The 57,671-nt window shown below is 52.5% G+C and carries 54 protein-coding genes (1 of these 54 running past the window's edge); 30 read left to right on the forward strand and 24 right to left on the reverse strand.

Translation table 11 applies throughout. The annotated features are described in order from the left end of the window. The first annotated feature begins 118 nt into the window (after nucleotides 1–118). Both TH25_RS08570 and TH25_RS08575 read left to right on the forward strand, forming a co-directional pair. On the forward strand, nucleotides 119–439 hold the full coding sequence (locus tag TH25_RS08570) for a hypothetical protein (protein WP_114088023.1): 321 nt from the start codon (nucleotides 119–121) through the stop codon (nucleotides 437–439). 238 nt (nucleotides 440–677) lie between these two features. Continuing rightward, nucleotides 678–3,362, forward strand: a complete 2,685-nt coding sequence (locus TH25_RS08575; protein WP_114088024.1) for a bifunctional acetate--CoA ligase family protein/GNAT family N-acetyltransferase — start codon at nucleotides 678–680, stop codon at nucleotides 3,360–3,362. A gap of 111 nt (nucleotides 3,363–3,473) precedes the next feature. Here the strand turns inward: TH25_RS08575 and TH25_RS08580 are convergent, their stop codons facing one another. Continuing rightward, nucleotides 3,474–3,914 carry a MerR family transcriptional regulator gene (locus TH25_RS08580; RefSeq protein ID WP_114088025.1) on the reverse strand — a complete coding sequence of 147 codons (441 nt, stop codon included), beginning with the start codon at nucleotides 3,912–3,914 and terminating at the stop codon, nucleotides 3,474–3,476. Nucleotides 3,915–4,053: 139 nt separating this feature from the next. Continuing rightward, a complete protein-coding gene (locus TH25_RS08585) occupies nucleotides 4,054–5,535 on the reverse strand; it encodes a right-handed parallel beta-helix repeat-containing protein (protein ID WP_114088026.1) in 1,482 nt (493 codons plus the stop codon). 276 nt (nucleotides 5,536–5,811) lie between these two features. Here TH25_RS08585 and TH25_RS08590 point away from each other — a divergent pair, with 276 nt between their 5' ends. The 6 genes from TH25_RS08590 to TH25_RS08615 all read left to right on the forward strand — a co-directional run bounded on the left by TH25_RS08590 (nucleotide 5,812) and on the right by TH25_RS08615 (nucleotide 10,271). After that, a complete protein-coding gene (locus tag TH25_RS08590; protein ID WP_114088027.1) occupies nucleotides 5,812–6,612 on the forward strand; it encodes a DUF4198 domain-containing protein in 801 nt (266 codons plus the stop codon). A gap of 297 nt (nucleotides 6,613–6,909) precedes the next feature. Next, the gene (gene cbiM / locus TH25_RS08595; protein WP_114088028.1) at nucleotides 6,910–7,533 is read left to right on the forward strand and encodes a cobalt transporter CbiM; all 624 of its coding nucleotides are present in this window, start codon (nucleotides 6,910–6,912) and stop codon (nucleotides 7,531–7,533) included. A gap of 10 nt (nucleotides 7,534–7,543) precedes the next feature. Beyond that, nucleotides 7,544–8,272: a hypothetical protein gene (locus TH25_RS08600; protein WP_114088029.1), complete on the forward strand. Its 729-nt coding sequence runs from the start codon at nucleotides 7,544–7,546 to the stop codon at nucleotides 8,270–8,272. Next, nucleotides 8,269–9,051, forward strand: a complete 783-nt coding sequence (gene cbiQ / locus TH25_RS08605) for a cobalt ECF transporter T component CbiQ (protein ID WP_114088030.1) — start codon at nucleotides 8,269–8,271, stop codon at nucleotides 9,049–9,051. Before TH25_RS08600 ends, cbiQ begins: the two co-directional genes overlap by 4 nt. After that, nucleotides 9,033–9,701, forward strand: coding sequence for an energy-coupling factor ABC transporter ATP-binding protein (locus TH25_RS08610; RefSeq protein ID WP_114088203.1), 669 nt, complete (start codon nucleotides 9,033–9,035; stop codon nucleotides 9,699–9,701). Before cbiQ ends, TH25_RS08610 begins: the two co-directional genes overlap by 19 nt. A 27-nt stretch (nucleotides 9,702–9,728) precedes the next feature. Beyond that, complete coding sequence (locus tag TH25_RS08615; RefSeq protein WP_114088031.1) at nucleotides 9,729–10,271, forward strand: DUF924 family protein; 543 nt, start codon at nucleotides 9,729–9,731, stop codon at nucleotides 10,269–10,271. Between the two features lie 62 nt (nucleotides 10,272–10,333). On the opposite strand, the gene TH25_RS08620 is transcribed toward TH25_RS08615, so the two are convergent. Beyond that, nucleotides 10,334–11,392 (reverse strand): glycosyl transferase family protein, encoded by a 1,059-nt coding sequence (locus TH25_RS08620; protein ID WP_114088032.1) that lies wholly within the window; start codon nucleotides 11,390–11,392, stop codon nucleotides 10,334–10,336. Between the two features lie 48 nt (nucleotides 11,393–11,440). Then, on the reverse strand, nucleotides 11,441–12,214 hold the full coding sequence (gene yaaA / locus TH25_RS08625; protein ID WP_114088033.1) for a peroxide stress protein YaaA: 774 nt from the start codon (nucleotides 12,212–12,214) through the stop codon (nucleotides 11,441–11,443). Between the two features lie 155 nt (nucleotides 12,215–12,369). Here yaaA and TH25_RS08630 point away from each other — a divergent pair, with 155 nt between their 5' ends. Then, nucleotides 12,370–12,690 (forward strand): peptidylprolyl isomerase, encoded by a 321-nt coding sequence (locus TH25_RS08630; protein ID WP_114088034.1) that lies wholly within the window; start codon nucleotides 12,370–12,372, stop codon nucleotides 12,688–12,690. A 55-nt stretch (nucleotides 12,691–12,745) separates the two neighbouring features. Here TH25_RS08630 and TH25_RS08635 read toward each other — a convergent pair whose 3' ends face one another. The 3 genes from TH25_RS08635 to TH25_RS08645 all read right to left on the reverse strand — a co-directional run bounded on the left by TH25_RS08635 (nucleotide 12,746) and on the right by TH25_RS08645 (nucleotide 14,521). Continuing rightward, complete coding sequence (locus TH25_RS08635; RefSeq protein WP_114088035.1) at nucleotides 12,746–13,099, reverse strand: DUF1491 family protein; 354 nt, start codon at nucleotides 13,097–13,099, stop codon at nucleotides 12,746–12,748. 1 nt (nucleotide 13,100) lies between these two features. Further along, a complete protein-coding gene (locus TH25_RS08640; RefSeq protein ID WP_258549088.1) occupies nucleotides 13,101–13,922 on the reverse strand; it encodes a peptidoglycan DD-metalloendopeptidase family protein in 822 nt (273 codons plus the stop codon). 110 nt (nucleotides 13,923–14,032) lie between these two features. Further along, on the reverse strand, nucleotides 14,033–14,521 hold the full coding sequence (locus tag TH25_RS08645; RefSeq protein ID WP_073954344.1) for a hypothetical protein: 489 nt from the start codon (nucleotides 14,519–14,521) through the stop codon (nucleotides 14,033–14,035). 210 nt (nucleotides 14,522–14,731) lie between these two features. On the opposite strand from TH25_RS08645, the gene TH25_RS08650 reads away from it, so the two are divergent. Together TH25_RS08650 and TH25_RS08655 are read left to right on the forward strand one after the other, a co-directional pair. Next, nucleotides 14,732–15,406, forward strand: coding sequence for a DUF599 domain-containing protein (locus TH25_RS08650; protein WP_114088036.1), 675 nt, complete (start codon nucleotides 14,732–14,734; stop codon nucleotides 15,404–15,406). A 164-nt stretch (nucleotides 15,407–15,570) separates the two neighbouring features. Further along, a complete protein-coding gene (locus TH25_RS08655) occupies nucleotides 15,571–16,851 on the forward strand; it encodes a methyl-accepting chemotaxis protein (protein WP_114088037.1) in 1,281 nt (426 codons plus the stop codon). Nucleotides 16,852–16,917: 66 nt separating this feature from the next. On the opposite strand, the gene TH25_RS08660 is transcribed toward TH25_RS08655, so the two are convergent. After that, entirely contained in the window at nucleotides 16,918–18,114 is a 1,197-nt protein-coding gene (locus tag TH25_RS08660) for an MFS transporter (RefSeq protein WP_114088038.1), read from the reverse strand. Nucleotides 18,115–18,468: 354 nt separating this feature from the next. Between TH25_RS08660 and thrS the strand changes: the two genes are divergently transcribed. The 4 genes from thrS to TH25_RS08680 all read left to right on the forward strand — a co-directional run bounded on the left by thrS (nucleotide 18,469) and on the right by TH25_RS08680 (nucleotide 23,339). Then, on the forward strand, nucleotides 18,469–20,400 hold the full coding sequence (gene thrS, locus TH25_RS08665) for a threonine--tRNA ligase (protein WP_114088039.1): 1,932 nt from the start codon (nucleotides 18,469–18,471) through the stop codon (nucleotides 20,398–20,400). Between the two features lie 217 nt (nucleotides 20,401–20,617). Beyond that, nucleotides 20,618–21,094 carry a tetratricopeptide repeat protein gene (locus TH25_RS08670; RefSeq protein WP_114088040.1) on the forward strand — a complete coding sequence of 159 codons (477 nt, stop codon included), beginning with the start codon at nucleotides 20,618–20,620 and terminating at the stop codon, nucleotides 21,092–21,094. A 357-nt stretch (nucleotides 21,095–21,451) separates the two neighbouring features. Then, nucleotides 21,452–21,838: a hypothetical protein gene (locus TH25_RS08675; RefSeq protein ID WP_114088041.1), complete on the forward strand. Its 387-nt coding sequence runs from the start codon at nucleotides 21,452–21,454 to the stop codon at nucleotides 21,836–21,838. Between the two features lie 229 nt (nucleotides 21,839–22,067). Next, a complete protein-coding gene (locus tag TH25_RS08680; protein ID WP_181847500.1) occupies nucleotides 22,068–23,339 on the forward strand; it encodes an SPOR domain-containing protein in 1,272 nt (423 codons plus the stop codon). Between the two features lie 34 nt (nucleotides 23,340–23,373). Here the strand turns inward: TH25_RS08680 and TH25_RS08685 are convergent, their stop codons facing one another. Further along, nucleotides 23,374–23,694: a PGPGW domain-containing protein gene (locus TH25_RS08685; RefSeq protein ID WP_114088043.1), complete on the reverse strand. Its 321-nt coding sequence runs from the start codon at nucleotides 23,692–23,694 to the stop codon at nucleotides 23,374–23,376. A 201-nt stretch (nucleotides 23,695–23,895) separates the two neighbouring features. Here TH25_RS08685 and msrA point away from each other — a divergent pair, with 201 nt between their 5' ends. Beyond that, the gene (gene msrA / locus TH25_RS08690; RefSeq protein WP_114088205.1) at nucleotides 23,896–24,540 is read left to right on the forward strand and encodes a peptide-methionine (S)-S-oxide reductase MsrA; all 645 of its coding nucleotides are present in this window, start codon (nucleotides 23,896–23,898) and stop codon (nucleotides 24,538–24,540) included. 78 nt (nucleotides 24,541–24,618) lie between these two features. Here msrA and TH25_RS08695 read toward each other — a convergent pair whose 3' ends face one another. The 6 genes from TH25_RS08695 to moaB all read right to left on the reverse strand — a co-directional run bounded on the left by TH25_RS08695 (nucleotide 24,619) and on the right by moaB (nucleotide 30,771). Continuing rightward, entirely contained in the window at nucleotides 24,619–25,380 is a 762-nt protein-coding gene (locus tag TH25_RS08695) for an IclR family transcriptional regulator (RefSeq protein ID WP_114088044.1), read from the reverse strand. 67 nt (nucleotides 25,381–25,447) lie between these two features. Continuing rightward, on the reverse strand, nucleotides 25,448–26,263 hold the full coding sequence (locus TH25_RS08700) for a hypothetical protein (protein ID WP_114088045.1): 816 nt from the start codon (nucleotides 26,261–26,263) through the stop codon (nucleotides 25,448–25,450). 174 nt (nucleotides 26,264–26,437) lie between these two features. Continuing rightward, the gene (locus TH25_RS08705) at nucleotides 26,438–27,583 is read right to left on the reverse strand and encodes a DNA alkylation repair protein (protein WP_114088046.1); all 1,146 of its coding nucleotides are present in this window, start codon (nucleotides 27,581–27,583) and stop codon (nucleotides 26,438–26,440) included. A 198-nt stretch (nucleotides 27,584–27,781) separates the two neighbouring features. Beyond that, nucleotides 27,782–28,873 carry a methyl-accepting chemotaxis protein gene (locus TH25_RS08710; protein ID WP_114088047.1) on the reverse strand — a complete coding sequence of 364 codons (1,092 nt, stop codon included), beginning with the start codon at nucleotides 28,871–28,873 and terminating at the stop codon, nucleotides 27,782–27,784. A 472-nt stretch (nucleotides 28,874–29,345) separates the two neighbouring features. Further along, the gene (locus TH25_RS08715) at nucleotides 29,346–30,116 is read right to left on the reverse strand and encodes a sulfite exporter TauE/SafE family protein (RefSeq protein ID WP_114088048.1); all 771 of its coding nucleotides are present in this window, start codon (nucleotides 30,114–30,116) and stop codon (nucleotides 29,346–29,348) included. A 121-nt stretch (nucleotides 30,117–30,237) separates the two neighbouring features. Then, nucleotides 30,238–30,771, reverse strand: coding sequence for a molybdenum cofactor biosynthesis protein B (gene moaB, locus TH25_RS08720; RefSeq protein ID WP_114088049.1), 534 nt, complete (start codon nucleotides 30,769–30,771; stop codon nucleotides 30,238–30,240). Nucleotides 30,772–31,194: 423 nt separating this feature from the next. Here moaB and TH25_RS08725 point away from each other — a divergent pair, with 423 nt between their 5' ends. The 6 genes from TH25_RS08725 to TH25_RS08750 all read left to right on the forward strand — a co-directional run bounded on the left by TH25_RS08725 (nucleotide 31,195) and on the right by TH25_RS08750 (nucleotide 38,884). Continuing rightward, nucleotides 31,195–33,147, forward strand: coding sequence for an acetoacetate--CoA ligase (locus TH25_RS08725; protein WP_114088050.1), 1,953 nt, complete (start codon nucleotides 31,195–31,197; stop codon nucleotides 33,145–33,147). A gap of 535 nt (nucleotides 33,148–33,682) precedes the next feature. Continuing rightward, nucleotides 33,683–34,702: an amino acid ABC transporter substrate-binding protein gene (locus TH25_RS08730; RefSeq protein ID WP_181847502.1), complete on the forward strand. Its 1,020-nt coding sequence runs from the start codon at nucleotides 33,683–33,685 to the stop codon at nucleotides 34,700–34,702. 111 nt (nucleotides 34,703–34,813) lie between these two features. Continuing rightward, nucleotides 34,814–36,010, forward strand: coding sequence for an amino acid ABC transporter permease (locus TH25_RS08735; protein ID WP_114088051.1), 1,197 nt, complete (start codon nucleotides 34,814–34,816; stop codon nucleotides 36,008–36,010). A 1-nt stretch (nucleotide 36,011) separates the two neighbouring features. Beyond that, nucleotides 36,012–37,115 carry an amino acid ABC transporter permease gene (locus tag TH25_RS08740; RefSeq protein ID WP_114088052.1) on the forward strand — a complete coding sequence of 368 codons (1,104 nt, stop codon included), beginning with the start codon at nucleotides 36,012–36,014 and terminating at the stop codon, nucleotides 37,113–37,115. A gap of 17 nt (nucleotides 37,116–37,132) precedes the next feature. Next, nucleotides 37,133–37,915: an amino acid ABC transporter ATP-binding protein gene (locus TH25_RS08745; RefSeq protein ID WP_114088053.1), complete on the forward strand. Its 783-nt coding sequence runs from the start codon at nucleotides 37,133–37,135 to the stop codon at nucleotides 37,913–37,915. Between the two features lie 138 nt (nucleotides 37,916–38,053). Continuing rightward, nucleotides 38,054–38,884 (forward strand): ABC transporter ATP-binding protein, encoded by an 831-nt coding sequence (locus tag TH25_RS08750; RefSeq protein WP_114088207.1) that lies wholly within the window; start codon nucleotides 38,054–38,056, stop codon nucleotides 38,882–38,884. A gap of 28 nt (nucleotides 38,885–38,912) precedes the next feature. Here TH25_RS08750 and TH25_RS08755 read toward each other — a convergent pair whose 3' ends face one another. After that, nucleotides 38,913–39,677, reverse strand: coding sequence for a DeoR/GlpR family DNA-binding transcription regulator (locus TH25_RS08755; protein WP_114088054.1), 765 nt, complete (start codon nucleotides 39,675–39,677; stop codon nucleotides 38,913–38,915). A gap of 259 nt (nucleotides 39,678–39,936) precedes the next feature. Next, a complete protein-coding gene (locus TH25_RS08760; RefSeq protein WP_114088055.1) occupies nucleotides 39,937–40,860 on the reverse strand; it encodes a LysR family transcriptional regulator in 924 nt (307 codons plus the stop codon). A 329-nt stretch (nucleotides 40,861–41,189) separates the two neighbouring features. Here TH25_RS08760 and TH25_RS08765 point away from each other — a divergent pair, with 329 nt between their 5' ends. The 6 genes from TH25_RS08765 to TH25_RS08790 are packed head-to-tail and all read left to right on the forward strand — an operon-like array spanning nucleotide 41,190 to nucleotide 47,402. Continuing rightward, complete coding sequence (locus TH25_RS08765) at nucleotides 41,190–42,398, forward strand: ABC transporter substrate-binding protein (RefSeq protein WP_114088056.1); 1,209 nt, start codon at nucleotides 41,190–41,192, stop codon at nucleotides 42,396–42,398. 6 nt (nucleotides 42,399–42,404) lie between these two features. Next, nucleotides 42,405–43,205, forward strand: coding sequence for an ABC transporter ATP-binding protein (locus tag TH25_RS08770; RefSeq protein ID WP_258549105.1), 801 nt, complete (start codon nucleotides 42,405–42,407; stop codon nucleotides 43,203–43,205). Beyond that, the gene (locus tag TH25_RS08775) at nucleotides 43,198–43,908 is read left to right on the forward strand and encodes an ABC transporter ATP-binding protein (protein WP_114088058.1); all 711 of its coding nucleotides are present in this window, start codon (nucleotides 43,198–43,200) and stop codon (nucleotides 43,906–43,908) included. The genes TH25_RS08770 and TH25_RS08775 overlap by 8 nt, the downstream gene beginning before the upstream one ends. An 11-nt stretch (nucleotides 43,909–43,919) precedes the next feature. After that, nucleotides 43,920–44,801: a branched-chain amino acid ABC transporter permease gene (locus TH25_RS08780; protein ID WP_473243022.1), complete on the forward strand. Its 882-nt coding sequence runs from the start codon at nucleotides 43,920–43,922 to the stop codon at nucleotides 44,799–44,801. 1 nt (nucleotide 44,802) lies between these two features. Then, complete coding sequence (locus TH25_RS08785; RefSeq protein WP_114088060.1) at nucleotides 44,803–45,789, forward strand: branched-chain amino acid ABC transporter permease; 987 nt, start codon at nucleotides 44,803–44,805, stop codon at nucleotides 45,787–45,789. An 11-nt stretch (nucleotides 45,790–45,800) separates the two neighbouring features. Beyond that, on the forward strand, nucleotides 45,801–47,402 hold the full coding sequence (locus TH25_RS08790; protein ID WP_114088061.1) for a GMC family oxidoreductase: 1,602 nt from the start codon (nucleotides 45,801–45,803) through the stop codon (nucleotides 47,400–47,402). Nucleotides 47,403–47,486: 84 nt separating this feature from the next. Here the strand turns inward: TH25_RS08790 and deoA are convergent, their stop codons facing one another. The 7 genes from deoA to TH25_RS08825 all read right to left on the reverse strand — a co-directional run bounded on the left by deoA (nucleotide 47,487) and on the right by TH25_RS08825 (nucleotide 54,909). After that, nucleotides 47,487–48,833, reverse strand: a complete 1,347-nt coding sequence (gene deoA, locus TH25_RS08795) for a thymidine phosphorylase (RefSeq protein ID WP_114088062.1) — start codon at nucleotides 48,831–48,833, stop codon at nucleotides 47,487–47,489. An 87-nt stretch (nucleotides 48,834–48,920) separates the two neighbouring features. Then, on the reverse strand, nucleotides 48,921–49,727 hold the full coding sequence (locus TH25_RS08800; RefSeq protein WP_114088063.1) for a purine-nucleoside phosphorylase: 807 nt from the start codon (nucleotides 49,725–49,727) through the stop codon (nucleotides 48,921–48,923). Then, the gene (gene cdd, locus TH25_RS08805) at nucleotides 49,724–50,170 is read right to left on the reverse strand and encodes a cytidine deaminase (protein WP_114088064.1); all 447 of its coding nucleotides are present in this window, start codon (nucleotides 50,168–50,170) and stop codon (nucleotides 49,724–49,726) included. The genes TH25_RS08800 and cdd overlap by 4 nt, the downstream gene beginning before the upstream one ends. Before the next feature lie 39 nt (nucleotides 50,171–50,209). Continuing rightward, on the reverse strand, nucleotides 50,210–51,181 hold the full coding sequence (locus tag TH25_RS08810) for an ABC transporter permease (protein ID WP_114088065.1): 972 nt from the start codon (nucleotides 51,179–51,181) through the stop codon (nucleotides 50,210–50,212). Continuing rightward, entirely contained in the window at nucleotides 51,181–52,299 is a 1,119-nt protein-coding gene (locus tag TH25_RS08815) for an ABC transporter permease (protein ID WP_114088066.1), read from the reverse strand. The genes TH25_RS08810 and TH25_RS08815 overlap by 1 nt, the downstream gene beginning before the upstream one ends. Then, nucleotides 52,296–53,876 (reverse strand): ABC transporter ATP-binding protein, encoded by a 1,581-nt coding sequence (locus tag TH25_RS08820; protein WP_114088067.1) that lies wholly within the window; start codon nucleotides 53,874–53,876, stop codon nucleotides 52,296–52,298. Before TH25_RS08820 ends, TH25_RS08815 begins: the two co-directional genes overlap by 4 nt. Before the next feature lie 37 nt (nucleotides 53,877–53,913). Further along, a complete protein-coding gene (locus tag TH25_RS08825) occupies nucleotides 53,914–54,909 on the reverse strand; it encodes a BMP family lipoprotein (RefSeq protein ID WP_114088068.1) in 996 nt (331 codons plus the stop codon). Between the two features lie 625 nt (nucleotides 54,910–55,534). Here TH25_RS08825 and TH25_RS08835 point away from each other — a divergent pair. Beyond that, nucleotides 55,535–57,130, forward strand: a complete 1,596-nt coding sequence (locus TH25_RS08835; RefSeq protein ID WP_114088070.1) for a bifunctional metallophosphatase/5'-nucleotidase — start codon at nucleotides 55,535–55,537, stop codon at nucleotides 57,128–57,130. Between the two features lie 193 nt (nucleotides 57,131–57,323). Further along, on the forward strand, nucleotides 57,324–57,671 hold the start of the coding sequence (locus TH25_RS08840; protein ID WP_114088071.1) for a PfkB family carbohydrate kinase. 600 nt of this gene lie beyond the right edge of the window; 348 of the gene's 948 nt are visible here — the first part of the coding sequence; its start codon is at nucleotides 57,324–57,326; its stop codon lies beyond the right edge, outside the window.

The raw sequence follows: 57,671 nt of genomic DNA on the forward strand, positions 1-57,671 counted from the left end.
CGCAGGTTCGAGTCCTGCTGCCGGAGCCAATTAAAAAGGGGCCGAACATTTTGTTCGGTCCCTTTTTCGTTTGATCGGCGTTAACCGTTTTTCACCACAGGCCAAAAGGAATTGACCAATGAAAATTGCAAATATCGAATTGCGCAAGGTTCAACTGGGCACGCTGGCCGGATCAACCGACGGCTGGCTGATCATGGGGGAAAACGATGTCATTCACGGCACCGTGCATCCGATTGATGGCGAGCTTTATACCATCGCCTCAACCACGGACGAGCGCATTCAGGCCTTTGGCTGGTGCCCGATGTTTGATAGTCTCGAACATGTTCACAATGATGTTGCCATCGCCCTTGCCATGAGCAGTGCGGCAGAAGTGGAACAATGGATTGAAGACTCCGAACGCCACGACCTGGATCATGACCACAGCGAACACCTTCATTAAAGCTGTTTGCATTCCAGGCTTCGTTACTTCACCCTGCCCCAACATGTTTTGTGCCAGAAATATGAAGTCTGCACCGTTTTTGATTCAGAACAAGGCGAATAAACGCCAAACAACATAATTTCCGCACCTGCGAAAAACAGTTATTCTAATCGGATCATTTTGAACCGAAAACGGGTTACATAACGCAGTATGTGCATTTGCACAAAGTCCATTCCGACAGCAAAGCGGGAATTCGGTTATGAGCACAGTCAATCTCGAACATCTCTTCAAACCGTCCTCGGTCGCCGTTATTGGCGCATCCAATCGCCCGCATTCTGTCGGGCAGGTCATCATGCGCAATCTGCTGGCAGGTGGCTTTGACGGGCCGATCATGCCGGTTAATCCACGCAGCCAGTCCATTGGGGGCGTGCTGGCCTATCCGGATGTTGAAAGCCTGCCGGTTGTCCCGGAACTTGCCGTTATTTGCGTGCCACCCAAGGCCATTATTCCGGTAATGGAATGCCTGGATCAAAAAGGCTGCAAGGCTGCTATCGTGCTGACAGCGGGTTTGGGCTCTACCCCGCATGACGAAACCCGCACGGTTAAACAGGCCATGCTGGAAACGGCCGCACGCAACAAAATGCGGTTGCTTGGCCCCAACTGCCTTGGCCTGATGGTTCCCGGCATTGGTCTTAATGCCAGCTTCAGCCATCAAAGCATTGAAAAAGGCAAAATCGCCTTTGTCTCGCAATCGGGCGCATTGTGCACCGCAGTATTGGACTGGGCCGCCGCTCGCGGTGTCGGGTTTTCGCACTTTATTTCGCTAGGCGAATGCGATGATGTCGATTTTGGCGACGTCATTGATTATCTGGGTTCAGACCCGGAAACCCGGGCGATCATGCTCTATATCGAATCCATTCACGAACGCCGCAGCTTCATTTCGGCAGCACGGGCCGCTTCGCGCAACAAACCGATCCTGTGCATCAAATCTGGCCGCTTTGCCGAGGGGGCCGCCGCTGCCGCATCGCATACGGGTGCGCTTGCCGGGGCGGATGACGTGTTTGACGCCGCCATCAAGCGCGCTGGCGTTTTGCGCGTTTATACCGTTTCGGAAATGTTTTCGGCGGCAGAAACCCTATCCCGCATGCGCCCCTTCAAGGGGGACAAGCTGGGCATTATTACAAATGGCGGCGGTATTGGTGTCCTGGCCGTCGATTCCCTGATCGAACAGCACGGCCAATTGGCCCACCTTGAAGACGGCACCATTGATGCCTTGAACAAGGTTTTGCCCGATACTTGGTCCCACGCCAACCCGATTGACATCATTGGCGATGCACCGGGCGAACGGTATGCCGGTGCCATTAAGCAGGTTTTGAACGATCCGAATATCGACAGTCTGCTGGTCATGCACGCCCCAACCGCCATTACCGACCCGGTGGAAGTGGCACGCGGGGTGATTGATGCCATCAAAGACACCCGCAAAAACATTTTGACCAACTGGGTTGGCGAAGCCACCGTCACCGAAGCGCGCAAGCTGTTTTATGCCGCAGGTATACCGACATATCGCACGCCAGAAAACGCCGTGACGGCCTTTCAGCACATGGTCAATTACCGCAAACTGCAAGACCTGTTGATGGAAACGCCGCCTTCGGTGCCACAGGATTTCACCCCTGAAACCGACAAGGCCCGCCAGATCATTCATGCCGCCATTCATTCGGGCCGCAACATGCTGACCGAACCCGAGGCAAAGCAGGTGCTGGAATGCTACGGCATCAATACGGTCAAAACCATTTCCGTTGAAAATGTTGCCGAAGCAGTCAGTACGGCCAAGCAAATCGGCTTTCCGGTTGCCCTTAAAATCCTGTCAAACGACATCAGCCACAAGTCCGATGTCGGCGGTGTGGTTTTGAACCTCGAAACCGCGGAAGAAGTTGAACATGCTGGCGAAAAGATGTTGAAAAACATCGGCGAGCAATTCCCCAATGCCCGCCTGCGCGGCTTTACCGTCCAGCAAATGGTGACACGGCGTAACGCCCGCGAACTGATTGTCGGCATGACCACAGACCCCATTTTTGGCCCCGTCATCCTGTTTGGTCATGGTGGTGTCGAGGTCGAAGTAGTCCGCGACCGGGCAATGGCCCTGCCGCCGCTGAATATGAAACTGGCCCGCGAACTGGTGGAAGGCACACGCATTTACAACCTGCTGAAGGGCTATCGCGATGTGCCGCCGGTCAATCTTGAAGAACTGTTCATGACGCTGGTGCGCCTGTCGCAGTTGGTGGTTCATTTGGGTGAAGTCGTCGAACTTGATATGAACCCGCTTTTGATTGACCAGAAAGGGGTTATTGCCCTTGATGCCCGCATCAAGGTAACGCCCAAGGTGGAAAGCGAAGACAAACGACTGGCGATCCACCCCTATCCACGTCACTTAAAGCAGGAAATCGTCCTGGAAGACGGCACGGAATATATGCTGCGCCCGATCAAACCCGAAGACGAACCCGCACATTACGCCTTCATGTCCAAACTGACGCCGGAGGATATTCATTTCCGGTTCTTTGGATCGGTGCGCGAATTGCCGCATTCGGAAATGGCCCGGCAAACCCAGCTTGATTACGACCGGGCAATGGCCTTTGTCGCGACCGTGCCCGACGGGACTGCCCAGGGCGACATTCATGGCATTGTCCAGGTTGCCATTGACCCCAACAATGAATATGCCGAATACGCCATCATGGTCCGCTCAGACATCAAGGGGCGCGGCCTTGGCCGCATTCTGATGGAAAAAATGATCGAATTTTGCCGCGCCAAGGGTGTCGGCACCTTCATCGGACAGGTCCTGCCTTCCAACCGCCGGATGTTGACACTGTGTGAGAAATTGGGCTTTACGCGCAAATATCTTGAGGATGAAGAAGTCTTTGAAGTCAAACTGCCGCTAAACCAGCACTAAACATCACTTTGTCAGACAAACCAAAAAACACCCCGTCCGTTTATATCGCGGACGGGGTACTTTATATGATAAACATTTATAATTCTGATATTTCAATAGGTTAATGCAACTTCACACCCCGGCCTTTGCCGGTAATTTACGACCGAGATTTTGCACCGCTTCTTCGGGGTCAAGGCCACGAGCCTTTAATGCGTCACGCGCTTCAGCTTCAATTTTGCGCAACTCCCCCAGTGTCGTTTGCACATCTTCAAGCTGCTGCTCCAACTCGCCAATGCGTTTGCGCCCTACCAGCATCAAATGTGCAAGCTGGTCTGAATGGCTGCGCTCCGCATCATAAAGATCGATATATTCCTTGATATCCTCAAGCGTAAAACCCAGACGCTTGCCACGTAACACCAGCACCAGTCGTGCACGGTCGCGGTAATTGTAAACACGTGTTGCGCCGGCGCGCTGGGGCGATAACAGGCCCTTGGTTTCATAAAAACGAATGGCGCGTGGCGTAATATCGAATTCTTCGGCAAGTTCCGTAATGCTATAAAGCTTGTCGTTCATCTGTTTTTCTTATGCTCGGGACTGTCGCTACACCATCGCCCCTTATCTACGTCAAAGTCAATAAATTTACGCTAACGTCAGCATTATGTGGGGCTGTAGCCGCTTTACGCGGGTGCAGCCTGTTGCCCCTGATAAATGCCTAATCCCCGCCCTGCAAACATTGCTGCAAATAAGCCGGGTCAATCGGGCGATAGCGCGGCCCGGCAAACAGGCGATTACCATCCAGCGCGCCGGGCATCAAACCATTTTCCGAACGCCAAACGGTCCCATCGGGCATGGGTACCGCCAATGGCTGGTCATAAGGCTCTGCCTTGCCTGGCAACAGGGCCAAATCGCCACAGATCCCGGCACGAAAAATGGAGCCCTCAACCGGCAAGCCCCCCAGATAAACACCGGGATACCGATCAAATACCGCGGGAAAAGTCGGGTGATTACACAAATCCCCGTCAAACGAGACGTTTTCCTGTGCCGAAAGTTCAAGATCCTCGCCCAAAAACGGCTGTCCGGGTGTCATCAATCCCGGCGGCAATTCGGCACTATCGGCATACCCAATTGCATTGCGGCGATGGCACCACTGGCTGGTAGTTCCTTTTTTCACATATTGCTGGCGCAGATAAAAACTGTTGTGAAAGGTCTCGAACGGCAGGCTTGGCAAGGCTTCCGGATCTTTGCCAAATTTGAAAACCGCCCCGCCATTATTTTCATCCCCTTCGGGCCCAGGGCGAGAATCAAACCAGCCAAGATTACCAAAATAATACCAAAAACCGCCTTTCACGCCGTCCTGGGAAAACCATTTATGGCAGTTATAAAGCTGGTTATAGCTCACCCACCAGTTCACCGCGACCGTTTCGGGCTCTACCGGGTTATCGCGCACAAATGAAAAACGGTTACGGGTAATCACAACATTGCAATTGAACTGGCCCAAGGGCGCATCTTCATTTTGATCGGAAATATCCAGCCGAATCGCGTTGTAACAATGGCGAATGTCATTCTCACGAATAACAATATCCCCCCGGATATTATTGCTGCCAAAAAACGCGCCATTTAAATAACGATATGGTGCTTTTTCGCCCGGTACCAGCTCGCCATCATGGACCATCGCCCAATTAATGTAACGCCACAGACTGTCATCCTGCACCCAGCTACAGCGCACCACCGAAATATGATGGCAACCGGAACCATCCGCGTAAAAGGCATAGGTTCCACCAATGATCTGCATTTCCTTGAGGGTAACATGGTGGCTGTTTTGCATGTAAACCGCACTGGGCCAGCAACGTTCGATGCGAATATTGTCCAGCCGGATATGGCGGCGATTGATCAACCGAAAGGCCGCATAACGCACCGGCCCCGGGCTGGTGGCAGAAACCTCGGGGTCAGGCGGACGACGCCCGTCAATAACCGCCCCATGTTCACCGCGAATGATAATGGGTTCTTCCGGCGTTCCATCACACGGCAGGTCAATTGCCTCGGGCAAAAAATAACTTCCGGGTAAAAGGCGGATCAAATCGCCCGCAACACTATCGGCAATGGCATCGCGCAATGTCATGGTATCGCGCCATTCACTATCCACCCAGTGTCGCCCGCCATCTGGCGTAACATAGACCATCCGTAGCACGGCCATCCCCCTTTTTCCCTAAATGCCCAATCTGGTTGAACTTATGCGAATCATACCATCATCTACACTCGGATAAACCGTATTACTTATAAAATAACACTTTTAAGGAGTGTCATATACATCTGCGCAAAGTTTCCAGTGCGACGCAGATCATATGAACCACCCCACAATCATACATTTTAACATTTTTTATGATAAAATGAATTCAATAGCTTGACGATTGTTCTTCACAAATCTAGCGTTCGTTCCCAATGCTCGCGTCCATCAAAGAAGGTCAAGTTCATGCATGCCATAAAACCACGTACTCTTGCGGCGATCTTTGCCGGAATTGCGGTTTCGTCAATGCTTTCGGGGACCGCACAGGCCCATTTCCAGGAACTGATTCCCTCGACCAATGTCGTCGATCAGACCACCGGCAAAAATGTTCATTTTGACATGATTTTTACCCATCCGACCGACATGGGACCGACAATGGAAATGAAACGTCCGGTGCAATTCGGAATGCAGGTGGATGGCAAAAAAACCGACCTGTCCGATCAATTGATGCGCCACGACGTTGACAGTAAAGAAGCCTATCAGGCCGATGTCACCCTGCCCCGTCCGGCGGGATATGTGTTTTACCTGGAACCACAGCCCTATTATGAACCTGCCGAGGGCAAATATATCGTCCAATATACCAAAACGGTCATTGATGCCTTTGGTGACGGCAGCAACTGGGACCAGATGGTGGGATTTCCCGTTGAAATCGAACCATTGACGCGCCCTTATGGCCTTTGGGCCGGCAACAGCTTTTCCGGCGTGGTAAAGCATAATGGGAAAGCCGTGCCCTTTGCCGAAATTGAAGTTGAATTCAAAAATGACGGCAGCATAACGTTGCCAAATGGCAGCTTTTCCACCCAAATCATCAAGGCTGATGCCAACGGCACCTTCACCTATACCGCCCCGTGGGCTGGATGGTGGGTTTTTGCCGCACTGATTGAAGATGGCACTTTACCAACACCCGACGGCAAAGAAAATGTGCCGGTTGAACGCGGTGGCGTCTTGTGGGTCAAAACCGAAAACCCGGTCAAAACGGCAAATTAGACCGGCCCTTTTTCGCTTTGCGGCACATATATTTCAGAAGGTATCAACGATAGAAAAACATCATATAAACAAATACTTGCCAAAAATATCACTATCATAAGTTTCCAGGAAAAATATGAAAATCAGCGTTGTGACTCTTGACTTTCAACAGTTTCCGTCGCTACGCTGATTTTTATTCAGAAAATTTGAAACCGGTCATCGCATACGGATTTTTTGCGTATAAACCTCCTGCAATCCGGTTTCTTTGCCCCCCGTGCCGGTTGGAACAACAACCAAGCCACTATTAAGGACGATCAAATGCACATTGTTGATGGTGTTTTGTCAACGGACGTGGTTGTGACCGGTGCCGTCATTGCAGTGGGCGGCATTGCTTATGGTCTGCGCGGCATCACCATTGAAAATATGCCGCGCACTGCCTTGCTCAGTGCGGTGTTCTTTGTGGCGTCCCTTATTCATGTTCCCATTGGACCAACCAGCATTCACCTGATCATGAATGGTCTGTTGGGTTTAATCTTGGGCTGGGCGGCTTTTCCGGCGGTGTTCATTGCTCTTTTGCTTCAGGCGGTATTTTTCGGCTTTGGCGGCATTACTGTATTGGGGGTGAATACCGTCAATATGGCGCTGCCTGCGGTTCTGGTCGGTTTGATATTCAGCCCGTTTCTTGCCCGGGTAGATGGCCGTATCATGGCTGTTGCCGCCTTTGCTGCCGGGGCTTCCTCCATCATGTTGAGTGCGGTCATGGTCGGCCTGTCCCTTGCCCTGAGCGGCCAGGAATTTCTGGCGACCGCAAAGCTGGTTTTCATCAATAATATTCCCATCATGGTGGTCGAAGGCTTCCTGACAGCGGCGGCCTTCTCCCTGATCAAAAAGGTGCGCCCGGCCCTGTTGCTTTCGGGCGCATCCTCCCGTGCCACTGCCTGAGATCATATCCATGCCATTTCGCACGATCATCGATCACTGTGTGGCCGGCTTTAAGACACCAGTCATAAAGGGCACGGCCATTATCATTGCGCTGGCTGCTGTTTTACTGGCCCTTGCCCCCGATCGTGCCCATGCACACAGCTTTCATGTTTTTGCCCTTGGGGATGGCGATATTATTGAAGGCTATGCCTATTTTGGCGGCGGGGCCCGGCCCCACCATGCTGACCTTTCCATCGAAGGCAGCGATGGCAAGGTCCTGCTCACAGGACAAACCAATGACAATGGCGAATTCCGGCTTCGGGTTGATCACCTTGACGATTACACCATTCGCGCCAATACCGGTGACGGACATGCGGCGTCCTATATCGTGAAATCCAGCGAACTTGCCGATGACCTGCCCAAGGCAACCGCCACCAGCCCGGCATCGGTTGTCGCCCTGAATGCCACAGAAGACGCACCAAACACTGATATTGATCTGTCGCCAAATGCCAGCCCGGCCCCGACCGGCAACATGATAGCACCGGAAAACCAGCGCATATCCATCACGGCAGAACAATTATCCACCCTTGTCAGCCATGCCGTGGCAAAGCAGGTTAATCCGCTGCGCGAACAGATTGTCGCCTATGAAAACAAGGTGCGTTTTTCCGATATCATTGGCGGCCTTGGCATTATTATCGGCATATTCGGGGCAATTGCCTGGTGGCAGGCCCGAAAGCGCGTATCGACCCCGCCAGAATGACTAAAAATTCCATTCTGACACCGGCAGGCAAGTTAACAGCCGGTAATCGCACCGACAAACTCGATCCCCGTGTCAGAATCACTGCAACGATCATTCTGGCGATCACCGTTGTTTCATTTGCCAGTTGGCAGGCCGTGACGGCGACCATCATCTTGGCCCTATTCATGATGGCATTTTCCGAACCGGACTGGCGAAAATCACTGCATCGCATCCTGGCGATGGATGGCTTTATTGTGGCAACATTGATATTGCTGCCCTTTACCTATCCGGGCGATGTGATGTTCACGCTATGGGGCTTTGATGCCTCCTGGCAGGGCCTTTATCGCGCCGTCATGATCGCGTTAAAGGCCAATGCCGTGATGTGCGGTATCATCGCCTTTTTAGGCAATATGAGCAGCACGGAGCTTGGACGTGGCATGACGGGCCTTTATCTGCCAATCAAGCTGACAACCCTGATGATGTTCACCGTTCGCTACATTGATGTACTGCATCATGAATATTTGCGTCTTCGCCAGTCCATGCGCGCCCGTGCCTTTCGCCTGAAAACCAGCCGTCATAGCTGGAAAATGATTGGCTATCTGGTGGGTATGTTGCTGGTGCGGGCGCATGAACGCTCCGAACGCATTATATGGGCAATGAAATGCCGGGGTTTTCACGGACATTATCATTTTGCCCGCCTGCCCCGGCTTTCGCGACGCGATTTTCTGTTTGGTCTGGCAATGCTGGCGGTTTGGGCCGCCCTTATCACGCTGGAGGTTCTATGCCCGCCGATGATTTGATTGAATTGCGTGATATCTGCTTTTCTTTCAACAATACCAGGTCAATACTGGATCATGCCGATTTCGATTTGCGTCGTGGTGAACGGGTGGCGCTGACCGGGCCCAATGGTGCAGGTAAAACAACCCTGTTTCACATCATCATGGGGTTGCGCAAAGCAGATCGCGGCACGGTCCGCATCCTGCAAAATACCTGCGCAAGCGAGCAGGATTTCGCCGCCATTCGCGGCCGAACCGGGTTATTGTTCCAGGATTCCGATGACCAGCTTTTTTGCCCGACCGTGATGGAAGATGTTGCCTTTGGCCCGCTTAACCTTGGGGCGAGTGATGCCGATGCCCTGGAAATTTCGCGCAAGACTCTGCACGATCTTGGTTTATCGGGGTTTGAAAACCGCATCACGCATCATCTTTCTGGCGGGGAAAAGCGCCTGGTGGCGCTCGCGACCGTTTTGGCGATGCAGCCTGAAATCCTGTTGCTTGATGAACCAACCACCGGCCTTGACCAGGATGTAGAGATCCGGCTGATAAAAATCCTGCAAAACCTGCCCCAGGCAATGGTGATCATTTCGCATGATCATGCGTTCCTAAAGCAGGTTGCGACACGCCAGATCCGGCTGCAAAATGGCAAACTTGTTTCTGATACGCCGCAATAAACATAAATCCCGACAGGACGCACCACGATGAACCCGGACGAGATATTGCATTTCTGGTTTAAGGAACTGACGAAAAAACAATGGTTTGAAAAGGATACGGCACTCGACCGGCATATAAGCGAACGTTTTGCCGATTATCATGCCGCCGCCACCAGGGGCGAACTGTTTGACTGGCGCAAAACCGCCAAGGGCCGCCTTGCCGAAATTATCATCCTCGATCAGTTTTCGCGCAATATGTACCGCGACCAGCCACAATCCTTTGCCAGCGATGCAATGGCGCTTGTACTGGCACAGGAAGCGGTGCGAACCAAGGCCGACCAGGCCCTGTCAAATATGCAGCACAGACTGTTTTTATATATGCCCTATATGCATTCTGAATCCGACATCATTCACGAGGTAGCCCTGACCCTGTTTGATCAACCGGGCCTTGAAGAAAACCTGGATTACGAAAAACGACACAAACAGATCATTGACCGTTTTGGCCGTTACCCGCATCGCAATGAAATTCTGGGGCGGACCTCAAGCGCGGAAGAACTGGATTTCCTGAAACAGCCAGGCTCGTCATTCTAACAAAAAGGCAGGGGTTTCATCGCCCCTGCCCTGTCTTTGCTTCCTTAAGCCGCCTCGGGTGATTACCGCTTGATCTGACGGTTATCCCACCAGCCTTCTACAAGGCTTTCGGCTTCGTCAATATAATCCGCCCGTCCGACAAGATAGGCCGCCATTGCGGCACTGCCCTTGATCTTGGCAATGGCATCGGCGTCTTCGATCTCGCCACGCCACACACCAAGGAAATGATCCATCTTTGCCGGTGTGGCATCCTCTTCGGGCTTTTCCGTTCGTGCCAGGCTGGCAGGCCAGCGCAGATCACTTAGAATACCGTTATCCAGCAGTCGCAAATCAACATGCTTGTAAGGCGTGCGTTCTGCCTCGCCGCCACCGCCCTTGATCACGCCAATGCGCGGCAAATGCAGCAATTTTCCCGTTTCGCGGTGCACATCAAGAAATGCCGGATGAAACACGCCCAAAAACGCCGCCTTCGCCTGTAAGGGGTTTAGCAAACGCAGCAATGTGTTTACCGGACTGCGCAATCCCAACAACGGCCGCAGACCAATCAATTCCTGCAATTTGGGATGAATATGACGCAGCGGCAAATACGCAATGCCATGTGAGGCAATATCGGCCCTCGCCTCTTCGGCGGACATGGCCGTTGGCAATTTCAGGGCCTTAAAGGCCGCTTCGGTGCCAATACCTTTGACCAGATGCGAATTATAGCCGTGCATCAAAACCGGTATTTTGTTTTGTGCCAAAAGCAGGGCTGACAGCACAAACCACGGCAACCCACGTGTACGCCCGGCGGCATAGGATGGCCAATCAATCATCGGATGGCTGGCCTCGGGAATATCACTTTCATCGGGTTCCAGGCGGGCGATTTCACGCACGGCCTCGATCATGCCGGCAAGTTCTTCGGGGGTTTCCCCGCGATAACGCAACATCAGCAGGTAAGCGCCAAGCTGAATCGGATCGACTTCATCACGCAGAATCATGGAAAAGGCCGTAAAGGCCTCTTCCCGTGTCAGGCTGCGCGACCGGCCTGGCCCGCGAAAAAACTGCCGCAAATACCCCGAAAAAGGATGTGCTTCTGGCAAATGATTTTCATCGTCGGGCTGCTCGAGATGATCGTCGCTCATCTGATCGCTCACTTTAATGGTGAAAAAATTAAGATCACGGCCACTACATTATTCGTGGGTGCGCGTAAAGACCCAGTCATTCCCGTCCGTCAGGTCATCGCGATAAACGTAACCGTCCATGTCAAACGATTTCAGGTCTTCAGGCTTTTCCAACCGGTTCCGGATCATATATCGCGCCATCATGCCACGGGCACGCTTGGCTGAAAAGCCAATGACTTTGGCCGTGTTACCTTTTATTTCCTTAAAAACCGGCGTAATCACCGGGCCTTCGATCAATTTGGTTTTCACGGCCTTGAAATATTCGTTCGAGGCCAGGTTCACCAGGGTGCGATCTTTATGATCGCGGGTAAGATCATTTATGTGATGGGCAATTTTCTCGCCCCAGAACTCATACAGGTTCTTGCCGCGCGGATTTTCCAGCTTTGTGCCCATTTCCAGGCGATAGGCCTGCATCAAATCGCGCGGACGCAACACCCCATAGAGCCCCGAAAGCATCCGAAAATGATCCTCCGCCCAGTCCAGATCTTCCTGGCTCAGATTATCGGCATCGAGTCCGACATAGGTATCTCCGCGAAAGGCATAAACCGCCGGTTTGGCATTTTCCGGGGTAAATGGCGTTTTGAAATGGGCAAATCGCTGCACATTCAATTCGGCCAAATCCTCGCTGATGCCCATCAAATTCATCAAATCACGGCGGGTCTTTTTTTGCGCCACCTCAACCAGTTCGACGGCATCATCCAGAAATACCGGCTGATTAACCGGCATTTTAGGTGCCGGTGTTTCAAAGTCCAGTTTCTTTGCCGGGGAAACAACAGCAAGCATTTATGTGCCTCTTCTCTTTCATCGCGGATCATTTTGTCGTAACAAGCCACAAGGCTTATGGGAAAGTCCCCGCTATGGCAATTCCCATAATTTTGAAATTTTGCAGATTTCCGGCACTTCGCAACAGTGGAATGCCGGTTTGAAAGGAAAAAGTCATGAGTGAACAAGTTCGCGCGTCCCACATCCTGCTGATGTATGCCGGTTCCGCACGCTCCACCGCTTCGCGCAGCAAGGACGAAGCCCTGACCCTGATTAAAGACCTGAAAACCCAGGTCGATAATGGCGCTGATTTCGCTGAAATCGCCCAGGCGAATTCCGATTGTCCGTCGGGCCGTCAGGGTGGCGACCTTGGCTTTTTTGGCCGTGGCATGATGGTGCCGGAATTCGACCAGGCCGCGTTCAACATGGAAGTCGGCACCGTATCCGACGTGGTTGAAACCGATTTCGGTTATCACATCCTGCAGCGTACTGCCTGATTTAACGCTGCGCTAAAATTAAAGACTCGCAATGAGTTGCGGGTCTTTTTTTATGTCAAAACTCAATAATTGGCGCATCAAGCTCATATTGCGACTTGTGATCTTCGACCTCTAATACCCAAACATCACGGTCAAAAGAAACCTGCCGTCGGCAATAATCATCGCACTGCATTTCGCACTCGCGGTCGCCGTTTTCACCACCGGCGACCTGCATCCATCCCAGTTCACCCTCCATCGTGGTCACCCGCGAATATACAAAACAGCCTTTGTCAAAACGGTTTAGTTTCAACAAAACCGCCCCGGCATCCTCGTTCCCTTTATGCACAACCATTGCCGTAATCCCATTGGCCTGGCAAATCCCGATCTGGCCACGCACCCAGATACCGGCTTTTAAACGGGGCTGGGTCATGTCACACACCTTGCCGACTGGCCGTTACATTTTCGGGCATTTGCAAAATCAGGTTTGCATTGGGACAAATGGCCTCCCAAACATCCCATTGCGACGGTTTTGCCGCGCCAAAATAATCTCCGCGTTTGCCCAGCAAATCAAAAATGATCTGAAAGTGCAGGTGCGGTATCCAGTCACCGTTAATCGGATAATCACCAAACTGGCACAGCTCTTCACCCTTGGCAAAGGGCTTGCCCTCGTATAGCCCCACAAGCGATTCCCGGCTCAGATGCCCATACAAGGTCCAGAAGGTAATGCCCGGTTCGGGATTATGCTCCATGATAATGGTGGGCCCATAATCCAGCGGCAGGTCATTATCGGCAAAACTGTGCACCACACCATCAAGCGGCATAAAAACCGGTGTTCCGGCAGGCAGGAAAAGATCGATCCCCAAATGTTGTGAGCGGGCTTCTCCGCCGACTTTGAATTGGGGTGACTGATAACAGATCCGGTCCTCGCGATAGCGACCAACACCAACCGGCGCATTCTGTGCTGCCATTTGTGCAAACATCAGTTCCGTCTGCCGGGCCGGATCACTGGTGCCGCCGATTACGACATCACCATTGCAGCTAAAATCATAAACGATCTTGCGACATGTTTTCAGATCAAACGATAAAACCGAGGCAAATTGATCCTGGTTGTCGCCAATCCAGCTTAGCAGTTTCTGTCCTTCGGGGAACGGTGCCTCGCCCTGAGCATAGCGCGCCAAACAGGTTGCAAGGCGTTCCTCGCCCCGGACCAATTCATCATTCATATTCATTGAAACCGGGCGTTCCTGGCTCACCGTGATGCTCCGTAAAAGAAAAAAGGCAGCACAATTATCCATGCTGCCTTTTTGGGGTATCGAATTTATTGGCCAGTGGCAAGCAACTGCGTTACCCGCCCTTTAACCCGTTACCAGTTGGCGACTTCATATTCGCACGATACGTCATCATCATCGGTATCGGTCAACGCAACTGTCAGACGGCGCATTTGCGGATTGAACCGTTTAATGAAGTTCAACAGCAACAGGGCTTCTTCGCTCAACTCGCCGGCATCTTCATCATCGTCGTCAAGTTCGCACAGCTCAACCAGTTCAAGGAACAGGGCAGCCAGGGCACGTTTAACATCTTCGCCGCCCTTAAGCCCGCCGGTCAATTCGCCCAGTGGCTTCAAATCGACTTCCAACTGTCGCAGTGTCTTGCTCATCTGATCGATGTCGTCTTCGTCCAGCACCATTTCGGCAGCAATCATGTGGGTGCCGACTTCGTTGATGTTCATATAGCCGACAAATTCAAACACATCGTCCTTGCTGCGACCTTCTTCGATCAGCGCTTCGGTATGTGCTTCAAATTCGGCCAGTTCAACATCTTCTTCGCCAAGGTCGTTATCAAGGTCGCTCATGGGATATTTACTCCGTTAAATTTGCGCCGCTGATACTCTTTCCCGGGGCAGAAAACAACCCGCCGAAGATGATTTTCAGCAATTCGTCATCTGTCATCCATAGCGACAAACATAACCCGCCCTGGTTTCATCAGCGAGAAGAAATGCCAAAGCCATTGGCATCATTCGATGATATGCTCCGCAACCAGAAACAGGGGAAGAAAAACATACATGGTTATAACAGCACTACATGATGTATTGGCCCTTTGCTGGGCACTGTGCTGGTGGGCAGGCTATACGTTTTACGCCGACAGCAGCACAAGACGACGCAAAAGCATTTCTGCTGTAATGGCGCATAACCGCCATCGCTGGATGGAACAGATGCGCAAACGCAATTTGCGGATGATTGATACATCCATTGCCAGCAACCTGATTACCGGGATCAGTTTTTTCTCATCAACAACGATTCTGGTTCTGGTTGGTTTAGGTGCCCTTCTTGGTTACAGCAAAGAAGGGATCGAGCTGGTAGCCACCCTACCCTATGCCGCCGCGTCCACGCCCTTATTGTGGAATGGCAAGGTTGTCTTCCTGATGTTGATCTTTATTTATGCCTTTTTCAAATTCACATGGGCATTCCGGCTGTCGAACTATTGTTCCATCCTGATTGGCGCAACTCCCGAAACCAGCGATGAAAAAGGCCCCAATATTGCCGCACAGGCCGCCCGCATGAGCATGATGTCGGCGCATAACTTCAATCGCGGCATCCGCGCCTACTTTTTTGCCCTTTCCGCCCTTGCCTGGTTTTACCACCCGATTGCATTTATGATCGGTTCCTCATGGGTCATCGTCATTCTCTATAATCGCGAATTTAGGTCCCATGCCCTGCACATCATGACAGGACGCTAAACCGGTAACGCCGAACGACACCCCCGAAAAAATGATGGCAAAACACAAAGACCTTGAACCGGTTTTGATCATTCTCCATATAACGAAAGTATAATCACCACTTCCTTTGTATAGTACGGGTCGTGGTAGGGAGAAAATGTTCAAAACTTCGGAAAGCATATCAAATGGCGTTTTTAAAACCATCACCCGAAACAGCCGAGAAAATCGAATGGCTGGAAATTCTGTCGCGTCATTCCGGGGTCGGTTTGTGGGATGCGATTCTTCATAATGGCGATGCCATGCACCCGAAGTCCAAATGGACCTGGACACCAGAATTTCGTCGCCTGTGCGGTTTTGATAATGAAAAGGAATTTCCCAACGTTGTGCACTCCTGGTCAGACCGTCTGCATCCGGACGATGTCGATCCCACATTTGCCGCCTTCGGGAATGCTTTGGAGACGGGCAAAACCTATGACGTTCTTTACCGCCTGAAGGTCAAAGACGGTTCCTATCGCTGGTTTCGGGCAACCGGCGGCACGGTAAAGGATTCAAAAGGTATCCCTCGACGCGCGTGTGGATCACTTGTTGACGTTCATGACAGCAAAGTTGCCGAAGCAGAACGGGACGAAATGCGCCAGAAACTGGCTGACGCCTTTGAGGCCTCTGTGGGGAGACTTGTGGAGGCGGTCTCAGAATCCGCCAAAACGCTCGACAAAGCGGCACATTCAATGACATCAACGGCAACACAAACCGCAAGTCTGTGTGACATTGTGGCCTCCGCTTCTCACGAAACAAACGAAAATGTCCAGTCTGTTGCTTCGGCCACGGAGGAATTGTCGGCCTCGATTGATGACATCAGCAAACGCGTCAACCAGTCGTCCCAAATTATCAATACCGCCGTTTCAGAAGCCGTGGAAACCAACAACAAAATTGAAGCGCTGGCAACTGCGGCGCAGAAAATTGGTGACGTTGTCAAACTGATTAACGACATTGCCGGACAAACCAACCTTTTGGCCCTGAATGCCACCATCGAAGCCGCCCGGGCCGGGGACGCCGGTAAAGGGTTTGCCGTGGTCGCCTCGGAGGTCAAAACCCTCGCCACTCAAACAGCACGCGCAACCGAGGAAATTGCCAATCAGATCAGGGCAATTCAGGAGGAAACCCAAAACGCGGTGCAGGCCATTCAGAACATTTCGCGCACCATTAATGAGGTCGATGCGATTTCAACCGCCATTGCCTCGGCCGTTGAACAACAGGGTGCTGCAACCCGCGAAATTTCAAGCAGTGTCTATCAGGCCGTGCAAAGCACAGAATCTGCCCAGGCCAATGTTCGATCTGTGACCGAGGCGGCCAACGACACCGGCAAAGCTGCCAGCCATGTTCAGAGTGAAACATCGGAACTGGCAAAAAATGGTGACAAATTGCGCGACCAGGTTGGCGAATTCCTGCGTTCTATTCGCCAGTAAACACACCACAAATTTCACCAATCCGCCCTTGCAAAAAGGGCGGATTGGCGCTTTTACGGCCTTGCTTTATACTGCGGTTGCTTTTAACCGGCGTTTATAAAGCGCATAGATCGCGACAATCAGCATCACCAACCCAACAGGCAAAGCAGCCGACATTAACAAAACCGACCACCCTGCCCCGGCATAAATTGACCCGGCCGAAAGCGATGCGACCGCAACCGTGCCAAACACCGCGAATTCGTTGATCGCCTGCACGCGGGCCTGTTCCGACGGACGGTAATTTTCCGTCAGCAACGTCGTCGCACCGACAAACATGAAATTCCAGCCAATGCCCAGTAATACAAGTGCCGGCCAAAAATGCGTCATCAAGTCAATCCCGGTTAATCCAAATAGCAGACAAACCAGCGTGCAAACCGCTCCTGCCTGAATGATAACCAGCGATCCGAACCGGCGAATCAGATTGCCGGTAAAAAAGCCCGGCGCATACATACCCACCACGTGCCACTGGATAATAAAGGCGGCATCGCCAAAGACATAATTGCAATCAAGAATGGCAAGTGGCGTTGCCGTCATCACAAAGCTCATAACCGCATATCCCAGTGCTGCCCCCACAATGGCGACCAATACGCCGGGCATACGGAAAATTTCGCCCAATGGACGGGCGGGTTCATCATGTATTTTTTTGTGGGTTTCAGGCAGGCGCAACTGGGCAATGGCCAGCATCAGCAATAGCTGCAATCCAAAAAGCGCAACGAACGTTCCCAAAAACGGAATGGTATCAACCCAGTTGCGGGCATGACTGGCAAGATTGGGGCCGATAAATGCCGCGAGGACACCGCCAAGCATGGTCAGTGAAATGGCGCGCGAGCGGAATTCTGCCGGGGCGGCCTCGGCCGCGGCGAAACGGTACTGCATGGCAATGGCATTGGCAGAGCCGATACAGGCACCGGCAGCACAGATCAGCCAGAAATTCCCCCAATAAACCGCCCCCATCCCCGAAAAGGCCCCGCACATACCAATCAGGCAACCCACGGAAAAACCAACCTTGCGGCCAAACCGTTTCATCATGAAGGCCGACGGCGCGGTGGTGAGCATCATCGCAATCATGGTTGCCGACACCGGCAAGGTCGATAAGGATTTATCCGGGGCCAGCGAATAGCCAATTACCGCGGCCACGGTAAATAACAGCGACATCGCACTCGCCGACAATGCGACACAAAGACTAAGAACAATAACATTACGTCTTACTTCGGGGCTGGACATCGAGACCTTCCTGATCGGCGTGGTGGCGCCTGCTGCGTTATTATTATGATAAAATGGGCAAATATCGGTCAGTTACGACTTGCTCACAGGTTATAGCCTGTTATATTTGACCCGCAACAAACGGGAAAGCATCAATGCACGGCATGGCCGACAAAAAATTGATGAAAACAGAATTCACTGCACGCCAAAATGGCTGTGCGGCGTTTTTTGCTGCCCAGAAAGTCGCCTTTTCCAAAGTGCGAACTTGACCCCATCCCAAAATTTGTTTTCTTGTGCAGACTTCCCGTTATAACAACGGGTATAAGGTGTGCGCCTTGATTATTTCGCCCGCATAAAAGCAGAGTTGAGCAGAACATGATTGCCCTTACGCTTCCGGACGGCGCCGTACGTGAATTTGACGGTCCCGTATCGGGTTTCGATGTTGCCAAAAGCATCAGCAGTTCACTGGCAAAGAAGTCCTTTGCCATTATCGTTAACGGTGAAGTCCGCGATCTTGGCCGCGAGATCGAGACTGATGCAACCATCGAGATCGTAACCAAGGGGCATGAAGAAGTATTGCCGCTGATCCGCCATGATTGCGCCCATGTCATGGCAGAAGCCGTGCAGGAACTATATCCTGACACGCAGGTCACGATCGGCCCGTCCATCGAAAACGGCTTTTATTACGACTTTGCCCGTAAAACGCCTTTCACGCCGGACGATCTGGTTAAGATCGAAAAGAAGATGCACGAGATCATCAATCGCAACGAAAAAATCGAACGCGAAGTATGGGATCGTAACGAAGCCATCAAATTCTTCCTGGATAAGGGCGAAGACTACAAGGCCGAGATCATTCGCGATCTTCCGGAAACGGAAACGATTACGTGTTACCGCCAGGGTGCCTTCATCGACCTGTGTCGTGGGCCGCATTCCCCGTCAACGGGGAAAATCGGCAAGGCTTTCAAACTGATGAAGGTTGCCGGTGCCTATTGGCGCGGGAATTCCGACAACGAAATGCTGCAGCGTATTTATGGCACCTGCTGGGAAACGCAGGAACAGCTTGATGCCTATCTGCACATGCTCGAAGAAGCCGAAAAGCGTGACCATCGCCGCCTTGGCCGCGAGATGGACCTGTTCCATATGCAGGAAGAGGCCCAGGGATCGGTTTTCTGGCATGACAAGGGCTGGAAGCTGTATCGCAAGGTGGAGAACTATATCCGTGATCGCCTGAGCAATGCGGGCTATCAGGAAGTGCGCACGCCGCAGCTTGTTGACCGCGTTTTGTGGGAAAAATCCGGTCACTGGGAAAAGTTCCGTGAAAACATGTTCACGACGGCGCCCGACAGTGACGAAAAGGTCCTTGCCCTTAAGCCGATGAACTGCCCGTGCCATGTGCAGATTTTCCGGATGGGCAGCAAGTCCTATCGTGACCTGCCGTTGCGTATGGCTGAATTTGGCTGTTGCCATCGTAATGAACCGTCCGGCGGTTTGCATGGCATCATGCGGGTACGCCAGTTCATCCAGGATGACGCGCATATCTTCTGCACCGAAGACCAGATTGTTTCGGAAACCAAGATTTTCTGCGACCTTCTGAAATCGGTTTACAAGGATTTCGGCTTTACCGATATCGTCGTCAAGTTCTCGGACCGCCCGGAAGTGCGTGCCGGTTCGGATGAAATTTGGGACAAGGCCGAAAATGCCCTGCGTGAAGCATCCGAGGCGGCCGGCCTGAAACTGGAAATCAATCCCGGTGAAGGGGCGTTTTACGGTCCGAAGCTGGAATTCGTTCTGCGCGATGCCATCGGCCGTGACTGGCAGTGTGGCACGCTTCAGGCTGACTTTGTTCTGCCCGAGCGTCTTGACGCGACCTATATGGGGGAAGACGGCGAAAAATATCGCCCGGTCATGCTTCACCGCGCCATTCTGGGGTCGCTTGAACGCTTTATCGGCATTCTGATCGAAAACTATGCGGGCCGCTTGCCCTTGTGGCTGTCGCCGGTTCATGCCGTTATTTGCACCATCACCAACGAGGCCGACGATTACGCCCGTGAAGTGAAGGAAGCACTGGCGGCCAAAGGCTTGAATGTTGAACTTGATCTGCGCAATGAAAAGATCAGCTACAAAGTGCGTGAACACAGCCATGCCAAGATCCCGCTGATCCTGGCACTGGGTAAACGCGAAGCCGAAGAAAAAACCGCATCGGTTCGTCGCCTTGGCTTCAAACACCAGAAGACCGTGGCAATCGCCGATCTGGCAGAAGATATGGTTCGTGAAATTCAGGACCGCGTGATCGAAGCCGATTTCTAAATCGCGCCATCACATTGACACGTCTGTCAAAGGCCCGCCGGTCACGTTATCGGCGGGCCTTTTTTTTGCCGGGCCTTCACAAGGGCCTCACACATTCGTTACGACAATTCTATGAGCTGTGAGATACTGGCATTCGCAATGCAGCTATAATGCGCCCGACAAGGCCGGACGTAATCTCCGCCTTTATGCCATATCCGATTGAAAGCACGAGCTTCAAATGAACAAACAAAACGTTGTCAAATTTGTCCGTATCGCCGCGATCGCAGGTGCCGTCAGCCTTTATAGCTCTGCCGGTTTTGCAGCGGGGTTTTTCAGCAGCTCAAGCGATGACAGTGCAACAGACCTTCCCGCTGTTGTAAAAATGATTGATGCCGGAAAATATTCCGATGCCATCGACAGCCTGAAAAAAATGACCAAGGCGGATCCGAAAAACGCCGATGTGTTAAACTATCTCGCATACAGCCAGCGCAAAACAGGCGATATGAAGTCGGCCGAAGCCAATTATGAAAAGGCCCTTGAAATCAACCCTGATCATCGCGGTGCCCTGGAGTATCAGGGCGAACTTTACATTCAGACCGGGCGTGTCGATATGGCAAAACAAAATCTTGCCCGCCTGAAAGACGTTTGCGGCACCGACTGCGAACAATATAAAGACCTTAACGACGCGCTGAACGGCAAAAAATCGAACTGGTAAAATCGTCCTCCCCCAATCGTCCCATGCGAAACCCTTCCAGGTTTGAGACCGGGAAGGGTTTTTATCTGCGCGGGTACCCTGCCCTTGGCTGCATCCATCCTGCTGGTTAAATATTCACGCAATCATTTTTTGAACCGTCTGATCTTGTTTCACGGCTCCGTTAAACAATATGGAAAGACAACCGATACCTGATCGTGCAAACACGCAATAGCAACATGATCGCGCAACAAACTTTCAGGTTTCGGATTTAAGGGCGTCCGCTTATTCGGTGCTTAAAATTTAGCCGAATGTATATATGTACATTCCCGCAAGAACAGGACATTTTGTCGCTAAACCAACTACTTAAATCGGGTCTCAATGTCAGGAAATCCTCTTCGCAAAACCTATACCGTCATGGTTACACGAACCACCGGCAACCAGATGGAACTGGAAACGGTGCAGGAATACGGTGCCGCAATGGAAAGCGCGAAAAAGGCACTCGACAATACCAACAATACCGAAGCACGCATTGTCGAGAACAAATATGATGATGCAACCCGCAAGGAAAAAAAGCAGGTTGTCAAAATCCTGAACCGGGACAATGTCGCAAGTTCAACTGCAGGTTCGATGCGGGCGGGTACAGGATCAAACGCACTCGCCCCGGAAGTCATGTCCCGCATGACAAAATCCATCATCAATATCTCGCTGGCACTTACAGTTTTGATTTTATTGGGTGGAATCATATTCCGGCTTCTCAACCAATAGCCATCAAACGGCTTAAAATTACAAAACTCCGCCTTGACAGTTCCTGATGCTGCGACATGATAAGTGCCATAAAGTGATTGCATAAACAGCCGGGTATTAGTGGGGAACGATGGCGAAATTCCGCTTTCCAGTCAGGAATCTTAACTTTCGCCAGGCGAGATGCCTGCTAATGGCTGCGGGGCCTGCTGCTCTCCTGCTTTCAGGATGTGCAGCGGACCGGGCTAAAAACATGGCGGAACATCCAACTATTGCCGCCGATATTATTTCGCCTGATCAAACCTTTGAGAATTTCGGCATTGCCCAGCAATTGGCAGCCTGTTCGCTTTTTCTTCAAAGCCCCTCAGCCCGCGGAATTTACCTGTCACCAGAGAGCAAAACAAAAACCCCGACCGATACAAAGGAACGGGATATTACCATCAGTTCTGATCCGGAAAATGATCTAAAGCAGGCAATAGAGCTGGAATTGAGTGGGCATCCCGCCGAGGCGCGAAAGCTTTATCTCTGGCTGACAGCAGCCAATCCGGAAAGTACCTTCACCATGCCCTGTGGCAATGGCGTCAATCTTTCCAGCAGGATTGTCCGGCTGGCACAGCAACGTCTGGCTGTATTGGACAATTCCAATCCGCAACTGGCCAAGTCGGACGAAATTGACGAAAAAGTACAAATGGCAAAGGTTGCTCCAGGACCGGATCTGCCAAATCCGCCTAAAGTAAAACGCAACACCGACTTTTATCTTACGGCAGGCCCGGTTGATGTAATGCCGGAAGATGATAATCCGCCCGCACCGCCTTTTGCCATTGAAGTCAGCCCCAATACCGAAACCCTTGCCCGGGTTACCCCCCCAAAAGAGCCGGTCAGTCTGGAAAATGACAAAGCCGTTGGCATTGGCAATCTCACCACCGTCAAACCACCCGAAGAATCACCTGCATCCGAAATTCTGGAACTGACCGGCGGGACCGGTGCACCAAGTGTGAAAAATGCAGGCCTGCAGCCCAACAGTACACCGCAGGAAGATGGCAATCTGCAATCGATGCCCGCCGCTCCACGCCAGGATAATTCTGCCCCGACACCGTTACCTGATGATCTGGTGCCCGGCGCAAACACCCCAAAACCATCCCGGATGGCAGCCCAGTCCACGCCAACTGCGCCAGAAATGACAACCACCCCGGAACGGCAAGGTCCGCCGATTCCAACATCGCCAGCCCCGGCCATGACCAAACAGGCCCCATCGGACCAAGTCGGCAAGCCATACTATGCGTTGCAGCTTGCCGCTTATCGCAGCCGGGAAATGGCCGAATCCAGTTGGTTGAAATTGCAGAAGAAATCGGGTGGTTTGCTAACAGGTATTGACCATGAAGTCCGAACCTATGCCAAAAAAAACAAAGGGCTTTATTTTCGCCTGATGACGGGGCATTTCATCGACAAAGCAACGGCAGAGCGCGTTTGCCAGGGCCTCAAGGACAACAAACTCGACTGTATTATCCGCTATGTTGAGCCCTGAAATACGCCCGGATCATGAAAAGAAAGCCGGCAATTTACGTCAAAAGCCGCTGATGCCGGTCCTTTTGTCGACGTCGCCGTGTAACAGGCCCCGGGTCGGTTTTGCGCAAATAGACGCCAATCCAGCGCGGTGCCTGATACAGGGCCTTTTCCAAAAAGCCATTACGCTGGGCAATTTTCCAGCGTGCAAACTGGATTAATCGGCGCGCCCGTTTGGATCCACTGGCCAGCATCGGTAAGGCAAACGCAATCAGGACCATGCCAAAAAAGGGCGGCGGCAGTGGCAGGAAGGCCAGCCCGACAAGCAACAGCACCAAACCACCACCGACAAGCCCGAAGGACCGCACCAAACGCATTACATTCACGTCCTGCAAGGAAAATTATGGCATTCCATCGCGTCATTCACTGACAGCAAACAATCTTCACAGGGCATTATGCCGGGCTCCGGAGCCGAACAAAAAAGAAACAATCAAGACAATTTGTCAGATCGATCATTGCAACAGCTCAAAACCCGGTTACATTTTGCAAAATACGTTTCTCATATCTGTCAGGTGATCATGTTTAAGACCATTCCGTCCGAAAAATCACGGATGCCCTCGCCCTCCGAAGCATTGCCGGGCCGGGCCGAAGCCCTGCCTGTTGCCGAAGCCCATGTCGTGAACGGCAATCCGATAAAAGGCCCCTTTCCTGCCCATCTGGAAACGGCCATTTTTGGCATGGGATGTTTTTGGGGGGCTGAACGTCTTTTCTGGCAACAGGAAGGTGTTTATAGCACTGCAGTTGGCTATGCTGGCGGTTTTACCCAAAACCCGACCTACCGTGAGGTTTGCTCTGGCCAGACCGGACATGCCGAAGTTGTTCTGGTGGTTTTTGATCCGGCGATTATTTCCTATCGGGATCTGTTGAAAATCTTTTGGGAAAACCACAACCCGACCCAGGGCATGCGCCAGGGCAACGATATCGGCACGCAATACCGGTCGGTCATTTATCCGGCAACCGAAGAACAGCGCGACGCCGCCCTGGCCTCGCGCGATAATTACCTTGCCGCATTAAAAAATGCCGGTATGGATGAAATCACCACCGAAATCGAACCGGCACCAACCTTTTATTATGCTGAAGATTTCCATCAGCAATATCTGTTCAAGAATCCCGACGGATATTGTGGACTTGGCGGAACGGGTGTTTCCTGCCCCGGAAGCTGATTGCAGGCAACCAGATTATCGATCCGGCCCGTCAAACAAGACGGGCCGTTTTATTTTAACGACAGCCAACCTTGTGCTTCACACCGGGATGCCACCATATTCGCGACTAAGATCACCACACACACGGCGAACGAGTGCGCCAAAAACAGCAAGGCGTTCCTCGGAAATACGCGCAGCAGGCCCGGAAAGTGAAAGGGCTGCAATCGGCTGGCCGGTTTCATCGCGCACAACACCGGCAACACAGCGCAAACCGACAGCGTGCTCCTCGTCGTCAACGGCCCATCCCTGTTTGCGGGCCATTTCCAGATCCTGCTTCAGGCCGTGTGGCATGGTGCGGGTGTGTTCCGTCATTTTGGGCAGGCCGTGCTGATTGATGATAACATCCACTTCCCTGTCGGGCAAAAAAGCCAGCAAAGCCTTGCCAACCCCCGAACAGTGCATGAGCGCACGCCGTCCCGGCGTGACCAGGGCACGCATCATCTTCCGGCACTCCACCTGAGAGAGAAAAATGACTTCTCCGCCGTCGGCCACCGCCAAATTAACAGTCTCGCCACTTTCCTCCATCAAGGCCCGCATATAGGGACGCGCTATCTGGCTGAGATTGCGGTTTTTGGTAAAGGCATTTCCAACACTAAAGGCCTGCACCCCAATTGACCATAAGGTCCGTTCGCCATCAAAGGTAACATAACGCTCGTGCTGCATTGTGGTTAACAGACGATGCACCGTAGAAGGCGGCAATTTCACCCGTTGCGAAATCTCAGTCAGGGTCATGCCATCGTCGCTATCTGCCAGGGTATTTAATATGCCAAGGGCACGCACCAGCGATTGAACCTGCTGCATTCGGCTTTTCCTCCCCACAAAATACGTTCTTGGAATGGTGTGCAGGCAAGATGCCGAATACCGGCAATCAGTGACCGTTTTGCACAAGCGCCCGACTGCGCCACCAAACGACGCTGGAATAGCCCACAAGATAGAGTGTTGCTGCACCAAAAGCGAGAAGCGTTCCAACACCGGCACCAAATTGCGGATAAGTAAAGCAGACGGAAACGATGTAAATCAGCAACGCCCCCATCCCGCGCGGAAAATTGCGGATCACGGTATGGACCGGTGCAATGCCATAGGAAAAATGCAAAATCAGGATCATGGGATACAATGTGACCGGAAAACCGGCAAACAGCCCCGCCCATCGCGGTCCGATAATGGCCGCAGCGCCGCTGATCGCAACCACGATCAGCGCGGCAATAGCGGCACGAATGGCAACAATGCTGCGGGTTATGCGTACACGTTGGGCAATGCTGACATTTTCAATGGCCCGGAACAGAAAAATCGATACACACATTGCAATCAACAGGGCCCCGGCTGCTTCAAACAAAGTGAAGGTAACAAGCTGCCCCAGCCAGGAAACAAACACAAATGCGACAAAGGATGCCAATGATGCCACAGGCATCTGCACCCATAGCGCATGATGTTCAACGGCACGCGATGCCAAATAATAGGCATATAAAAAAGCCAGTGTCGCAATCAGTCCGGGCAAGGCATAAACCGCGCTTTCCCGGGCAAATGGCACGCCCTGCTCTATCGCAATAAAAAACAGCAATATCGCCGTTCCCAACGGATAACCTGATAGCACACCCGCAACCCGCGGCCCGGCACGCTCGGCAAGGAGCGACAGCCCAAGTACCACAAAGATCGAAACCGCCAGTTTGGCAATGAACAGCGACATGAAAAACCCGTAACGCAGCATGAAAATACAAAACGTTATCGAATTGTCGCAATATTATCAAAATTATGCCAGTGGAATATGAAAACCCTTCCGGACAACACCATTTGCCAAGCCTTAACGCGGCAATGGCGTTGATATTTTTGCCAGAGCATAAGTAAGGCCCGTGCCGGTATGCTATTGCATCTGCAAGTCAAAATGCGCCATTGCCACGGAATTGCCGTTTACCAGCACTTCGATCAAATGCTGTCCCGGATAATATTTTCGGGTCGTAATTTCGTATATCCGATGGCTGCGCGTCAAACTCACACTTTCACCCGCTTTAAGGCGCAGTTTTTTCCACTTGAATACTTTAGGCGACAAGCTGCCATTGGCCTTGCGATGATGAATGGCATAATCAATCACCAAGTCCCGCGTTTTCTTTTCATCATTCTTCAGATCAATCGAAAAGGCGATTTCCTGGCCCATTGCAATTGCAGCATTCTTTAAGCGTACCGACGATGCCACCACCCGGACCGGGCCCAAACCCAATGCACGTAACGTCCCCTCATGCCCCTGCTTCACCAGGCTGCGACAGGCGTGATGCACCAGACGCTGCCGGCTTTTGGGAGCATTATGCAACCAATCCGTCGCAATCTCTGCAACAAGATCAGGATGGTCCTTGGCAATATCATTCAGGTTATTGGCAACAGAACGCCGGACATATTCGGCCCGGTCATCACGCAGGCGCGTTAACAATGCAATGACAGGGGCCGGATTTTCAATAAAAACCGGCAAACGTATTCCCCACGGTAATCGCGTTCGCGTACCTTCCGAAACAAGGCGGCGCACATGGGCATTCGGATCATCCACCCAACCAGATAAAATCGCCAATGTTTGGCCCGTGTGATTTGCCAGGAACGGGCGAATGGCAAACTCGGCACTGAAGCGTTGCGTTAACTGATACAAACTATCCATTGATAATTCGATATTATCCTGACCGTGACGGGCAACATAGTCAGCCATTGGCATGATCGCCCAACCCCGAACACCCTCGCCCGAAACTTCTGATTTTGGATCTGTAATATCGTTGAAATCGCCATCAGGAGCTGGTGCCAGACTTTGATTAATCACTGCAACTGCCCGTGCAAAATCTGTTGGTAAATGCGTACTTAGTGCGTCGAGCACCTGATTGCTGCGCTGCTTTAATTCCAGTACCGCAAGATTTTCTGACGCATCGCGCATAAAACCCGCATCATCAAACTCGGGATAAACACGTAAAATATGCGCCGCCATATCGGCAATCAACGCACTTGAAAACAGGTCTTTGAACGGTGTTCCCATCACAACTTCCCGGTTTTTGTTCCTTTTATGTTCCTACCACCTCCTGTTTTTGAAAACCATCCTCGAAATCGGGACCTGCTGACAGAAACTGACAGCAGGGTTGTCGTCCGGGATCATGGCAGGTTCACCATCTGCCTCTGCCATGAAGCACCGAACATTTTCTTTCAGTCCTTTAGAAGCTTGCAACACTTGCGACAATCAGGCGTCAATACTCTCAAGCTGCCGCTTCCTGCCTACTGAATGAGACACTGAAACGTGGTTTGGAGCTGCACGCAGCGCATTACGCGGTTTCTGGACGATGACACCACGCCATCCCATACCTTCGTAAGTTTCATATCCAGGCGTCAAGGCAAAGGCGACAATGGTGCCATCCTCCAGAAGATAGGAATCCTTGTCATTCTTTCCAAGCTGAAGGATAAATCGTTCTTCGCGACGGCTCATCCCGTCGGATGTTGCAATAACATTGAAATTACGATCCACAATCATCACCCGGGTTCTGGGAGCCTCTTCCTCGGCAAAGCTGACCGAGTTCACCACTGAATCTGCCTGGGTTTCCCAATCAAAGAAGATGCCCATCGCTCCGATGATTTCGCCATCAGCCTCTCCCTCTGCCCGAACCGCAGTTGCATAGGTTGCCGTTGAGCGCCCGCCAAAATGCTGACTGCGTTCGATGTCGGCCACGGCATATTCCGTACCGTCACGGGTTGCCATCGCCTGGCGAAACCAGCTTTCATTACTGACATCCAGCCCCTTGACCCGATAAAGGTCCGGCCTGCCATTGGCGATAACGCGGCCATGACGGTCCGCAACCCATAAATCAAGATAAACCGTGTAGGAATCCAAAATCACGCCAAGGCGTTTTGACGCCCACTGCGCCGCCTGTTGATTGTCCGGATCAGCACATCCATCAACCACGGCGCTATCTGTCGCCCACCAGCGCACATCGCACGACCGTTCATATAAATTCCGGTCAATCAGTTCGATGACATACAGTGCCAAATCAGACAGTCGCGCACCACGCACCATTTGTGCCGTCCCGCGCAAATCGCGGGCTTCCGTTGCAAACAAATTCTGAAGCTCGGTTGCTATTGATGTGACCTGTTGGGAAATACTGTTCACTTCGTTGGCCACTACAGCGAACCCGCGTCCCGCTTCGCCCGCACGGGATGCCTCTATCAGTGCATTCAGCGCCAGTATTTTTGCGGCCTTGGTGACGTTCTGTATTTCGTTGACTTTGGCTGTGGTCAGTTCCGACATCTTTGTCGCAGCATTCAAAATTCTCTCAGGCATGTTATCCCCCAGTTTTTTTTTAAGTTACTGATGGGAAAAGGCTGCTCTCGACTTCCTTGTCGTACACGTCATATTTTTGAAACACATAAAACATCAGTAGAATTATTTCTAAATTATTTCAAATACTTGTCATTAATTTCCAATTCATACAAATATCTATTCCAAACTGTCACAACTCAAAGGCGAAAAATACGTAATACAAAAAGAGCAAAAATATCACGCCACAACACCCTTCACATATACCTATGAAGAGGAAGAAATTCCCCGCACAGCACCTTGATCATGCTGTTCGCCCCCTGGATATGACGCAAGAAACAGAGTCGAAATGGTATTTTTCGACCATAAATCACAATAAAATTCACATTTCTGAAGTTTTGTCGCATCAAATTCAAAAAAAGGCACAACACCGGATGGTGCCATGCCCTACTTGAACGCATTGAATAATTTGTCGCACGATCTTGGCAAACCGGCTTTACAGGATGCCAAAATGACTAAGACCATCCCACAACAGCTTTAACCCGGTGATCAGCAGCAACACATAACAAACACGGTAAAACAGTTGCTGGTTTACCTTGTCATGTGCCCACAGACCAAGCCAGGTGCCCAAAATCGCCACAGGTGCCAAAACCGCTGCCGTTTCGAGATTGGCCCCGTTGAACTGCCCCAAAAACCAGTAAGGGATCAGTTTTACGTAATTCACGACAATAAAAAACATCACCGTCGTGCCAACAAAGACCGTTTTATCCAGCCGCTGGGGAAACAAAAATACCGACAAAGGTGGCCCGCCCGCATGGGCCACAAAACTGGTAAAGCCAGAAATGGTGCCCCAAAAAGTCCCCTTAAGCCAGGTTGCGGAACGCGGCTTATTGCCAGATGACTTGCGCCGCAGCCAGTGATCAAGGGTGAAACCAATCGCGATCAATGCAATCAGTATCTTGACGGCTTCTTCGCTCAGATAGCTAAAGGACAGGGACCCCACCAAAATCCCGATCAGGGCGGCGGGGATCAGGATCATCATATTGCGGCGATCCCAATTTTTGCGATAGGCCCAAACATTGGCCAGATCCATCAAACACAAAATCGGCAACATAATGGCCGCTGCCACCTGTGGCGAAACAGCCAGGGCAATAAGGGGTACCGAAACCACCCCCAGGCCACCGCCAAAACCGCTTTTGGAAACGCCAGCAATTAAAACAGCCGGAATCGCCACCATATAAAAAAATGGATCGCTGATTATTTCCATTATTCTTCCAGTACGTCATTCCCTTATATCCCCCTGCCCCAAAGCCCAAAGACCCACATGTCGCGCCGAAAAGGCAGCAACCAGACCTTTGGACATTTGCCAAGGCAACGAAAATAAAGGGTTATTTTTCAAGCAGGCGCGGCATCAGCTCAACAAAATTGCAGGGCCGATGACGGAAATCGAGCTGATAGACGAGAATGCCGTCCCACGCATCCTTACATGCCCCGTTAGAACCGGGCAATGCAAACATATAAGTCCCGTTCGCAACGCCGGCCACAGCACGGGACTGAACAGTTGACGTACCGATCTTTGCATAAGACAACCAGCGGAACAATTCACCAAATCCCGGTATTTCCTTGTCATAAACCGCTTGATGGGCTTCGGTCGTCACATCCCGTCCGGTTACACCCGTACCACCGGTGGAAATGACCACATCCACATTCGGCGCCAGCGACCAGGCCCGTAATTGCACCACCAACTGCTCAAAATCATCGGGCAGTATTTTACGCTCGATAATTACATGGCCGGCTTTCTCGGCACGTTGCACCAAAATATCGCCCGAACTGTCTGTCGCAAAACTGCGCGTATCGCTCACTGTCAGCAATGCAATATTTACCGGCTTGAACGGCAGGGAAGTATCTATTTTTCCTGGCATCTCGAAACTCCGCAAACAATATTTGCCTGCAGCTTAGCGCTCCATCCCCCGAGTGCAAGCCATTCATGCCACAACAGTAAAAACGGTTCATACGCGCAAGGCTTTTGTTTAACGGTTTTCGGCTCAAATATCCGCTCCCCGTTGCGAACACCCCCATCGAGCTCTAACTGATTCCTGAAACCAGTTTTCATCGAAAATTAAAAAAAAATAAATTCAGTCACATAACCAAATATTTTCACCACGTGCCGGATGAATTAGGACACTTTCCAGAACGTTATTTGGCATTGCACCAGCACTATTCTTGCCGCGCAGCATATTTCGACGTAAAAAAGTGGCAGGGTTATACCGAATTAGCAAAGACAACAGCACCGTGGCTCCCGACAACAGATAACAATATCAACGCAGGAAACAGAGGTATCGACGATGACGGACATTCTTTGGCAACCAGGCCCGGAACGCATTCAAAACGCCAATGTGACGCGTTTTCGTGAATGGCTGAACAGTCGCCACAATCTGCGGCTGGAAAATTTCATCGAACTTTATGACTGGTCAGTGCGCGAGATGCAGGCTTTCTGGCCGGCATTGATCGAATATGCCGGGCTTAAAGCTGAAACCTGGGGCGAAACGGTGCTGGAAAATCCGCATCAAATGCCCGGGGCCAAATTTTTCCCCGAGGCGCGTCTGAATTTTGCCGAAAATCTGCTGCGACGGGACGATCAAAATGATGCCCTGGTTTTCTGGGGGGAAGACAAGGTTAAAACCCGTATGTCGTGGTGTGATCTGAATATCGCGGTATCCAAATTCTCCCAGGCGCTGCGAGCCCAGGGTGTTGCCAAAGGCGACCGTGTTTGCGGCTATATGCCCAACATGCCCGAAACGGTGGTTGCGATGCTTGCCACAGCCGCGATTGGCGCAACCTGGTCTTCCGCGTCGCCTGATTTTGGCGTTCAGGGTGTCGAGGATCGCTTTGGCCAAATCGAACCAAAAGTCATGATCACGGTGGATGGCTATTATTATAACGGCAAAAGCCATGACATCCGCGAAAAAACCAAAGACATCGTTGATCGCATTCCCAGCATCGAAACGGTTGTTATCGTCCCCTATGCCTTTGATGGCACAAACAGTACCAACATTCGCAACGCAATTTCCTATGCCGATTACACCGGCCACTTTGAGGCAAAAAAAATCGAATTTGAACAGGTGGCGTTCAATCACCCGCTTTATGTGATGTTCTCCTCTGGCACCACCGGCAAACCGAAATGTATTATACACGGTACCGGTGGCACGCTGTTAAAGCAGGTTTCCGAACATCTGATGCACTGCGACGTTGCATCGGGTGATCGGGTTTTTTACTTTACGACCTGTGGCTGGATGATGTGGAACTGGCTGATGGGCGGGCTTGCCGCCGAGGCAACCCTCATGCTCTATGATGGCTCTCCTTTTTATCCCAGCGGCAACATTTTGTTTGATTATGCCGATGCCGAAGGCATGACCCTGTTTGGCACATCGGCCAAATATATTGATGCCCTTGCCAAAGCCGAACTCAAACCTCGCGAGACGCATGATCTCTCTTCAGTGCGGGCCATGACATCAACCGGTTCTCCGCTGGCACCGGAAAGTTTCGACTATGTCTATCGCGATATAAAAGAAGACATCCATTTGGCCTCCATCTCGGGTGGGACCGATATTCTGGGCTGTTTTGTGCTTGCCAGTCCGGTGCTGCCCGTGCGGCGCGGCGTTATCCAAACCCGCGCCCTGGGGCTTGCGGTGAATGTCTATGATGACGACGCCAAACCCGTGCTCAATCAAAAGGGCGAACTGGTTTGTACGGCCCCCTTCCCGTCCATGCCTGTGGGATTCTGGAATGACCCGGATGGTCAACGTTATCACGACGCCTATTTTGACCGCTTCCCCAATGTCTGGTGCCACGGCGACTATGTCGAACTCGATGATCAGGGCGGCATGGTCATTTATGGTCGTTCTGATGCAACCCTCAACCCGGGCGGTGTGCGTATTGGCACTGCCGAAATTTATCGCCAGGTTGAAAAACTGCCGGAAATTCAGGAATCCATCGTTATAGGCCAGGAATGGGACAATGATGTGCGCGTCGTTCTGTTCGTTGTTCTAAGCCCCAATTTGATTCTGGACGATGCCCTGAGAGACCGGATCAAAAAGCAGATCAGAAACAATTGTACACCGCGCCATGTCCCGGCAAAAATCGTCGCGGTTGATGACATTCCCCGCACAAAATCGGGCAAAATAACCGAACTGGCAGTGCGGGATGTTGTACATGGACGCAAGGTAAAGAATCAGGAAGCACTGGCAAACCCGGAAGCACTGGATCTATACGCCGACCTGGAAATTCTTCGGGATTAGACATTGCACTGCAATGATTCGTCGAAATCGCATGTGGTCCCCTCATCGAGGGGGCCTCTTTTTTTATCCGAAATGTCGAAAAACCTGTCCTTCACGAAACCATAGAATACCCAGGGGCAAATCATTTCGATTCCGCGTTGCAGAAAAGATCAAAATTTAGACAAATGAAATTTTTGCATTTTTTTCGCGCATATAGCGACATGCTGAAAAAAATTTGGCTCCAGACTACCCAACAAACCTGACCAAAGAGTCAGGAACCTAAGCCACTGATATTAAATTAATAAAATTGATTGACTAATTCCACATCCTGTTCCTGGGCTAATTTGATTACCCAATGAAATGCCGATTTGAGCCAAATGTTACCAACGCGAAATCGACGCACCCATTTTTCACTCTTGACACATATGGTCCTAAAATTCCTTAATTTGGCTGTCCTTACAAAAGGACAGGACAGATATGCCAATTTGGCATGTCTGGGGTGGCATAGAAGTTACCAAAGCCGTTAAAGATGCTTTGCTAATGAGGGAGCTCATAAATGAAAATGAAAACGATCCTGGCCGCTGGCGCAATGTCTGTTGCTGCCATTGCCGCAAACAACGCCCATGCGGGCGCTGTGATTGACGGCATCAAGGCCAAAGGTTTCGTTCAGTGCGGCGTGAATACCGGTCTTCCGGGATTCTCGGCTGCAAATTCGGAAGGCAAATGGGAAGGCCTTGACGTTGATGTTTGCCGTGCCGTTGCCGCAGCACTTCTGGGCGATGCTGAAAAGGTACAATACACGCCGATGACGGCAGCACAGCGTTTCACTGCGCTGCAATCTGGCGAAATCGACATCCTGTCGCGTAACACCACCTGGACTCTGACCCGTGATGCAAAACTGGGCCTGACCTTTGGTGGCGTTAACTACTATGACGGCCAGGGCTTCCTGGTCCCGAAAGCTCTTGGTGTTTCGCATGCAACCGAACTGGACGGGGCAACCGTCTGTGTGGAACCGGGCACAACCACCGAACTGAACCTGGCCGACTATTTCCGCGCCAAGGGCATGAGCTTCGAGCCGGTTGTGATTGAAAACATCAACGAAACCACAGCAGCATTCTTTGCTGGTCGTTGTGATGTTTACACCACCGATGCTTCCGGTCTGGCATCTGTTCGCCAGACAATGGCACCGAACCCGGATGACTATGTGATCCTGCCGGAAATCATTTCCAAAGAACCGCTTGGTCCGGCTGTCGCACAGGGTGACGATCAGTGGGCAGACCTGGTTCGCTGGTCCCTGATGGCAATGATTGAAGCTGAAGAACTCGGCGTTACCAGTGAAAACGTTGACGACATGAAGAAGAGCGAAAACCCGAGCATCCAGCGTCTGCTGGGCGTCTCGCCGGGGATGGGCGAAGCTCTTGGCGTTGACGAAGAATGGGCATACCGCATCGTCAAACAGGTTGGCAACTATGGCGAAAGCTACAAAGCCAACGTAACCGCAAAGCTGGGCCTGGAACGTGGCCTGAACGCTTTGTGGACCGACGGTGGTCTTCAGTACGCTTTGCCGGTCCGTTAATCGACCTGGCCTTCACAAACGAAATGAGCTCCGCCCGCTGGTATGTCTGCCGGGGCGGAGCTTTTCGTTATAGCTTCTGAATATTGGATACAATCTACACCTGAGGCACAGATGAGTAAGACTCAACAGGCCCCGGGGGGTGTCCGTTCCAAAGGCCTCGCCGATTACCTTAATGACGAAAATGTTCGCGCTGTCATTTATCAGATCATCGCGATCGGACTTGTCATATTGGCTGGCTGGTATCTGGTTTCCAATACCCTGGACAACCTGGAACGACAAAACATCTCAACCGGTTTTGGCTTCCTTGACCTGGAAGCATCGTTCGGGATCAGCGAAAGCATGATCGACTATACGCCGAAAAGCACATATGCCACGGCGCTTCTGGTCGGCCTGCTTAACACCGTCAAGGTCGCGTTTCTCGGCATTGTTCTGTGTACCATTATTGGCACAATCTTTGGTATTGCACGCCTTTCATCGAACTGGATCGTCCGCAAACTGGCGGCGATTTATGTCGAGACATTCCGGAATATTCCGGTTCTGCTTCAGCTTTTCTTCTGGTACGCCATCATCCCCGGCGCGTTTCCGGCAGCGCGAAATGCACTGGAACCCATCCCCGATGTCCTGATGACCAATCGTGGCATTTATATTCCGGTGCCTGTCGCCGACAATGCCTATGAATTTATGGGCATTGCCGCCATCCTGGCGTTGATTATCATCTATTTCGTCAAGAAATGGGCCGATAAACGCCTTGATGCCACCGGGCAACCTTTCCCCATTGTCTGGGCCAGCGTCGGTATTTTTGCTGGTCTCGTTCTGGTCGCCTATCTTGCCGGTGGCGCCCCAACCGCAATGGACATTCCGGAACTCAAGGGCTTCAATATTCGCGGTGGCTACAATATCTCGCCGGAATTCCTGGCCGTTCTCATTGGGCTGACGGTCTATACATCAACCTATGTTGCCGAAGTTGTTCGCTCGGGCATCGAGGCCGTTCCAAGCGGCCAGTGGGAAGCCGCCGACAGCCTGGGACTTAAACGCTCGGTATCCCTGCGGAAAATCATTTTGCCGCAATCGATGCGCGTCGCCATCCCTCCGCTGACCAATCAGTATCTGAACCTGACCAAAAACAGCTCGCTTGCTGTTGCAGTCGGTTATCCGGATCTGGTTTCGGTCTCCAACACCACCATGAACCAAACCGGTCAGGCCATCGAGGCAATCTCGATCTATATGGCTGTCTATCTTGGTCTCAGCCTGATCACCTCGCTGTTCATGAACTGGTTCAACAATAAAATGGCATTGGTGGAGAGGTAACATGGCAACAAGTACCCAACTTCCACCCGGCCCAAGTGGCACATCGAGCCAGCGTGCAATTGGCTGGGTGCGCAAGAACCTGTTTAACAGCTGGTTCAATTCCGTCTTGACAATTCTCGCCATTGCCTTTGTCGTCTGGATTGTCCCGCCGATTTTTGAATGGGCCTTTGTCAAAGCCACACTCACCCCTTCCATCGAGGCCTGCCGCGCCGTTTCCGGTGCGTGCTGGGGATTTGTCAACGCCAATTTGCGCCTGATCATTTTTGGGGTATATCCCTATGATGAACAGTGGCGTCCGTTGCTGGCGATGGTCATTTTGCTCGGCATTATCATTGCCAGTCTGGCAAGTGTCAAATACCCGCGCCTGCAAAAGCTTGTCTTGCCAATGTGGGGGCTTGGCATCCCTGCCATCGCCATCCTGATGTGGGGGGGTATTTTAGGCCTCACCTATGTTCAGAACAGTTCATGGGGGGGGCTGCCACTCACCCTGATCCTCTCGACAATCGGCGTCGTTTTCGCATTCCCGCTTGGACTGCTGCTCGCCCTTGGCCGTCAGTCACACATGCCGGCCATCAAAACCATTTCGGTGGTTTATATCGAAGTTATTCGTGGTGTGCCGCTGATTACAGTGTTGTTCATGGCATCTGTCATGTTCCCGCTGTTTTTGCCCGAGGGCGTATCCATCGACAAACTTCTGCGTGCCCAGATCGGGATCATCCTGTTTACGGCGGCCTATCTGGCCGAAGTATTCCGTGGTGGTCTGCAGGCAGTACCGCGCGGCCAGTTTGAAGCTGGTGACAGCCTTGGCCTGTCTTACTGGCAGTCCATGCGCCTTATCATTCTGCCGCAGGCGCTGCGTCTGGTTATTCCGCCCACGGTTAACAGCTTTATCTCGATGTTCAAGGATACAACCCTGGTCGTGATCATTGGTCTGTTCGACCTTCTGGGAGGGGTAAAACTGGCCCTGCGCAGTGACCCTGCCTGGACGAAATACTATGTCGAAGGTTATCTTTTCGCTGCGGCGATTTTCTTCCTGATCTGTTACTCGATGGCCCGCTATTCCGCATATCTTGAAAAAGAATTGCGCAAGGGCGAACGCCGGTGAGGAGAGAGGAAAACAAAATGAATGCTACTGAACTCAACAAAAATGTTGCTCCGCCGCCGTCCGACGAAGACGTGATTACCATTAACAAGGCCAATAAATGGTATGGCAACTTTCACGTTCTCAAGGATGTTGATCTTACGGTCCGCCGTGGCGAACGTATTGTCATTTGCGGCCCTTCCGGCTCGGGGAAATCAACCCTTATTCGCTGCCTGAACCGTCTGGAAGCCTATCAAACCGGTGAAATCACGGTTGATGGCATCCTGTTGGGGGACGATATCAAAAACATCGAAGCCGTGCGCCGCGAAGTCTGCATGGTGTTCCAGCACTTCAACCTTTTCCCGCATATGACCGTGCTGGAAAACCTGACTCTGGCGCCAATCTGGGTTCGCAAAACCTCGAAAAAGGAAGCCGTTGAACTTGCCATGCACTACCTGGAACGTGTGCGCATTGGCGAACAGGCCCATAAATATCCGGGCCAGCTTTCAGGCGGGCAGCAACAGCGTGTGGCCATTGCACGGTCCCTGTGCATGCAGCCGAAAATCATGCTGTTTGACGAGCCAACCTCGGCCCTTGACCCGGAAATGGTCAAGGAAGTGCTTGATGTGATGGTTGAACTGGCAAAAGAAGGCATGACCATGCTGTGCGTGACGCACGAAATGGGCTTTGCCAAGGAAGTTGCCGACCGCGTTGTTTTCATGGATGCCGGCGAGATTGTTGAAATGGGCGAACCCCGTGAATTCTTCGCCAATCCGAAAAGCGAACGCACAAAACTGTTCTTAAGCCAAATTCTGTCTCACTAGACACAAATCCGGCTTTAAACAGTCAAACGGCCCCGGTGAATTCGGGGCCGTTTTTCTTTTTGCACATTTCGTCCTTGCGCCCTGCCCGCCAAGCAGCGACTATCGCGCCATCATTTTATGAATAACACTGATTGCATCATGACATTGCCCAACGATACAGCCCAAAGCCCGGCAAACGCGACCTCGCCTTTTTTGAAGATCAAGGATCTGGTCAAGAAATTTGGCGACACTATCGCACTGGATCATGTCAGCCTGTCGCTGGATCGCGGACAAAAAATGGCGGTCATCGGGCCGTCGGCTGCAGGCAAAAGTGTTCTGCTAAAATGTCTGGCGGGCGTTTATCGCGCCGATAGCGGCAATGTTCTGATCGACGGTGTCAATATTGCAAAAAGCAGTGATAACAACCAGGAAAACTGGGCGGATCGCATTGGCATGCTGTTTCAGCAAAATGCCCTGTTTGACAGCTTGCCGATATGGCAAAATGTGTGTTTTCAACTTATCGAGAATGGCACTCTCGGCCGTAAGCAGGCCAAAGATCGTGCTGTCGAATTGCTTGGCCTGGTCGGACTGGATGCCGACAGTGCGTTATTGCACCCGTCCGACCTGTCTGGCGGGATGCAAAAACGTGTTGGCATTGCCCGTGCCATTGCCAACAGCCCGGAAATTTTGTTGCTTGATAACCCGACGGCAGGTCTGGACCCGGTACTGTCCAATCATATTGAAAACATGATCGACACCATCGCCCGAAAGCAGAACACCACCGTCATTACCGTGACCAACGACATGGAAATCGCCCAAAAACGCTACGATTTTCTGACCATGATGCACGAAGGAAAGGTCTACTGGCACGGCAAACGGGACGAAATCTCTGCTGCGCAAAACGACCACCTGGCACAAATGCTCAAAGGCTCCGCGCAAGGTCCTATTTCCATGCGGACCCGCAATCGCGGCCAGCATCTGGTTGCCTGAAAATCCGCCGCCTGATGCGCGGCTGCAATCAGTCCGCGCAGTAAACCGACAAATCCGCCTGCTCCAGAATACTTTCCCACGATTTTCCGGGGGCAATATCGGTAAACAGGGCGTCCACCTCTGACAGATGGCCCAACCGAACCATTGCCCGTCGGCCAAATTTGGAAATATCGGTACACAGGAATGTCTGGCGGGAATTGGAAATGATGGCGCGCGCGACACGCACTTCGCGATAGTCAAAATCCATCAGGCTGCCATCTTCATCGACACCCGAAATACCGATAATGGCGTAATCAACCTTGAACTGGCTGATAAAATCGATTGTCGCTTCACCGATAATGCCAAAGTCACGCTGACGCACAACACCCCCCGCAATAATCACCTCAAAACCGGGATTGGCCGCACAAATCTCGGCAACATGCAGGTTGTTGGTGATGATTTTAAGATTCTTGTGCTCCGAGAGGGCGCGCGCCACTTCTTCGGTCGTCGTCCCGATATTAATGAAAAGCGATGCACCCTCGGGAATATGCCGGGCCACCAGATGGGCAATCTTGCGTTTCGCCTCCAGATTAAGCACCTGACGATCCGTATAGGCTGTATTTTCTGTTGTTGACAGGCTCGCCGCCCCGCCATGATAACGCGCAATCAGCCCTTCTTCGGCCATTTCGTTAATATCGCGGCGGATGGTTTGCGGGGTAACGTCAAAATGTGTCGCCAGTGCATCGATGGTCATAAAACCGCTAACAGCAACCTTTTCCAGAATTTCGCGGCGGCGCCTGTCCAATTTACCCATTTTCTCTCCGATGCGGCGATGTGACGTTATCTGTATTTGTTTTCATTTCGCTGCAAACCAATAAACATGATGCTAAAAATGACCTGTCATGATTATATTTGCACCCTCTAACATGCGGGGATCGCACAAAAGATGCAAGACCGTGCTGCCTCGAAAACCCGAAATCTCCTGTCGTACAACATTTCGTCACAGCACCACCTTGTTTGACAATCCCGGGCATTGCCCCAGCAAGCAGGCCATATGAACAATGCTTGCTCTGTTAGGTTCCGGTGATGGCAGGCATGGCTTGCGCTGTCAGCAAACCGCGGGCGGCATGGGTTTGTTCGCGAATGAAGTCTGCCAACAGGCGAATCCGGGCAACATTGATCATGTCGCTATGACAAACCATCCAGTAATCGCGCATAATCCTTACGCTTTCAGGTAAAACCGGCACCAGGTCATCAAAGGCAACCGCCATGAAATAGGGCAAAATGCACAATCCAAATCCGGCCCGTGTCGCCTTTAACTGGGCAAAAACACTGGAACTTTGATAGCTGGCGCGCAGTCCGGGCAATAATTCCCCCAGATAGTTCAGCTCCTGGGTAAAAATCATATCCTCGATATAGCCAATAAACGGATGCAGCGCCAATTGCGACCGGTCTGTAACCGGCCCGTGCTCTGCCAGATACTGGCGTGACGCATACACATAAAGCGCGTAGCTCGATATTTTCTCGCGGTGATAGGACCCTGTTTTGGGCGTGTTTAGGGCCACGGAAATATCGGCTTCGCGTCGTGAAAGCGAAACGATCTGCTGAATATTGACCATTTCAATCGACAGGCTCGGATGGCGTTTGGCAAAGAAAGGCAGCTTTTCCCCAATGAAAAAATTGCCAAATCCTTCCGGAACACTAAACCGCACAACACCACTGAGCGCAAAGGCCCCCGTCCCCACCTCACCAAGCAGTTTATCGGCCTCCTGGGCCATTGTCTCGGCTGGCGACATCAGGCGCGCGCCAAGCGGCGTCAATACATATCCGCGCGGATTTCGCTCGAACAGTTTTGCCCCCAATCGCTGTTCAAGCCGGTCAATACGCCGTGCCACCGTAACATGGCTTGTCCTTAATCGCCTTGCGGCTGCCGATAACTGTCCGTCACGCGCAACCGCCAGAAAATACTGCAAATCATCCCAGGAAAAATTGTTCATCCGACCGTTCTGTTCATTTTTGTACAGATATTGTCCAAAATTATATATTTGTTGACCTTTTGGTCAATGTTAGCGTTCACATCGAACAACAAAACAATAACCCGCTTGCCTGAAAACAATCGCAGGCGGAGACTATCAGGGCATCGAAACAACCTTCCGGTGCGTAACAAAAATAAACAAGTACACGGCACAGTGTACGCCTATCCATTGCCTGTCTTCCGCCGCTGTCAATTGACCTGCGGTCAAAACAGTGGTCGGAAAAACAGGAACGTCCCCGCCATTTATGTGAATGGCGGTAACAACATGGTTCAGTTAGGGAGGAACCCCAGATGAAGAAACTCGCGATGGCATCCATTGCCGTCATGGTGGCCGCGACTGCGCTTCCGGCTTATGCCGCCGGTGTTTCCGATGATATTGTTAAAATCGGTATTCTCAATGACCAATCTGGTGTTTATGCCGATTTTGGCGGCAAATGGTCTTATGAAGCCGCAAAAATGGCCGTCGAGGATTTTGGCGGCACCGTTTTGGGCAAAAAAATCGACGTTATTACCGCAGACCACCAGAACAAGCCTGATGTCGCCGCCAACATTGCCCGTCAATGGTATGACGAGGACAAGGTTGATGCGATCATGGAGCTGACCACCTCGTCAGTGGCACTGGCTGTTCAGGGCATTTCCAAAGAAAAGAAAAAAATCGACATTGTAACCGGTGCCGCCACAACGGAACTGACCGGCAAACAATGCTCCCCCTATGGTTTTCACTGGGCTTATGACACCCATGCGCTTGCGGTTGGCACCGGTGGCGCACTGGTTAAAAACGGCGGTGATACCTGGTTTTTCCTGACCGCAGACTACGCCTTTGGCTATTCGCTGGAAGAGCAAACCGCTAAATTCGTCACCGACAATGGTGGCAAGGTTTTGGGCTCGGTCCGTCATCCACTGTCAAGCACCGACTTTTCGTCCTTCCTGCTTCAGGCACAGGCATCGGGTGCCAAGGTCATTGGCCTGGCCGATGCCGGGCTTGATACCGCCAATGCCATCAAACAGGCATCGGAATTTGGGATCGTTCAGGGCGGTCAGCGCCTTGCTGCCCTGCTGTTTACCCTGGCCGAAGTGCATGGCCTGGGGGCCCAGGCCGCACAGGGCCTGTCCCTGACCGAAGGTTTCTATTGGGACCGCAACGATGAATCGCGCGAATTTGGCAAGCGTTTCCATGATCGTACCGGCCGTATGCCCAACATGATCCAGGCAGGCACCTATTCGGCTGTTCTTCAGTATCTCAAGGCCATCAAGGAAGTCGGCACGGATGAAACCGAGGCCGTCTCCAAGGCGCTGCATGAAATGCCGGTTCATGACGTCTTTGCCCCCAACGGCAAAGTCGGTGCCAATGGTCGCATGATCTATGACATGTATCTGATGGAAGTCAAAAAGCCGTCCGAAATGAAGGGCGACTGGGACTATTACAAGGTTCTTGATACCGTGCCCGGTGACAAGGCCTTCATCAAACCGTCCGAAAGCGGCTGCGCACTGGCGCAATAAGACATGATGGCAACCGGAGAACGTCTAAATCCCGGTATGTCGCAAAACGCGAACGAGGCACGGGTGGTTCTTTCCGCCCGTGACCTCCGCCGCGATTTTGGTGGCTTTACCGCGGTCAACAATGTCAACCTTGATGTTGAACACGCCAGGGTGCATGCGCTGATCGGTCCGAATGGCGCAGGCAAAACCACTGTTTTCAACCTGTTAACAAAGTTTCTTCAACCGACAAGTGGCAAGATTACTCTGCTGGGCCAGGACATTACCAAAACGCCCCCCGCCAATGTAGCGCGCATGGGCCTGGTTCGCTCCTTCCAGATTTCGGCTGTTTTTCCGCATTTGACGGTTCTGGAAAATGTCCGTGTCGCCCTGCAACGCCCCAACCATCTTGCCATCCAGTTCTGGCGATCGATGGATACGCTTGATCGCCTGAATGATCGCGCGATGGCGCTTTTAACCTCTGTCGGGCTGGAAAAGGATATTGATAGCTACGCTGCCGACCTTTCCTATGGTCGCAAACGCGTGCTGGAAATCGCCACCACCCTGTCACTGGACCCAAAGGTCCTGCTGCTGGACGAGCCAATGGCTGGCATGGGCCAGGAAGATGTGGGGCGTGTGGCAGAGATCATTCGTGAAGTGGCGCGTAGCCGTGCTGTTTTGATGGTGGAACATAACCTGAAGGTTGTTGCCGATTTGTGTGACCACATCACCGTGCTTCAACGCGGCGAAATTCTGGCCGAAGGCAATTATGACACCGTCAGCAACGATGAACGCGTAAGAGTTGCCTATATGGGGACAGACGATGAGTGATAGGGAAATCCTTCTGTCCGTCAGGGATTTGAATGCCTGGTATGACGAAAGCCACGTTTTGCACGGGGTTAATTTAAATGTTCGCCGGGGCGAAACCGTGACCATTCTGGGACGTAACGGCGTTGGCAAAACCACCACTTTGCGTTCCATCGTGGGTATATTGCGCAAACGCACCGGCGAAATCGAATTTAACGGCCATGACCTGATGCGCCTGCCCCTGCATAAAACCGCCAAAACCGGCCTTGGCTTTGTGCCCGAGGAACGGGGTATTTTCGCCAGCCTCAGTGTTGAAGAAAACCTGATGCTGCCGCCGAAAATTTCCGATAGCGGCATGAGCATCGAGGAAATCTACGATCTGTTTCCCAACCTTTATGAACGTAAAACCAGTTCCGGCACCAAGCTTTCGGGTGGCGAACAGCAGATGCTGGCAATGGCCCGGATGCTGCGCATAGGTGTGGATATGCTGTTGCTGGACGAACCGACAGAGGGCCTGGCCCCGGTCATTGTCCAGCGCATTGGCGAGGTTTTACAAACCCTGAAACAGCGCGGCATGACCATTTTGCTGATCGAGCAGAATTTCCGCTTCGCCAGCAAGATCGCCGACCGTTTTTACCTGATGGAACATGGTCTTGTTTCCGCAGGCTTTGATGCGGACGAACTGCCAGCGCGTATGGATATGCTGCACGAGGTTCTAGGAGTTTAAACGCCGTGATTATGATTTTTGGAATTCCCATTCAGGCGTTTCTGGGACAATTGCTGATCGGCCTGATCAACGGGTCTTTCTATGCAATGCTCAGCCTTGGCCTGGCGATTATTTTCGGCATGCTGCGCGTAATTAACTTTGCCCACGGTGCGCAATATATGATGGGGGCCTTTGCCGGGATGCTCTTGCTCACCTGGCTGGGCGTTAATTACTGGTTTGCCCTGATCTTTGCCCCCGTCATTGTCGGACTTACCGGTATCGTCGTGGAACGCTTTGCGCTGCGTCGCCTTTACAATCTGGACCATCTTTATGGTCTGCTCTTTACCTTTGGGCTGGCACTGGTGGTTGAGGGTACCTTCCGGTATTTTTACGGCTCTTCCGGGCAGCCCTACGCCACCCCCGAAATCCTCAGCGGCGGGGTTAATCTGGGCTTTATGTATTTGCCGATCTATCGGGGCTGGGTTGTTGTTGCCTCGCTGATCGTATGTATCGGAACCTGGGTTCTTATCGAAAAAACCCGTCTTGGTGCCTATCTGCGTGCGGCAACGGAAAACCCGATCCTGGTCCAGTCTTTTGGCATTAATGTGCCGCTGCTGTTAACCCTGACTTATGGCCTTGGAGCAGGTTTGGCCGCACTGGCCGGGATCATGGCTGCCCCCATCTACCAGGTCAGCCCGCTTATGGGCTCCAACCTGATTATTGTGGTTTTTGCCATTGTCGTCGTTGGCGGCATGGGATCGATCCTGGGGGCCATCATTACCGGTTATGCCTTGGGCATCCTCGAAGGCCTGACCAAGGTTTTCTACCCCGAAGCCTCGAACATCGTGATCTTTGTCATTATGGCACTGGTTCTTCTGGTCCGGCCTGCCGGTCTGTTTGGTCGGGAAGCGTGAAATGAATACATCCACCATAACATCAACGGACACGAACAATACCGGCACCCGCATTCAGCTTGCCTTGCTGGCTGTCGCCTTTATCGCCCTGCTGGTCGCACCCTTTGTCTTTTATCCGATCTTTCTGATGAAAGTACTGTGCTTTGCCCTGTTCGCCTGCGCCTTTAACCTGCTGCTGGGCTACACGGGTTTGCTGTCCTTTGGCCATGCCGCTTTTTTTGGCGGTGCGTCCTACTTTACCGGTTATGTAGTCAAGGAACTGGGATTTCCACCGGAACTGGGCATTCTGGTCGGGGTTGCCGGTGCTGCCCTGCTGGGCCTGGTGATGGGCTTTTTCGCCATTCGCCGCCAGGGCATTTATTTTGCGATGGTCACACTCGCCCTGGCACAAATGTTCTATTTTTTCTGCCTGCAGGCCGAATTTACACATGGTGAAGATGGTCTTCAGGGCGTTCCGCGCGGTCATTTGTTTGGCTTTATCGATTTGAACGAACCGCTCAACATGTATTTCTTCGTGCTGGGTGTTTTTGTTATCGGTATTTTTGCCATCTGGCGCATTGTCCATTCCCCCTTTGGCATGATCCTGAAATCCATCCGTGAAAACGAAGACCGTGCCATCTCGCTGGGTTATTCGGTCAATCGCTACAAACTGGGTGCCTTTGTCATGTCTGCGGCATTGGCCGGGCTGGCAGGTGGGACCAAAACGCTGGTGTTCCAGTTTGCCACCCTGACCGACGTTGCCTGGCAAATGTCGGGGGAAGTCATTCTCATGACGCTTCTGGGTGGTATTGGCACCATCTTTGGTCCCATTTTTGGTGCCGGTTTTGTTGTTACGTTGCAAAACTATCTGGCGGCTTCCTCTTTCCCGGTAACGGTTCTGACCGGTCTGATCTTTATGATCTGCGTTCTGGTTTTCCGTCGCGGCATCATTGGTGAATTCAATGCGTCGCGTCTTGGGGCCCGTCTGGGTCTGCGAACCAAGCAATAAGGCCCCTTTTCATGACTGACGAAACGTTTGACTACATCATTGTTGGTGCAGGATCGGCGGGCTGTACGCTCGCCAACCGCCTCTCCGAAATTGAAAATGCCACCACCCTCCTGCTTGAAGCCGGCGGCAAGGACCGTTACCCCTGGATCCATATCCCGGTGGGCTACCTTTATTGCATTGGCAATCCCCGGGTTGACTGGTGCTTTAAAACCATTAACGAACCCAGGTTGAACGGGCGCTCCCTCTCCTATCCCCGTGGCAAGGTTCTGGGCGGCTGTTCCTCCATCAATGGCATGATCTATATGCGCGGCCAATCCACCGATTATGACCAGTGGCGTCAGTCGGGTTGCACCGGCTGGGGCTGGGATGACGTACTGCCACTGTTTAAAAAGTCCGAGGATTATTACAAAGGGGCAGATGAACTTCACGGTTCAGGCGGTGAATGGCGCGTTGAAGAAGCCCGCCTGCATTGGGATATTCTCGATGCCTTCCAAAATGCCGCCGAACAGGCGGGTTTCCCCAAGATTGACGATTTCAACCGGGGCAACAACGAAGGCTCCAGTTATTTCAAGGTCAATCAGCGTCGGGGTATTCGCTGGAATACTTCCAAGGCGTTTCTGCGCCCGGCACAAAACCGCAACAACCTGAAAACCCAAACCCATGCCCAGGTCCGCCGCCTGATCCTTGAAAATGGCCGGGCCGTTGGGGTGGAATTTGATCATCACGGCAGCATTCGCACGGTGCGCGCCCGCCGCGAAGTGATTTTATCAGCGGGGTCGGTTGGTTCACCACATATTCTGGAACTTTCCGGCATTGGCCGGGGCGATGTTTTGCAAAAGGCCGGGATTGATGTGGTGCATGAAAACCGCGCGGTCGGGGAAAACCTGCAGGACCATTTGCAATTGCGTTGCGCCTTTAAGGTCTCGAACATCAAAACCCTGAACGAACAGGCCAATTCCCTGTTTGGCAAGGCGGCGATTGCGCTGGAATATCTGTTTAACCAGTCCGGCCCCATGTCGATGGCCCCCAGCCAGCTTGGTATGTTCACCAAATCATCGCCCGCCTACGACATGCCCAATCTGCAATATCATGTGCAACCCTTGTCGCTGGAAAAATTTGGCGATTCCGTACATCCCTTCCCGGCCTTTACGGCCAGTGTCTGTAACCTGCGTCCTGACAGCCGGGGATCAATCCATCTAACCAACCCGGATTACAAAACCCAGCCCGCCATTGCGCCAAATTACCTGTCGGCCGAAAGCGACCGCCAGGTTGCGATTGATGCCATTCGCCAAACGCGACAAATTGTGGCGCAAAAGGCGCTGCAACCCTATAACCCGCAGGAATTCAAACCGGGACCATCTTATGAAACCGATGATGACCTGGCAAAGGCCGCCGGCGACATTGGCACCACCATTTTCCACCCGGTGGGCACCTGCCGTATGGGGACCGACCCGGATGCCGTAGTCTCTCCTGCCCTGAAATTTAATGGCATTGCCGGGCTTCGCATTGCCGATGCCTCGATCATGCCGACTATTGTTTCGGGCAATACAAATTCCCCAACCATCATGATTGCGGAAAAGGCCGCCGAACTGATCAAGGCCGATGCCGCCTGAGGGACAAAACTTTATCAGACAAACAGAAAGACCCGGACTGTGACTGGTCCGGGTCTTGGTCTTTAAAGCGGCAACAACAAAGCGTCAGTCGCCATTGCGACGTGCGACGATACGTTCACGCACAGCGGCATCGGTACCGGTTTGCGCAATATCGCCATCGCCAATGACAATGGCATCATGCAACATTTTTTCGGCAAGCTGCAATTGGGCGTCATCACGCACATGGGCAACACAAAGCGGCGACGCTGCCGAAACCGTCTGCCCCACATGGACAAAATCAGTAAAGCCAACCGCATGATCAATTTCCTGATCCGCACGGGTTCTCCCCCCCTTAAGGGCCACCAGCGCCAGACCAACCTTGCGGGCATCCATCGAGAGAACCCGACCGGTTTTACCGGCCCCAATCTCTGCAACCTTGGGCGCTGCCTCCTGATATTTGTCGATATTTTCAACAAAATCGGCAGGTCCACCAAGGCCCGATACCATGCGTGAAAAGACCTCGGCTGCGCGCCCTGACGTCAATGCTGCCGATGCCTTTTGCAACCCGTCGGCCACGTCATCGGCAATGTCGGTCAATGCCAGCATTTCGGCGGCCAGCGCCAGGGTCACATCATAAACCCGCTGTTCCTGGTTTTTGCCGGTCAGAAAATCGACCGCCTCTTTCATTTCCAGGGCATTGCCAACAGTTTCGCCCAAAACCTGGTCCATATCGGTCAACAGGGCCGTGGTGGGCACCCCATTGCGGGTTGCGACCTCGGCAATGCTTTGCGCCAGTTCACGGGCACGGTCATATTCATTCATAAACGCGCCAGAGCCAAATTTGACATCCATCACCAGCGCATCCAGCCCCGCTGCCAGCTTTTTCGACAGGATCGAAGCGGTAATCAGCGGAATGGATTCAACCGTCGCCGTAATGTCGCGAATGCCGTAAAAACGTTTATCTGCCGGTGCCAAATCGGCTGTCTGACCAATAATGGCGCAGCCAACCTCGCGGGTGACTTTGGCAAATTCGGCAAGGTCGGGTGCGGTACGATACCCGGGAATGGAATCAAATTTGTCGAGCGTCCCGCCGGTATGGCCCAGGCCACGCCCCGAAATCATCGGCACAAAGGCCCCACACGCTGCCACAATCGGCCCCAGCATCAGGCTAACCTTGTCCCCCACACCGCCGGTAGAATGCTTGTCCACCACCGGGCCGTTTTCCAGTCCCAGCTTTTTCCAGTCCAGCACCGTGCCGGAATCGCGCATATTGCGGGTCAGTGCGGCGCGTTCATCCATGCTCATGCCCTGGAAAAACACCGCCATTGCGAAGGCGGCAACCTGTCCCTCCGTCACAGAAAGATCAGCAATCCCTTTGACAAAAAAGGCAATTTCTTCTTCGCTTAAAACTTCGCCTTCACGTTTGCGGCGAATAATTTCCTGCGGCAGCATATTGTTCCCCTGCTCGGCAGATGGTTAAAAATCCGGGCGGACATGTCCATACAGCCCGCCCGATCATAGATGAATTGGGTAATCGCGTTATCTTGCCTGGGCGAAATAACGCAGCAAAATACGTATCAGGTTTGCCGATCCCTCTTTGGCCATTTCCAGGGTCTGTTCATGGCTCAGGGCGGTTTTGCTCATCCCGGCAGCAAGGTTGGTGATGTTTGAAATCGCCGCAACCCGGAAACCAAGACGACGGGCAAGAATATTTTCCGGTACCGTAGACATGCCAACCGCATCGGCCCCCATCACCCGCAACGCCCGGATTTCCGCCGGTGTTTCAAAGCTGGGGCCGGTACACCAGGCGTAAGTCCCCTCAAACAGGGGAACGCCAAGCTCTGCTGCCGTATGATGCAGCCCGGCACCAATTTCAGGGTCATAAGGCACATTCATATCCACGAAACGATCTGCGCCGTGATACCCAATCAACGGGTTGGGGCCAAACAGGCTGATATGGTCGGTAATCAGCATCAAATTGCCTGGTGTTGCCTCGGCCAGGAGCGAACCAGCGGCATTGGTCAGAATAAGCTGACCCGCCCCCAGTTCACGCAGCACCTCAAGCGGTTCCGCCATCAAATCTGAACGGCCATGTTCGTAGTAATGGGCACGCCCCTGCATGACAGCAACCGAAACCGCGCCAATGCGGCCCAAAACCAGCTTGCCACCATGTCCTTCAACCGTTGGCCTGGGAAAGCCGGGCAAATCGGCATAGTTGATGTGAATGGCTTCGCTGATTGCATCAACAACGCCGCCCATACCACTTCCCAGAACCAGGGCAACATCCGCGTTAAAGGCGGGTGCCATTTGTTTAATCACGGCAAGGGCAGCTTTAACATTGCTCATGACAAATTCTCCGGTCCAAAAGAATGCGGGATCAGCTCTTCCCGGCTCAGGGTCAGAAGGGTTTTGCCTTCTTCGCTGATGATGTAAATTTTGGCATCTGGCCCACTAAATTCGCGGATTTTCTGACGGCATCCGCCGCACGGGGTACAGGCAACATCGCCGCTGCCTACCACCACAATTTCCGTAATTTTACGTTCACCTGCCAAAACCATTGCCGAAATCGCACCGCCTTCGGCACAAACGCCTTCAGGATAGGCGGCATTTTCAACATTGCAGCCCGCAATAATGGCCCCGTTTTCAGTGCGCAAGGCCGCCCCGACCAAAAAGTTGGAATAAGGGGCATAGGCATTTTTACGTGCCGCCTGTGCTGCCGCCACCAGATCGGAGGGGGCTACAGATTTTACAGAACCAACAGCCAATGAAGCAGAATTACTATCAGTCATAGAACATCCAGACAGGGCTTAACCCGACAAAATCAAAAATCAGCGTTCCTTGACATAGGGACGGCCCAAGGATTTGGGGGCAACAGCGCGACCAATAAAGCCAGCCAGCAGAATAACCGTCAGAATGTAAGGCAAGGCCTGCACAAGCTGCACCGGAACTTCGCCAATGCCGGGCACGGAAACCCCTTGCAACCGCGTTGCCGCCGCATCCAGAAACCCGAACAGAATACAGGCAAACATGGCTGGAAACGGGCGCCACTTGCCAAAGACCATTGCGGCCAGCGCAATATAACCCTTGCCCGCTGTCATATCGGACAAAAACGATGCCCCTTGCGCGGTTGACAAATACGCCCCGGAAATGCCCACCAGAAAACCGCTGCACAGAACCGAACGATACCGCATCGCCACAACACTGATGCCTGCCGTATCGACAGCTCCCGGATTTTCACCCACAGCGCGCAGGCGCAAACCAAACCGCGTGCGATACAGCACCCACCAGGATGCCGGTACGGCCAAAAATGCCACATAAACAAGGATATTATGGCCGCTTAACAGTTCGGAATACAAAGACCCCAATACCGGGACATTGGCAACCGCATCGGCCCCTGGCAGGGTAATGGGCTGAAACCGTGCTTCATGGTCCAGTGCGGGGGTTTTACCGCCTTGGGAAAACAGCGCAATCCCGACAAGAGCGGTAAGGCCCGACATCAGAATATTGATCGCCATGCCCGAAACAACCTGATTGCCCTTATGGGTGATACAGGCGAAACCATGCAACAAAGACAAGGCGATTGTTGTCAGGACCGCGGCACCAAGCCCCAGCCAGTGACTGTCGGTGTAATAGGCCACACAGGCGGCTGAAAAGGCCCCGCCCAGCATCATGCCTTCCAGGGCCAGATTAATCGTCCCTGCCCGTTCGGAAAACATACCAGCAAGGGCGGCCAGGATCAGCGGGGTGGATGTCCGCATCGTTGCATCAAGCAACAGGACGACCATTTGGAAATTATCCATTATGCAGCCTCCTGCGCACGCTGGCGAAGACGCCAGGCTGTATACATTTGTGTCACGCGCGGGCGGAACATATGTTCAAGCGCACCAGTGCACAAAATGACCAGACCCTGAATAACCACAACCATGTCATTGGTAATGGTTGGAATTTCAAACGAAAGCTCCGCCCCGCCCTGATAGAGCATGCCAAACAACAGGGCCGAAAGGAAAATGCCAAACGGGTGATTGCGCCCCATTAACGCCACGGCAATACCGACAAAGCCGTAACCCGCGGTAAAGTCGATCAATAAACGGTGCTGAACCCCCATAACTTCGTTAAGTGCCATGAAACCGGCAAGTCCGCCCGAAATCATCATGGCGAGAATAATGTACCGGCCCGGTTCAATCCCGGCAAAGGTCGCGGCAGCCGCATTCGCCCCCACCGTGCGAATGGCATAGCCCCAGCGTGTATGCCAGATAAACAGCCACACCAGCACGCAGCAGGCAATCGCATAGACAAAGGAAAAATTCAACGGGCTGCTGGCCATATCAATGCCAAACCAGGCGGCCATATTATGAATGTAAGGCAGGGTCAGATTTTCATCAATTGCGGCACTTTCCGGCGTCATCGATCCTTGCGGCCGCAACACATTGACCAGCAGATAAACCATCAGCGACGAGGCAATAAAGTTAAACATGATGGTGGTAATTACCACATGCGACCCGCGCCGTGCCTGCAAATAAGCCGGAATATAGGCCCAGGCCGCGCCGAAAATGGCGGCAGCCAGAATGCTGACCACCAGCATCACCGGAAAAGGCAACCAGTTCAGATAAAGGGCCGCCAGCGTCACGCCCAGCCCGCCGATATAGGCCTGACCTTCGACACCGATATTGAACAGCCCGGCATGAAAGGCCACCGCAAAGGCAAGGCCGGTAAAGATGAAGTTGGTGGTGTAATACAGCGTATAGCCCACCGCCTCTTCATAGCCGAACGCACCATAAAGCATGATGCGGACAACCTCGCTGGGGTCTTCACCAATCGCCATAACCACCAGGCCGGAAATCAGAAAGGCCAGCATCAGATTCATCAGCGGCAAAACGCCAACATCAATCCAGCGCGGAAGTTGGATGGTATCACTCATTTCCCGGCCTCCGCTTCGGCCTGTTTCGGATCAACACCAGCCATCATCAGGCCCAATACCCGTTCATTTGCATCGGCGGCATTGACCTCGCCAATAATATAGCCATCGCACATCACCAAAATCCGGTCGGACAGCGACATGATCTCGTCAAGCTCGACAGACACCAGCAAAACCGCCTTGCCCGCATCACGCATGGCGACAATGCGTTTGTGAATAAATTCAATCGCGCCAATATCGACACCACGGGTTGGCTGCCCCACCAGTAACAAATCGGGATCACGCATGATTTCGCGTGCCAGAACCAGTTTTTGCTGGTTCCCGCCGGAAAAATTGGCAGCCTTCAAATGCGGGTCTGCCGGGCGAACATCAAACTCGTCCATCATATGCCGGGTGGCATCGGCAATTTTGCCCCAGTCAAGCAACGAGCCCTTCTGATAGGCCTTGTCATCCTGATATCCCAGGATGGCTGCTTCCTCGGCGGAAAAGGCCGTCACCATCGCCATACGATGGCGATCTTCGGGGACATGGGCAACACCACGCTGGCGCAGTTCGGCCGGGCCAACCCCGCGCCCTGGTGTCACGTCCTGGCCGTTCAAAATCACCCGGCCTTCGCTGACCGAACGAATACCGCCCAATGCCTCCAGCAATTCACTTTGCCCGTTACCCGAAACCCCGGCAATACCGACAATTTCACCGGCACGGACATAAAAGCTGGCATTTTTGACCTTGCGCACGCCGGTAGTGGTCTCAACACACAGATTTTCAACCTGCAAAATGGTATCGCGCGGGTTGGCTTCGCCTTTTTCCAGGCGCAACAAAACCTTACGCCCCACCATTAATTCAGAAAGTTCCTGCGGGCTGGTCTCGGCGGTGTGGCGATGTGCGACCATTTCGCCCTGGCGCATCACCGAAACATTATCGGTTGCCGCCATGATTTCACGCAGCTTATGCGTGATCAAAACCACCGTTTTGCCCTGCTGCTTCAGGGTTTCAAGAATGCGAAACAGATGGTCGGCTTCCTGTGGTGTCAACACACCGGTTGGTTCGTCGAGAATCAGAATTTCCGCGCCACGATACAGGGCCTTGAGAATTTCAACGCGTTGCTGCAACCCGACCGACAATTCACCGACAACGGCGTCAGGATCGATATCCAGGGAGTATTCGCGTTCAAGCCGGCGCAATTCCTCGCGGGCTTTGTCCACGCCTTCACGCAGAACAGCGCCGCCCTCAACACCCAAAATCACGTTTTCCAGAACACTAAAGGTTTCAACCAGCATGAAATGCTGGTGCACCATACCGATGCCAACGGCAATGGCGTCTTCCGATCCCTTAATGTCGCAAAGCTTCCCGTCAACATGAATGGTTCCCGCATCGGCCTGATAAAAGCCGTAAAGGATGCTCATCAATGTTGATTTACCGGCACCGTTTTCACCGACAATGCCGTGAATCGTGCCTTTTTCTACTTTCAGATCAATTGAATTATTGGCGTGAACCGCCCCGAACCGCTTATCAATACCGCGCAGTTCAATGGCGGGCGGCACGGTACCGGTTGCCCCGGTACCGTGCGCTGCGTGCATCGTATCTGACACGTCTAATCCCCGATTGTCAGATCGCTTACATCGGGCAGGCGCTGTCAGTCATGTAATCATGAACCTTCAGCGAGCCATCGATGATTTCTTCTTTTGCCTTGGCAACGGCAGCTTTCATATCGTCGGTGATCAGCTTCTCGTTATTCTTGTCGAGAGCCCAATCAACACCGCCTTCCTTCAGGCCAAGAACCGTCGTGCCGGAATGCCATTTGCCATTGGCGGCATCTTCAAAGGCCTGATAGACGGCAACGTCCACACGTTTGAGCATCGAAGTCAAAACCGACCCCGGATGCAGCGCATTCTGGTTGGAATCCACACCAATACCCAGCTTGCCGGCATCGGCAGCTGCCTGCAAGACACCGACACCGGTGCCGCCTGCTGCATGATAAACAACATCAACACCACGATCGAACTGCGATTTCGCCAGTTCGCCGCCCTTTACCGGATCGTTCCATGCGGCCCCCGTGGTGCCTGTCATGTTCACCAGAACTTCGGTGTTGGGATCAGAATGTTTGACACCCTGGGTATAACCGCACGAAAATTTGTGAATCAGCGGAATATCCATACCGCCAATAAAACCGACCTTGTGGGTTTTCGAGGCCATCGCCGCCAGGATGCCAACCAGGAACGAGCCTTCCTGTTCCTTGAACAGAATGGACTGGACATTCGGAAGGTCGACAACCGAGTCAACAATAGCAAAATCGGTATCAGGAAATTCGGCAGCAACCTTTTCCAGGGCACTGGCCTGCGAGAAACCGATCACGACAATCGGGTTCATGCCGCGGCGTGCAAAGTTGCGCATCGCCTGTTCGCGCTGGGAATCATTCTGGATTTCAAAGTCGCGATACGCGGTACCGGTATCTTCTTTGTATTTTTCAGCACCCGTATGGGCACTCTGATTAAAGGAACGGTCAAATTTGCCGCCCAGATCATAGACAACTGCCGGCTTGATTTCGGCAGCCGACGCCACCGTAGCATAGCACGCGACAGCCGCGACCATTGTGGTCAGAAGCTTTTTCATTCCGATGCCCTTCTGTTGCTTGATTCTCTTATTTTGTTTTATATCCCGCCAATGCCCGAGACGGCGGAACTCCCTCATCGAAAAACAATACCCGTTCCTTGTTGGTTTGTCCGGGACTGTGTGCGCCTTTCCCCATTTAAACCGGATACGGACACCATATGGTAACTACAAAATATGGGCCTGTGTAAATAGTCGAGGAACATTATCGGGTGTAAAAGCTGTCCATTTGGTCAAAAACACCGCCAGGCAGCACCTGGTTTGCCCTGTACTATCAGTGATTTCCCTTACATTCGCCTGTTTACCCACGCCCCAGGTAAATTTCAAGACAATGACCCGATGGAAAAACACTTTCGCACCTTACATGTGCATTCTTTCGCACAATGATCGGAGATGAAATCACCTTTTTCCAATCCGATTCTGTGGTCCGTCCATACTGAAAATATTGTCTTTACGATCTGACGGCATCGCCATGAACAGGTCGCGGCATCGTTTTTCGGCGAAGGGACCTCCACGTATCAACGTCATGATAGTTTCAGTCGACATCCGACAGGTGTTGTTTACCATACCCTTTTTAAACGGGACTTCATTTGAAACGCTTTTTGGCACTATCACCGGAGCAAACAACATGAAACGGATGACGTTGGGTCTGCTGGCTGCCTGCTCGATGCTGGCCCTTGGGGGCGCACCCGCTTTTGCTGATTATCAATTGCGCATCTTACATACCAATGACGTTCACGACCGCGTCGAATCGGTTACGAAATACAACAATAGCTGCGATGCCAAGGGTGAGGCCGAAGGCAAATGCTTTGGCGGATATGCCCGATTGGCAACCGCCATTCGCGACGCCCGCGCACAAGGCGGCAATGTCGTGGTGCTTGATGCGGGCGACCAGTTTCAGGGCTCACTGTTTTACACCACCTATAAAGGCGATTTGACAGCAGAACTGATGGGCATGGTTGGCTATGACGTCATGACCATTGGCAATCACGAATTTGATGATGGCCCGGAAAACCTGGCACGTTTTATCGAAAACAGTAAAATGCCGGTCGTTTCCAGCAACATTGTCGCAGGCCCGGCATCGCCCCTGCACGACAAAATAAAGCCCTATACCGTTCTGGATGTTGGCGGCGAAAAGATCGGCGTTATTGGCCTGACCACCGAAGAAACCCCGGATGTCAGCTCCGTTGGCCCCGACCTGACCTTCATGAAATCAGAAGAGGCCCTGCGCATTGCCGTTGCCAAGCTTCGGCTTGACGGGATCAACAAAATCATTGTGCTGGGACATGACGGATCCTATCGCGATTTTGAAATTGCCAAACGTGTTGACGGGATTGACGTTATTGTCGGCGGGCATGACCATTTGCTGTTTTCCAACAGTGCGAAAAATGCCGCCTACCCTTACCCGGTTGTTGAACACACCCCGAATGGCGACCCGGTCCTGATTGTGCAGGCCTATGCCTATAGCCGCTATCTTGGTGATTTGGATGTCACCTTCAACGATGATGGCGTGCCGGTGAAATGGCAGGGTGATCCCATCGCACTTGATAGCAGCGTCAAGCAGGACCCGGATATTCTGGCGGCAATTGATGCCAAGCGCGGCCCGGTTGATGCCATTCGCAATCAACTGGTTGGCGAATTTACCGCCCCGGCAGACGGTGCGCGCGAGATTTGCCGGGCACAGGAATGTTCGATGGGCGACCTGGTGGCCGATGCCATGCTGGCCAAAGCCGGTGATGGCTATCAGATCGCGATTCAGAACGGTGGTGGCGTCCGTGCCAGCATTGATGCCGGCAAGGTTGATATGGGCGAAGTCATGACCGTTCTTCCCTTCCAGAACACGCTGGCAACCTTCAAACTTTCGGGCAAGGATATTATCGCATCGCTCGAACACGGTGTTTCCGCCGTCGCCGATGGCAAAGGCCAGTTTCCGCAGGTCGCCGGTTTAAAGTTCGATCTTGATCTGGCCGCAGAACCCGGTTCACGGGTATCGAATGTCATGGTTATGGAAAAGGGTGCTTACACCCCCATTCAGAACGACAAGCTCTATGGCGTTGTCTCGAACGATTTCATGCGGCGCGGCGGCGATGGCTACGTTCTGTTCCGCGACAATGCTGTCGACGCCTACGACTATGGCCCCAACCTTGAACAGGCTGTTGCCGAATATATCGAGGCGCATTCCCCGATGAAACCGGCAACCAGCAATCGTATCAATCTGAAGTAAAATTCAGGTACTATTCAAACCGTCCAAACGGCCCTTCACGGGGTGGTCAATGTCCGGCCACCCCGTTTTTCATCCACGCAACAACATCATTCTCGCTTTTCCTTGCCTGCACATCATCCGGGGACTATCAATCACACAGGATGGAAAACACTTCCTGTCCATATATTTGCAACCCGGTTAAAAGTTATTTTTCATGTCTTTGCCTGCCAATATCCTGTGCCTGGGTGCCGCGCATTTTGACCGCACCATGCAATGCCTGAACCCGTTTGTGCCCGCTGCATCAAACCCCGTTAAAACCCTGCATCGCAAACCCGGGGGCGTCGGGCGCAATATTGCCGTGCATTTGCGTCTTCTGGGCTGCCATGTGGGAATGGCAACGGCAGTGGGCCAGGATGGCGACGGTGCGCAAATTGTCCAGGCCCTGTCGGAAATGGGCATTGATACCCGCCTGCTTGACCGTTTGCCGGGCCAGCACACGCCGGGTTATACCGCCATCCTTAATACCGATGGCGACCTGGCCCTTGGCCTGATGGATGCGCAA

Source organism: Thalassospira profundimaris, from assembly GCF_003326755.1.
GTDB lineage: Bacteria > Pseudomonadota > Alphaproteobacteria > Rhodospirillales > Thalassospiraceae > Thalassospira > Thalassospira profundimaris_B.

Coding starts and splice junctions, on each gene's coding strand:
- TH25_RS08570 (WP_114088023.1), top strand. CDS start 119: ATGAAAATTGCAAATATCGAATTGCGCAAGGTTCAACTGGGCACGCTG.
- TH25_RS08575 (WP_114088024.1), top strand. CDS start 678: ATGAGCACAGTCAATCTCGAACATCTCTTCAAACCGTCCTCGGTCGCC.
- TH25_RS08580 (WP_114088025.1), bottom strand. CDS start 3,914: ATGAACGACAAGCTTTATAGCATTACGGAACTTGCCGAAGAATTCGAT.
- TH25_RS08585 (WP_114088026.1), bottom strand. CDS start 5,535: ATGGCCGTGCTACGGATGGTCTATGTTACGCCAGATGGCGGGCGACAC.
- TH25_RS08590 (WP_114088027.1), top strand. CDS start 5,812: ATGCATGCCATAAAACCACGTACTCTTGCGGCGATCTTTGCCGGAATT.
- cbiM (WP_114088028.1), top strand. CDS start 6,910: ATGCACATTGTTGATGGTGTTTTGTCAACGGACGTGGTTGTGACCGGT.
- TH25_RS08600 (WP_114088029.1), top strand. CDS start 7,544: ATGCCATTTCGCACGATCATCGATCACTGTGTGGCCGGCTTTAAGACA.
- cbiQ (WP_114088030.1), top strand. CDS start 8,269: ATGACTAAAAATTCCATTCTGACACCGGCAGGCAAGTTAACAGCCGGT.
- TH25_RS08610 (WP_114088203.1), top strand. CDS start 9,033: ATGCCCGCCGATGATTTGATTGAATTGCGTGATATCTGCTTTTCTTTC.
- TH25_RS08615 (WP_114088031.1), top strand. CDS start 9,729: ATGAACCCGGACGAGATATTGCATTTCTGGTTTAAGGAACTGACGAAA.
- TH25_RS08620 (WP_114088032.1), bottom strand. CDS start 11,392: ATGAGCGACGATCATCTCGAGCAGCCCGACGATGAAAATCATTTGCCA.
- yaaA (WP_114088033.1), bottom strand. CDS start 12,214: ATGCTTGCTGTTGTTTCCCCGGCAAAGAAACTGGACTTTGAAACACCG.
- TH25_RS08630 (WP_114088034.1), top strand. CDS start 12,370: ATGAGTGAACAAGTTCGCGCGTCCCACATCCTGCTGATGTATGCCGGT.
- TH25_RS08635 (WP_114088035.1), bottom strand. CDS start 13,099: ATGACCCAGCCCCGTTTAAAAGCCGGTATCTGGGTGCGTGGCCAGATC.
- TH25_RS08645 (WP_073954344.1), bottom strand. CDS start 14,521: ATGAGCGACCTTGATAACGACCTTGGCGAAGAAGATGTTGAACTGGCC.
- TH25_RS08650 (WP_114088036.1), top strand. CDS start 14,732: ATGGTTATAACAGCACTACATGATGTATTGGCCCTTTGCTGGGCACTG.
- TH25_RS08655 (WP_114088037.1), top strand. CDS start 15,571: ATGGCGTTTTTAAAACCATCACCCGAAACAGCCGAGAAAATCGAATGG.
- TH25_RS08660 (WP_114088038.1), bottom strand. CDS start 18,114: ATGTCCAGCCCCGAAGTAAGACGTAATGTTATTGTTCTTAGTCTTTGT.
- thrS (WP_114088039.1), top strand. CDS start 18,469: ATGATTGCCCTTACGCTTCCGGACGGCGCCGTACGTGAATTTGACGGT.
- TH25_RS08670 (WP_114088040.1), top strand. CDS start 20,618: ATGAACAAACAAAACGTTGTCAAATTTGTCCGTATCGCCGCGATCGCA.
- TH25_RS08675 (WP_114088041.1), top strand. CDS start 21,452: ATGTCAGGAAATCCTCTTCGCAAAACCTATACCGTCATGGTTACACGA.
- TH25_RS08680 (WP_181847500.1), top strand. CDS start 22,068: ATGGCGGAACATCCAACTATTGCCGCCGATATTATTTCGCCTGATCAA.
- TH25_RS08685 (WP_114088043.1), bottom strand. CDS start 23,694: ATGCGTTTGGTGCGGTCCTTCGGGCTTGTCGGTGGTGGTTTGGTGCTG.
- msrA (WP_114088205.1), top strand. CDS start 23,896: ATGTTTAAGACCATTCCGTCCGAAAAATCACGGATGCCCTCGCCCTCC.
- TH25_RS08695 (WP_114088044.1), bottom strand. CDS start 25,380: ATGCAGCAGGTTCAATCGCTGGTGCGTGCCCTTGGCATATTAAATACC.
- TH25_RS08700 (WP_114088045.1), bottom strand. CDS start 26,263: ATGTCGCTGTTCATTGCCAAACTGGCGGTTTCGATCTTTGTGGTACTT.
- TH25_RS08705 (WP_114088046.1), bottom strand. CDS start 27,583: ATGGGAACACCGTTCAAAGACCTGTTTTCAAGTGCGTTGATTGCCGAT.
- TH25_RS08710 (WP_114088047.1), bottom strand. CDS start 28,873: ATGCCTGAGAGAATTTTGAATGCTGCGACAAAGATGTCGGAACTGACC.
- TH25_RS08715 (WP_114088048.1), bottom strand. CDS start 30,116: ATGGAAATAATCAGCGATCCATTTTTTTATATGGTGGCGATTCCGGCT.
- moaB (WP_114088049.1), bottom strand. CDS start 30,771: ATGCCAGGAAAAATAGATACTTCCCTGCCGTTCAAGCCGGTAAATATT.
- TH25_RS08725 (WP_114088050.1), top strand. CDS start 31,195: ATGACGGACATTCTTTGGCAACCAGGCCCGGAACGCATTCAAAACGCC.
- TH25_RS08730 (WP_181847502.1), top strand. CDS start 33,683: ATGAAAATGAAAACGATCCTGGCCGCTGGCGCAATGTCTGTTGCTGCC.
- TH25_RS08735 (WP_114088051.1), top strand. CDS start 34,814: ATGAGTAAGACTCAACAGGCCCCGGGGGGTGTCCGTTCCAAAGGCCTC.
- TH25_RS08740 (WP_114088052.1), top strand. CDS start 36,012: ATGGCAACAAGTACCCAACTTCCACCCGGCCCAAGTGGCACATCGAGC.
- TH25_RS08745 (WP_114088053.1), top strand. CDS start 37,133: ATGAATGCTACTGAACTCAACAAAAATGTTGCTCCGCCGCCGTCCGAC.
- TH25_RS08750 (WP_114088207.1), top strand. CDS start 38,054: ATGACATTGCCCAACGATACAGCCCAAAGCCCGGCAAACGCGACCTCG.
- TH25_RS08755 (WP_114088054.1), bottom strand. CDS start 39,677: ATGGGTAAATTGGACAGGCGCCGCCGCGAAATTCTGGAAAAGGTTGCT.
- TH25_RS08760 (WP_114088055.1), bottom strand. CDS start 40,860: ATGAACAATTTTTCCTGGGATGATTTGCAGTATTTTCTGGCGGTTGCG.
- TH25_RS08765 (WP_114088056.1), top strand. CDS start 41,190: ATGAAGAAACTCGCGATGGCATCCATTGCCGTCATGGTGGCCGCGACT.
- TH25_RS08770 (WP_258549105.1), top strand. CDS start 42,405: ATGGCAACCGGAGAACGTCTAAATCCCGGTATGTCGCAAAACGCGAAC.
- TH25_RS08775 (WP_114088058.1), top strand. CDS start 43,198: ATGAGTGATAGGGAAATCCTTCTGTCCGTCAGGGATTTGAATGCCTGG.
- TH25_RS08780 (WP_473243022.1), top strand. CDS start 43,920: ATGATTTTTGGAATTCCCATTCAGGCGTTTCTGGGACAATTGCTGATC.
- TH25_RS08785 (WP_114088060.1), top strand. CDS start 44,803: ATGAATACATCCACCATAACATCAACGGACACGAACAATACCGGCACC.
- TH25_RS08790 (WP_114088061.1), top strand. CDS start 45,801: ATGACTGACGAAACGTTTGACTACATCATTGTTGGTGCAGGATCGGCG.
- deoA (WP_114088062.1), bottom strand. CDS start 48,833: ATGCTGCCGCAGGAAATTATTCGCCGCAAACGTGAAGGCGAAGTTTTA.
- TH25_RS08800 (WP_114088063.1), bottom strand. CDS start 49,727: ATGAGCAATGTTAAAGCTGCCCTTGCCGTGATTAAACAAATGGCACCC.
- cdd (WP_114088064.1), bottom strand. CDS start 50,170: ATGACTGATAGTAATTCTGCTTCATTGGCTGTTGGTTCTGTAAAATCT.
- TH25_RS08810 (WP_114088065.1), bottom strand. CDS start 51,181: ATGGATAATTTCCAAATGGTCGTCCTGTTGCTTGATGCAACGATGCGG.
- TH25_RS08815 (WP_114088066.1), bottom strand. CDS start 52,299: ATGAGTGATACCATCCAACTTCCGCGCTGGATTGATGTTGGCGTTTTG.
- TH25_RS08820 (WP_114088067.1), bottom strand. CDS start 53,876: ATGCACGCAGCGCACGGTACCGGGGCAACCGGTACCGTGCCGCCCGCC.
- TH25_RS08825 (WP_114088068.1), bottom strand. CDS start 54,909: ATGAAAAAGCTTCTGACCACAATGGTCGCGGCTGTCGCGTGCTATGCT.
- TH25_RS08835 (WP_114088070.1), top strand. CDS start 55,535: ATGAAACGGATGACGTTGGGTCTGCTGGCTGCCTGCTCGATGCTGGCC.